Below are 57,671 nucleotides of genomic sequence, written 5' to 3' on the forward strand. Positions count from 1 at the left end.
ACGGCGGCAATGATCTTAGGTGCAGGACGCGCAACGAAAGAATCTGAGATTGATCTAGCTGTTGGTTTAATGCTGAACAAAAAAGTGGGAGACCAGGTTGCTAAAGGCGAGTCACTTGTAACGATCTACAGCAATACTGAAAATGTAGACGATGTGAAGAAAAAGATACGTGATGCTTATACAATCTCGAAGAATGCTGTAGAAGCTCCTCCACTTGTATATAAAGAAATTAAAAAATAATGGTTATATAAGATGACTCAAGAGTTCATACTCTTGAGTCATTTTTTTTGTCTTCTAGAACATTTAAATGCTTGGAAGATCCGGTATAAAGTGAAAAATTATGGAAAAAATAAAACTATATGAATGGAGGGAACTGTATGAAAGGCGTTATTTCAGGTCTATTAAGTATATGTTTGCTTGCTTCTTTTTCAATCCCAAAAGCGGAGGCAGCAGAAAAAGCAAAAGAAAAAATAAAGCTTGCAGAACAGAGCCACTCGGCGATTTTAATGGAGCAAGATAGTGGGAGTGTGTTATTCGAAAAGAATAGCCATGAGAAGTTGCCGCCAGCGAGCATGACAAAAATCATGACGATGATATTAATCATGGAAGCCATCGATAAAGGGAAGATCAACTGGAACGATAAGATTCGTGTAAGTGAATATGCGGCAAGTATGGGTGGATCTCAAATCTTTCTTGAACCAGGTGAAGAGATGCGTGTGGAAGATATGGTGAAAGGAATAGCAATCGGAAGTGCGAACGATGCTTCAGTAGCTATGGCAGAACATATCGCTGGATCTGTTGATTCATTTGTAAATCGTATGAACGATAAAGCAAAAGAACTGGGTTTAAACGATACATTCTTTAAGAATCCAACAGGGCTCCCTGCTGCAGGACATTATACGTCTGCTCATGATATGGCAATCATGGGTAAAGAGCTTCTGAAGCATGAGGAAGTTACAAAGTTCACAGGACTTTATGAAGATTATTTAAGAGAAGAAACAGAAAAGAAGTTTTGGCTAGTTAACACGAACAGACTTGTTAAATTTTATCCAGGTGTAGATGGGTTGAAAACAGGCTTTACAAATGAAGCAAAATATTGCTTAACAGCTACCGCCAACAAGAACGGGATGAGAGTTATCGCTGTAGTAATGGGAGCACCTTCTCCTAAAGACAGAAACGCTCAAGTTACATCAATGCTTGACTATGCTTTTACACAGTTTTCGACGAAAAAGCTTTATGCAAGACATGAGATTGTAAAAGAAGTTAAAGTGCAAAAAGCGGAAAAAACTAAACTTCCTGTTGTTACTTCAGAACACATTTCACTGTTATTGAAAAAGGGGGAGACAGCGAAAAAAGTAAAAACGGTAGTAAATGTAGATAAAGATTTGAAATTACCTGTTAAAAAGGGACAGCAGATCGGCTCTTTAAAAATTTATAACGGGAACAAGCTGATTACAAAAAGCCCTGTGTTAGCTTCAGAAACAGTGAAAAAAGCATCTTGGTGGAAACTATTCAAACGAACAGCAGGACAAATGTCAAAATCCTCATAAATTTAATGGATTCTTGACAGTTAAAGGCGAATTCCCACTAGTTTTGTCAAGAGTGAAGGAATTCGTCTTTTTTTATAGAAAATTCACGTTATCCAAAAAAGAAGGAGAGGATAGCGTGGGATTAGCTGTCAATTTGGAACTTAAACACACCGTATTATGCATCCGCTTAGACGGAGAACTTGATCATCATACTGCGGACATGCTTCGATCACAAGTGGAAGATTATTTGATGAAGCATACGGTAAATCATATTGTCTTAAATTTAGAAGGTTTGAGTTTCATGGATAGTTCAGGTTTAGGCGTTATACTAGGACGTTATAAGCAGATCAAGAGTCAAAATGGTGAGATGGTGGTATGCGCCATATCTCCAGCGGTAAAACGGCTTTTTGAAATGTCAGGACTATTTAAGATTATCAAGCTTGAAGAAGATGAAGAGCTTGCCCTTCAGGCTTTGGGGGTGGCTTAAAATGAGAAATGAGATGAAGATTCAGTTTTCAGCGTTAAGTCAGAATGAATCTTTCGCACGTGTAACGGTTGCTGCGTTTATCGCCCAGATCGATCCAACAGTTGATGAACTGACAGAGATCAAAACCGTTGTATCTGAAGCGGTGACGAATGCGATCATTCACGGTTACGAAAACAAAGCAACTGGTATGGTATATATTGAAGCCGCTATTGAAGAGGATACGATCCACCTTACGATTCGTGACGAAGGATTAGGAATTCGGGATCTTGATCAAGCAAGACAGCCGCTTTATACGTCCAAGCCAGAACTTGAGCGCTCAGGTATGGGATTTACGATCATGGAGAATTTTATGGATAGTGTAGAAGTCATCTCAGAACCTTCTTTCGGCACTACGATTCATTTGACAAAATACTTGACCAAAAATAAAGCTATGTGTAATTAAGGGAGTATGTCTATGGATGTCGAGGTGAAAGGCAGCAAAAGTGAACCGTTTCTTAAGGATGAAGAGATTAAGTTATTGATCAAACAGAGTCAGGAAGGAGATCAGTCAGCCCGTGATACGATTGTTGAAAAGAACATGCGGCTTGTCTGGTCTGTGGTTCAGCGCTTTTTAAACAGAGGTTATGAAGCAGATGACCTTTTTCAAATCGGCTCTATCGGGCTATTAAAATCTGTTGATAAATTTGATCTTTCTTATGATGTTAGGTTCTCCACCTATGCAGTGCCTATGATCATCGGTGAGATACAGCGGTTCATCAGGGACGATGGTACGGTTAAAGTCAGCAGATCATTAAAAGAAACCGGTAATAAAGTGCGTAAAGCAAAAGATGAATTATCTAAATCACTTGGGAGAACACCTACCATTTCAGAAGTAGCTGAATTTTTAGAGATCGCGGTGGAAGATGTAATCATGGCGCAGGATGCTGTAAGAGCACCACAGTCGATTCATGAAACCGTCTATGAAAACGATGGTGATCCCATAACGCTACTGGACCAAATTTCAGATCACTCGGATAACAAGTGGTTCGACAAGATCGCATTAAAAGATATTATGGATAAACTTGATGAGAGAGAGCGGCTGATTGTTTATTTAAGGTATTTTAAAGATCAAACACAATCCGAAGTAGCCGATCGGTTGGCCATTTCACAAGTACAGGTATCCAGGCTCGAAAAGAAAATTTTATTATTTATGAAAAACCAGATGGAGACTTAAACGTCCTATCTGGTTTTTTGTTTGCTGTTTTTTGCAGTAGGTGACGGTCTTTGAGAGATAGTTGATTTCCGCTCCAGGTTGCACGCTTTCCATGGGGCGAACGGTGAGCCTCCTGTCTAGTTGCAGTGACTAGCCCCTCGAGGTCAAAAGGTAAACGGTCAAGAAGGCAAAGTACGCCTTCCTAGCCCATTTCCCTTTTGCTTGTCGGGGCTGAACGAGTCACTTCCACTTTTCGGACTGCCGCTTTGCGCCCTTAGGAGTCTCCACCTGCCCACTCGTCCAATAGGAGTCGGCAACCTTCCGCTACAATCAACTTTCTATGAAGTAGAAAAAACATATAAAAGCAAAACGTTTAGAAAAAGCCTTTTATTCAGGCGTTACATCAAGAGGCTTCGTTCAAGTTATTGCACATTAGTTAAAACTTGCAAATAAAAATTCCTTACAGCCTTTAGCGATACTTTATAAACATCACTGATTAGGTTGATTGGAGTGTAAGGTGCGAGACTCCTGCGGGACGAGCGGTCAGGTGAGACACTTAGAGGCGCGAAGCGGCAAGTGGCTCACCGGTCGCCCCGCGGAAAGGGAGCACCTGAAACGGAGATCAACCACTTTCAAATACATCAATGAACCCCAAAACGTTTTTTTTGTGGTAGTTTTTGGATGCTGTTACATGTTAAGCATGATAAGAATTCCATCATCGCATACTAAACACAAATGCGCTTAGAAAGAGGTGAAGTGAAAATTGGATAAAACAGTATACCTGCGTATGCGCCAACGTGTACAGGTTATTCAGCATCAGAAAGTAACAATCGGAGAAGTTGCACAGGTTGTAGCATCTGATGAATTAGAAGAAGCCATCAAGGGATATATTATCCACGAAGTAACCCCTGAAGATAAGCATTTGATTGTGATAGACGTCATGCGAGTGATCGCTACGATTCAAAAGAAAAACCCAGGTTTAGATGTCCAAACCATCGGACCGGCGCAATCGATCCTAGAAATTCAGATGCAACAAAAAAAGCTGGCACCCGTGTATTTTGTCTTGGTATGGCTTCTGCTTTTTACAGGATCGGCTCTTGCGATCATGAATTTTCATGAAGATGTAAGTATGCAGCTTGTTCACCAAAAAATCTATTTTCTTATAACGGGGCATTATAAAGAGCAACCTCTATTACTCCAGGTTCCATATTCGTTTGGTCTAGGTCTAGGCATGATCCTTTTCTTCAACCATCTTTTCCGAAAAAGACTTAATGAAGAACCAAGTCCCTTAGAAGTAGAGATGTTTAATTATCAGCAAGACCTCGATCAATATGTAATCGTTCATGAAAACAAAGAAACAGAGAAAAAGATCAATGGGAATTAAAGTATTACTCATTGCCTTTATTGGTTTTGGCGGTGGAATTACAGTAGGATCTGGTCTTGTAGCCCTTATTACTGTTCTTGGAATCGTACCCAGGCTTATGCAGCTCTCTAAAACGTATCGATATATTAGAGGTTATGAGATGAGTATCATATTAGGTGCTGTAATCGGCGGTTGGATGAATCTAAGAAACGCTTCGATTGGATTTTCTGCTTTCTTTCTTGTACCGATCGGTTTGTTTATGGGTATCTTTGTTGGGATGTTAGCTGCTGCGTTAACAGAAGTTTTAAATGTACTCCCAATTCTTGCTAAGCGAGTAGGGTTTGGAGAGAAAATTATCATTATTTTGATGGCCATTGTACTCGGGAAAATCTCAGGATCTTTGTTTCATTGGATGTACTACATTAATCATTAAGGAAGTGAATACTTCATGGCAACAAAAGAAGAACAGCAAGCTTATGCAAAGAAAATTAAATCGATCCAGCCAAAACCTCCGTATGTCTTAAATTGTTTTAAAGCTTTTTTGGTTGGTGGGATCATCTGCACGATCGGACAAGCGATTCAAATGTTTTATATGACTTACTTTAATTTCACAAAAGAAACAGCGGGAAATCCTACTGTTGCTACGCTTATTCTAATCGCAGCACTATTAACTGGACTCGGAGTATACGATAAGATCGGCCAATTCGCTGGAGCAGGTTCTGTCGTTCCAGTAACAGGATTCGCTAACGCCGTTACGAGTGCGGCTTTAGAACATAAAAGTGAAGGTCTAGTTTTAGGAGTGGCTACAAACCTTTTTAAATTAGCTGGAGCTGTTATTGTATTCGGAGCTGTTTCCGCTTACGTTTTTGGTATGATTCGCTACATCTTTCAGCACTTGACTTAAGGAGTGAAGGCATTGAATTTATTAGGAAGACAAACATGGAAATTTGCAAATAACATCTATTTGAATGCTGCGGGTACAGCAGTAGGTCCGATGGAAAGCGAAGGACCTTTAGGCACCTATTTTGATAAAACATATAACAACCTTCACTGCGGACAAAAGAATTGGGAGCTTGCTGAACGGCAGTTGATGGAAGATGCAATCAATGCTTGCTTACACAAAGTAAAGATGAAGCCAGAAGATATCAACTTTTTGTTGGCAGGTGACTTGTTAAACCAAATTGTTTCGTCAAACTATACGGCTAGAGGAAACGGTATACCTTTCTTAGGTGTATTTGGAGCATGTTCAACATCAATGGAGTCTCTGGCATTAGGAGCAGCTTTAGTAGATGGCGGGTATGCGAATCGAATTGTTGCAGCAGTCAGCTCACACAACGCTACAGCTGAAAGACAGTTTAGATATCCTACGGAATATGGTGGACAAAAGCCAGATACCGCTACCTTTACTGTAACAGGAGCTGGCGCTGCGCTTGTGAGCAAAGAGGTATCAGACATTAGGATTACATCGGCAACCGTTGGAAAAGTAGTGGACTTAGGAATCAAAGACCCTTTTGATATGGGATCAGCAATGGCTCCTGCAGCTGCAGATACGATTGCTGCACACTTCAAAGAGATGGATGTTCAGCCAGATGAATATGATCTAATCGCGACGGGTGATCTATCTGGCGTCGGTGCACCGATCGTTAAGATGTTATTAAAAGAACAGGGATATGATGTTTCTGCGAATCATCGAGATTGTGGATTGATGATCTATCGAAGCGGACAGCAGGTGTTTGCAGGTGGAAGTGGCTGTGCGTGTTCTGCAGTCGTTACGTACGGATATATCTTAGACGAGATTCGAAAAGGAAATCTGAAGAAAGTCTTAATGGTTGCAACAGGTGCTTTATTAAATCCGGTAATGGTTCAGCAAAAAGAGAGTATTCCAACGGTTGCTCACGGCGTGGTACTAGAGCGAGCGGAAGGAGGACGATAAAATGGAGTTTTTTTGGGAGTTTATTGTAGGTGGAGTAATATGTGTGATCGGCCAGCTGATGATGGATGTAATGAAACTGACTCCGGCTCATGTTACGACTTCCTTTGTAGTGATCGGTGCACTTCTTGATGCTTTTGGTATCTATGATAAGTTAATCAACTTTGCAGGTGCAGGTGCTACTGTTCCCATTACAAGTTTTGGTCACTCCCTTCTACACGGTGCAATGGCCTCAGCTGAGGAACATGGCTTTATCGGTATCGCTATGGGAATTTTTGAGTTAACATCTGCAGGGATCTCATCTGCTGTTCTGTTTGGGTTTTTAGTAGCAGTCATCTTTGAACCAAAGGGGTGATCATATGGTGAAAAAAAGGGTCATTTTTATTACGGATGGAGACCTTTATGCACTAAGAGTCGTAGAGCATGCAGCTAAACAAGTTGGCGGACGCTGTATTTCACAATCTTGGGGAAATCCAACGCGAAAAAGCGGAATAGAGCTTGTAGAGATGATCCGAGAAACACCTCATGACCCTGTACTTGTGATGTTTGATGACTGTGGATTTAAGGGAGAAGGTCCAGGAGAACATGCGATGAGATACATTTATCAGCAAAGTGATATAGAAGTTATTGGTGCTGTAGCCGTAGCTTCCAAAACACATTTTACAGAATGGACAAAAGTTCATTGTTCGATGGATCGATATGGAGAACTAACAGAGTTCGGTATTGATAAGAGTGGAATTCCGGACCTTGAAACAGGAAGGATTAATGGAGATACCGTCTATATCCTAGATGAACTAAACCTTCCTTTCGTAGTAGGTGTCGGGGACATCGGAAAAATGGCAGGTTTTGATTCTATAGAAAAAGGAGCTCCAATTACAGTAAAAGCGATCCAACTCATTTTAGAAAGGAGCGAATCAATTGGCAACCGAAAAAAAGAAAACACCGATTAGTAAAAACATCGAAGATACGGAAAGGTTTTTAAAAGAGCGATTAGGTATTGGCGTAAGTTTTGATGTTGGAGTCAGAAAGATCTTCGTTTTAAAAAAGGAACTTCAGCTGTACTATTGCACGGGACTTTGTGACAGTGAGTTCATCATCATGATTTACCGTGAATTAATGGATATGGATCATGGACATCGCGCACCTACTAAAGTAAAAGATCTTGTACATAACCACCTCGCTCATCAGCAAGTGGAGATTACGAAGTCGTTAGATGAAGCCGTAGATCGCATGCTTTCAGGTCTGATCGTAATATTCATTGACGGAGAAGAAGAAGCATTTGTTGTAGATGTACGAAGTTATCCAGGAAGATCACCAGAAGAACCAGACATTGAAAAAGTAGTAAGGGGAGCTCGTGATGGATATACGGAGAATATCATCATCAATACCGCTCTTACTAGAAGGCGTATACGAGATGAAAGATTAAGACATGAAATCCTTCAAGTAGGTGAACGTTCCAAAACGGATGTATGTTTGTCTTATATTCAAGATGTTGCAGATCCGGGACTTGTCGACTTAATTAGAAAAGAGCTTAAGTCCATTGAGATCGACGGTATCCCAATGGCAGATAAGACTATCGAAGAGTTTATAGTAAAACAAGGCTGGAATCCGTTTCCTTTAGTCCGTTACACAGAACGACCTGATGTTGCTGCACAGCACTTGATGGAAGGTCATGTTTTAATCATTACAGATACATCACCAAGTGTTATCATCACACCTACTACACTCTTTCACCACGTACAACATGCAGAAGAGTTTAGGCAGACACCGTTTATTGGTGCGTTTTTAAGATGGACTCGTTTTACAGGAATGCTTGCATCTGTATTTCTGGTACCTATGTGGCTTTTGTTTTCAATGGAAGAACAGCTGCTACCTCCTTTCTTAGATTTTATTGGTCCAAATAAACACACCAACATCCCTTTGTTCCTTCAGATTATCTTTGCGGAGATCGGGATTGATATTTTGAGATTAGCGGCTATCCATACGCCGAGTGCTCTATCGACCGCCATGGGTCTGATCGCTGCCGTATTAATCGGGCAGATTGCAATTGACGTAGGGTTATTCGTTCCTGAAGTTATTCTATATGTTGCAATTGCGGCGATCGGATCCTTCTCCACACCGAGTTATGAGCTGAGTATCGCAAATAAAGTATTGCGGCTGTTCTTAATAGCCATGGTGATGCTCTTTAAAGTACCAGGTTTTATTATTGGATTTACCATCATGGTCATCTATATGGCAACGATAAAGAATTTGAACACACCGTATTTATGGCCACTCTTACCGTTTAATCCAAAAGCGTTTCTGCAGATTATCGTTCGGATAGCTGTCCCGCTCTCTAAAGTTCGACCGAGCATCGTGCATCCGCAGAACACCAAAAAACAGCCAACTAATTAATCTGTCCCTTGCTGATTGTTGAATATTGTGTTAAATTCATAACTAATCAAATATGCCTCATATGAGGTAGAGGCGCAAAACGAATGAGTAGCATATGGAGTTCATGGGTGACGATGAAATATGTGGAAAGGTCAATTTGCCGAAGTGTAAGAAGGGCTCCATCTCTTTTTATGCTGGGCCGTTGTTGAATAAGCAACGGACTGTCACTACAGATGTAGTGGAGAGCTATTCCGACATGAGGGTACGGTTTATGACAGCCTGCCTTAGTTGCGGCTGTCTTTTGTATTTGTCGGGATTGAATTCTCTATCAACAACGAGAGGGGATTTTTTGTGAATTTACACGGAACATCAAGAATTGGAGATAATCATCACCTATGGATCGGTGGTTTAGATACGGTAGATCTAGCAAAAAAATACGGAACACCGCTATATGTATATGATCTTTCTTTAATTAAAAATAGAGCAAGAGGCTTCAAAAGAGCATTCGAGGAAAATGGGGTAGGATATCAAGTCGCGTATGCCTCAAAAGCATTCTCTTCCATCGCCATGTTTCAACTTATTGAGCAGGAAGGATTAAGTCTGGATGTGGTTTCAGGTGGAGAACTTTATACAGCACTCCAAGCTGAATTTCCACCAGAAAGAATCCATTTCCATGGTAATAACAAGAGCTTAGCAGAATTAGAATTTGCACTAACCGTAGGGGTTGGCTGTATTGTAGTGGATAACTTTCATGAGATTTCATTATTAAAAATGCTGAGCAGCAAGCTTAACAAAAGAGTAAACATCTTACTCCGTTTAACTCCAGGAATTGAAGCCCACACCCATGATTACATCATTACAGGGCAGGAAGATTCTAAGTTTGGATTTGACTTAGGAAATGGTCAAGGAGACAAAGCACTTCAAGAAGTACTTGCATTTGAAGGCTTCCGGGTTCTAGGGATTCATTGTCATATTGGATCTCAAATCTTTGAAACAGAAGGATTCACACTGGCGATTGAAAAGTTGTTCGGGCATTTTAAAAAGTGGGAAGAGAACTTTAGCTTTTTTCCAAGTGTCGTAAATCTTGGTGGCGGGTTCGGAATCCAATATACTTCAGAGGATGCACCGCTTTCACCTGAACAATACGTTACGGCTATGATTGAAGAAGTGAAGAAACAGATGATTCACTTTGAAGGGAAAGAACTGCCTGAGCTTTGGATTGAACCAGGCCGTTCACTCGTAGGTGATGCTGGTACGACGATCTATTCCATCGGCTCTCAAAAACAGATTGAAGGAGTTAGACACTATGTATCCATTGATGGTGGGATGACAGATAACATTCGTCCTGCACTCTATCAAGCCAAATATGAAGCATTTGTAGCGAATAAGATGAACGCAGAACCAACTCAGACCGTTTCAATTGCAGGAAAATGCTGTGAGAGCGGTGACATGTTGATCTGGGATATAGAACTTCCTGAAGTATGTGATAACGACTTCTTAGCAGTCTCCTGCACGGGAGCTTATGGTTATAGTATGGCGAGCAATTATAATCGAATCCAGCGGCCGGCTGTTGTTTTTGTAGAGAATGGTGAAGAACAGCTTGTAGTGAAGCGAGAAACATATGAAGACCTCATCAAGAACGATGTTCCGCTAAAATCGAATGTTTTTGTGTAAATTAGTTTACGGAGCAGACATTTAACCGTACAATGGTAGTTGAATGAAGTAGAAGGAGGCCTGTTTTTTATGAAAAAAGGTTCAATTGAATTTGAAAACGGCGAAAAAATTGTATTTGATCTGTACCAAGAAGAAGCACCTGGAACAGTAGAAAACTTTGAAAAACTTGCAAACGAAGGTTTTTACAACGGTGTAACGTTCCACCGTGTTATCCCTGGATTTGTAGCACAAGGTGGAGATCCAACAGGAACTGGAGCTGGCGGCCCTGGTTATTCTATTCCTTGTGAAACAGAAGGGAACCCACATAAGCACGTAGCAGGGTCTCTTTCAATGGCGCATGCTGGCCGCGATACAGGTGGAAGCCAATTCTTTATCGTACACGAGCCACAGCCGCACTTGAACGGCGTTCATACTGTTTTTGGACAAGTTACAGAAGGTTTAGAAACAGTACTTCGTATTAAACAAGGCGATGTAATGAAAGAAGTTAAAGTTTGGGAAGAATAATCTCTAGACTAAGAAAAGCTCCGGATTTTTCCGGAGCTTTTTTATCTTTAGTATTAAAAATCTCTGTTCTTCATGAGTTTTTGTCTATTTCGTTCATCAATAACAGTGGACCTGTCTCTTAAAGAGTGCTTATTTACGATATTTTCATTCACTACGGTCGATAAGAACCACTCTTCTTCTCTCACACCAGCTTCTAATAAACATATGTGCAATAGGTCAGTTGAAAGTGGAAGTGCTATCGACTCAAAAGGCTGCTGTTGCTCAATTTTCTGTATACTTTTATTCAGTAGTACAAAAAATGGTTCAGACTCTATCCCGAGTTCTTTTAGTGCTGATTCCTCTTTTTGTAGCTTCACTTTACAACTCAAGATCATTCGTTTAGCTCCGTTATTGTTGCCGCGCCGATGGTGATAAAGAGCTACTGCAAGCTGGATCAGTCCCGGCCAGAGATCTCCTTTCATTCCCTCGTCCTTCCAATGCTCCTCAAGCACTTCGTGACATTCAAAGTAATCTTGATCTCTATGAAAATGCACCAAGTATTCAATCCATGGTTTTGGGTAAGTCACTAGTCGTTCACGCCCCTCAAATTAGCTCGACTTTAAGTTTACCATATGCATAGCATGAATAAAAACAAGCCGCGAAACTCACAAAATATGATATAATTTTATAATACAAAATCGCTGAAAAACTGGGGAAATGTTATGCAATATAGTGTAAAGCTTGATGGATTTGAAGGTCCGCTAGACTTATTGCTTCATTTGATACAAACATACGAAGTGGATATTTATGATATCCCTGTAGCTATCATAACTGAGCAATACCTTCAATATATACATACGATGAAAGAACTTAAACTAGATGTAGCAAGTGAATTTTTAGTAATGGCGGCAACTCTTCTGGCTATTAAGAGCAAGATGCTACTACCAAAGCATGAAGAAGAGCTCTTCGAGAATCAAATGGAACTAGAGATGGAAGAAGATCCAAGAGATGATTTAGTAAGAAGACTCGTTGAATATAGAAAGTATAAGCATGCTGCGGATGAACTAAAAGAAAGAGAATCAGCAAGAAGCTTGATTTATACTCGGCAGCCTGCCGACTTATCGCAGTTTGAGAAAGAAGAATCAGCAAAACAAGTGACCAACGTAACGCTCTATGATATGTTGCAGGCGATGCAAAAAGTCTTTCAAGAAAAGGTCACACGAGCACCGAGACAAACGACTATCGAACGGCAGGAGATCCCGATCGAAAGAAGGATGGAACAAATAAAAAGCTCCCTTCTTTCAGTAGGCGGACGAAAAAGGTTTACAGACCTTTTTGATAAGAGTACAAAAGAACATGTTGTTGTTACATTTCTTGCCATATTAGAACTTATGAAAGTTAAATCAATTAATTGCGAACAACAAGATCATTTTAGTGAAATATATATAACGATGTTAGAGGAGTAATACGATTTGGAACGAAATGAATATAAAGCGGTTGTTGAGGGTTTGCTTTTTGTCAGCGGAGATGAAGGAATCGACAGAAAACAGATTGCTCAAGTGCTGGAAATCGACAGCAAAGAACTTGATCCCATCATCAACGAATTGAAACAAAGTTATGCTTCATCAGAAAGAGGGATGTCTATTGTTGAGTATGCCGGATCCCTTCAATTTGTAACGAAACCTGAACACGCAGCATTTTATGAGCGCCTTGTTGAAACACCTGGTCATGCTACACTTTCTCAAGCTGCTCTTGAAACACTTGCGATCATTGCCTATAAACAGCCGATTACAAGGTCAGAGATTGAAGAAGTAAGAGGTGTAAAAACTGAAAAGCCGTTACAGACTCTATCTGCCAAAGGATTAGTAAAAGAAGTAGGAAGAGCAGAAGGAACGGGCCGTGCTATCCTGTATGGTACAACAAAAGCATTCTTAGAACATTTCGGTTTACAAAGTGTTAAAGAGCTGCCGCCTCTTCCTGAGAACATTAAGGAAGAAAATGTAGAACAAGAAGCAGATCTGTTCTTTTCAAAGTTTCAGGAATCACTATCTACCGACGAATAACAAGGGGGAGTCATGCATTGTTGATTCAGCAAATTGGTGGTATGGAGTTAGAGAAAGAAAAGCCGAACACTTCAGAGGATTTTTTTAACCGTTCAGAAGTGACCTATGAATGTAACGGAAAAACTCAAACTTTTTATCTTCTTTATGTACGATATTTTGAAGAAAAACTTCAAGAGGAATTAACACAACATGACTTTTGGAATAATTATTTGAGCGTTTATAAGGTAACAGAGATTGCGGCTCTTACAGCACTGCTTAAGAATCCTGCATATCTTAGACGAAAACGGAGCTATATCAACAAATATGAGGAATTTAGAAATCTATTCTTTCCACCAAATGAAGAGTTGCTAAGTTCACATCTAAATACTTTAAAACAAATTACAAAGTAAAACAGCCAAAAATCATAGGCTGTTTTTTTTTGTCGTTTACTATAACTTTTTTTTAGTTTTTGCTTATTCATATTATCTTTTTGACTGTAGATTAAAGTGGAACGTGTGAAACGCGAAAACCAAGCAACCTGTAGCAAAATCAACTACCCTCGAAGAAACAATAATTCATATTTGAGCAGCATATTTTTAAGTCTTCGTTTTAAAAGGAAGTTTAAGGGTAAATTACTAAAAAAGGATAAGCAGCTGAAGGAGAGAGATCAATTGCCAAGAATAGCAGCAGTAGAAACAATAAATCCCCCTCATAAACTTTCTCAAGATCAAACAATGGATTTTGCGAGAAACCTTTTTCAAGATGTGTTCTCAGATATCGAGCGATTGCTTAAAGTGTTTCTTAATGGTGAGATCGAGTCACGGTATTTCGCGATGCCGATAGAGTGGTTTAAAGAAAAAAGAAGTTTTCAAGAAAAAAATGATTTATACATAGATTTTGCGACAAATTTAGGGGCCGAATGTATCGAGAAAGTCATGTCTGATAAACGCCTAAACATATTATATGAAGATATTGATGCCATTTTCTTCATCTCGAGTTCGGGTCTCTCAACTCCAAGCATTGAAGCTAGAATCATGAACATCCTGCCATTTTTATCCCACACAAAGAGGATTCCAATCTGGGGATTAGGATGTGCGGGTGGTGCATCCGGTTTTTCAAGAGCTTACGATTATTGTAAAGCATACCCGAAGTCAAACGTCCTCGTTTTAAGTGTAGAGCTTTGTTCACTAACATTTCAGCACGAAGATCTGTCTAAAAGCAATTTAGTAGGTACATCCTTGTTTGCGGATGGAGTTGCTTGTGCTTTGATCTGCGGAGATGAGTCTGACACGGCCAAGACATCAGAAGTTTCTCCTTATATAAAAGATACGATGTCTACATTGAAGCCTCATTCTGAAGATGTGATGGGTTGGGAAATAAAGGACACGGGATTGTATGTTGTCTTCTCTAGAGATATACCTAATGTCATCCGGACTTGGCTGAAACCAAACGTTGATGAGTTCTTAGATAGAAATGAGCTTGTTGGTGAAAAAATTAAACACTTCATAGCTCATCCTGGCGGGAAAAAAGTGTTAGAAGCATATGTGGATGCGCTCGGGATTCCGTTATCAAAAACCGATATCTCAAGAGACGTGTTGAGGGAAAATGGAAATATGTCATCCGCTACTGTTTTCTATGTCTTGAAAAATTTTATGCAAACAGCAAAAGAAGAAGGAGATCTAGGTGTGATGGCCGCTTTAGGGCCAGGTTTTTCTTCTGAACTTCTTTTAGTGGAATGGAGGAAATAGATGAACTGGTTTCTTCTATTTTGGAGTTTTCTTATCATACAGAGATTAGCAGAAGTAAGGATCGCTAAATCTAACGAAAAGAAGCTTTTGAGTAAAGGCGCAGTAGAAGCAGGAAGTGATCACTATAAGTGGATGGTTTCTATGCACGTAGCGTTCTTTGTTTTCTTCTTTTTAGAAGTATATGTGTTTAACGCACAGCCGCCAAGCTGGTGGATTGTTCCATTTGTTCTGTTTTTAATGGCTCAAGTGATACGGGTATGGGCTATCTCGTCTTTAGGCGAGTTTTGGAATACGAAGATCATTCTTCTTCCTGGTGCGAAAGTAGTAGCTAAAGGTCCATACCGATTTATGAGACATCCCAATTATACAGTGGTCTCACTAGAGCTCATCGTTATGCCACTAATTTTTGGTGCTTATTTTACGGCTATCCTTTTCACGATATTAAATATCTTCATGTTAAGAGTGCGAATCCCCGCAGAAGAAAAAGCACTCATGGAGCTGACAGACTACGAAAAAAGCCATGGCCAAAAACAACGTTTTTTCCCTTCTCAATAAATAGCGGAAGTAAATCCCATTCATAACCTGTCCTTGTTTGCATAAACTTTTACAAAACACCTAAAGGGCGGGATTATGAATGAAACGAACACTAAAACGAAAACCACTGCTCCTCGTTATGATCTGTATGCTTATCCTAGCTGCATTCCCGCAAGAAGCAAAAGCTGAACCCGGTGTATCAGCAAATGCTGCTGTGTTGATGGAGCAATCTTCCGGAAGGGTATTGTATGGGCGGAATGAACATCGACCCATGAGAATAGCAAGTATAACGAAGATCATGACTGCCATACTCGCTATAGAATCAGGAAAGATGAATGATACGGTTACCATTACGGAAGCTGCATCGCGAACAGAAGGATCATCACTATATTTGAAACCAGGTGAGAAGATACCGTTAAAAGATTTAGTGTATGGCTTGATGCTTCGGTCAGGTAATGATTCTGCCGTAGCGATCGCTGAGCATGTCGGAGGAAGTTTAGATGGTTTTTCCTATTTAATGAACCAAAAAGCAGAAGAAATCGGGATGAAACATACACGGTTCAGAAATCCACATGGACTCGACACGCATGAAGATCATTATTCCACCGCTTATGATATGGCTCTATTAACAAAGTATGCGATGAATAATGATACGTTTAAAGACGTGTCTTCAACGAAGGTGTACCGATCAGAACAAACCGGTGAAAAATGGGATAGAGTATGGCGAAACAAGAATAAGATGTTGAAGCTTTATGAATATTCTACTGGCGGCAAAACCGGATATACAAAACGTGCAAAACGAACATTAGTATCAACTGCTGAAAAAGATGGAATGGAACTGATTGCTGTTACACTAAACGATCCTAACGATTGGGACGATCATCGAAATATGTTTGAGTGGGGATTCCATTCTTTTAAGATGACAGAACTGATAAAAGAAGGGGAAATTTCCGGCATCAAAGAAAAAGGGTATAAAGGAAAAGTAGAAGCTGCTCGAACGTTCACTTATCCTTTGCAAAAAGAAGAGATCGGGCAGATCTCTTCTTCCATCCAGTTGTATGAACTTCCTAAATCGGGCAAGTGGGAAATAGAAAAAGTCCCTAAACCTGTTGGTAGGTATTTCATAGATTTAAAGGAAACGAGAATCGCGGATCTTCCTCTTTATTACGATGGCAAAGCATTGATCAAACCTGATCAGGGAGGTCTCTGGTCGTCATTTAAAAGCATATTCAACAAGTTATTTTTTGTAGCTAAGGAAGACAATCGCCTATGGTGAACTATATCTGGGTAGGAATGATGGTGATCGGCTTCATTGTAGCAGGTATCAACGGCACGATGGACAAAGTGAACGAAGCGATCTTTACGAGTGCGAAAGAAGCGGTCACTTTGAGTTTTGGAATGATCAGTATTTTAGTTTTCTGGTTAGGAATCATGAAGATCGCAGAAAAAGGCGGCTTATTAGAGGTATTGGCAATCCTGTTTCGACCGCTTGTTAAACGTCTCTTTCCTGATATACCAAAGGATCACCCTGCTCAAGGGTACATCCTATCAAATATGGCGGCTAACTTGCTTGGGCTAGGAAACGCTGCAACACCAATGGGAATTAAAGCGATGGAACAGCTAAAGATACTAAATGGCGGTAAAAATGAAGCAAGTCGATCGATGATTACGCTTCTTGCGATCAACACATCAAGTATTACTCTCATTCCAACGACGATCATCGCGATCAGGATGAGTTATAATTCTGCGTCGCCGACTGATATCGTTGCACCAACCTTGATTGCGACCGCCATTTCAACAGTAGGTGCTATTTTAATAGATCGATATTATTATTACCGCTCCCTGCCTAAAGGAGGGAAATAGATGTCGATCGTCCAATCCTTTTCCATTTGGTTTATTCCTTTTTTGATCGGATTTATCCTTTTGTATGGCACTTATAAAAAAGTTCCGACTTATGAGACTTTTGTAGAAGGCGGTAAAGAAGGTTTTTCAATCGCGATCAACATCATCCCCTTTTTAGTCGGTATGCTTGTTGCCATTTCAGTGTTCAGAGCATCTGGAGCTTTAGATTATGTCATGATGGGGATGCGTCCGCTATTTTCATTGTTTCATATTCCGGCAGAGGTTGTTCCGTTAGGACTTATGAGGACGATTTCAGGAACAGGCGCTCTTGGGATGACATCAGATTTAATTGCAACACATGGTCCTGATTCATTTATTGGAAGGCTCGCTTCTACAATACAAGGAAGTACCGATACAACGTTTTATGTGCTTACTGTTTATTTTGGGGCAGTTGGTATAAAAAAGATGAAATACGCCTTGAAAGTAGGATTATTAGCCGATTTGATAGGTTTTTTAGCTTCTATCGCTGTAATCTCTCTATTGTTTTATTCATAATTCGACAAAAAAGAGCTGTTATGGCTCTTTTTTACGTTTACTGAGGTTGAGAATTACGAATAATGAAGGTATGATGAGACATGAGGTGAAATCATGGAACGATTGCAAAAAGTAATTGCCCAAAGCGGCGTAACTTCCAGAAGAAAAGCAGAGGAGTTAATTCGTGAAGGCAAAGTGAAAGTGAACGGAAATGTAGTGACCGAACTCGGCACAAAAGTAGGTACAAAAGATAAGATTGAAGTGAATGAGATTCAAATTCAACGGGAACAACCCGTTTATTTCTTAATGTATAAGCCATCTGGTGTGATTACGGCGGTTTCTGATGATAAGGGAAGAAAAGTAGTAGCGGATTATTTTAAAGACATTATCGAACAGCGTGTGTTCCCTGTTGGAAGATTGGATTATGATACGACAGGTGCCATCATCATGACGAATGATGGTGAGTTTGCAAACGTACTTATGCATCCGCGCTATCAGCTTGATAAAGTGTACATTGCCAAAGTAAAAGGAATTCCTTCAAGAGAGAGAATCAAGCAACTAGAACGAGGAATTCGTTTAGAGGATGGAATGACTGCTCCTGCGAAAGTGAAAGTAACATCGATCGATAAGAAAAAAGGAACAGCGATTATCGAGCTTACGATTCATGAGGGAAAGAACCGTCAAGTTAAGCGGATGTTAGAAGCGATCGGAACCCCTGTTATGAAATTAAAGCGTGAAAGATACGGCTATTTAGATCTTAAAGGGTTGAATCCAGGTGAGTTTAGAGAACTGACTCCACATGAAATCAAACAGCTTAGAAATCTGGCTGTCACACAAACGTCAAAAAAAAGCCGTAGATAGGCTTTTTTTTCAAGTTATAGTAAAATGGAAGCGGCTTAAAGGAGCGGATGGATGTTGAAAAAAAACAGGTTGTGGTTTCGCTCTGCTCTGCTTGCCATTTTAGTTCTTGCAGTCGGTTATACGATCTACAACAGTATGAATGAAGAGTCAGGTACATACATAAGTAAAGGCGATACGGCTCCAAATTTTGTACTAACCGATCTGAATGGCAAACAAGTAGAGTTAGAAGATTATCGTGGTAAAGGTGTTTTCTTGAACTTCTGGGGTACGTGGTGTAAACCGTGTGAACGAGAGATGCCCTATATGCAAAGGCAATATGAGAAGTACAAAGATGAGGGTGTAGAAATCCTTGCTGTAAACGTTAGCGAAACGAATGTATCTGTTAAAAATTTTGTTGATCGCTATGCTTTGAGCTTTCATGTTCCTATGGACAAACAAAGAGAAGTAACAAAAGCTTACGGTATTGGACCGATTCCTACTACCATTTTAATTGATAAGAACGGAAAAGTAGTGGAACGAACAAGTGAATCATTATCAGAGAAAAAAATTATTTCCTTTATGGAAAAAATTAAGCCGTAACGGGGTGAAATAATGCAAACGATAACATGTGAATGCGGCCACTCTAACCCATACGGAACTAGCCTTTGTCAAGCCTGCGGAAAACCTTTGGAGCAAGATGTTGAAGTACTATCTAGCATGAGGTATGAAGGAAGCGCAAGACGATCTCAAACCTATAAACAAACGCTTATCGATAAGATTTGGAACTTCTTTTCGTCTGTTAAAGTCGGAGTATGGCTTATTGTTATTATTTTAGTAGCAGCGGCGATCGGAACCATTTTCCCACAGGAAACGTTCATACCACCTAATGTTGATCCTGCCACTCATTATGAAAGCGAATACGGTACGTTTGGACTTATCTATTATTTGTTAGGGTTCCATAATCTTTATGGATCATGGTGGTTCATTCTTTTACTAGGAATGCTTGGCCTATCCATCATTATTGCTAGTCTTGATCGTGGTATACCGCTTTATAAAGCATTAAAGACACAAAGAGTCACTCGACATAATCAATTCATGAAAAATCAGCGTTTGTTCTCAAAAAGCAATGATGTAGAACTTGATGAGATCAAGTACACGTTAGAATCTCTGCGTTATAAAGTGCGAGAAGAGAATGGCAACCTTTTTGCAGAAAAGGGACGATTTTCAAGATGGGGAGCTTATGTAAACCATGTGGGACTAATTATCTTTTTAACAGGAGCGATGCTTAGATTCTTTCCAGGTATGTATGTTGACGATATCTTATGGGTTCGAGAAGGGGAGAAAGCTTCTATTCCCGGCACTTCAACTGATGAAGGACAATATTATCTGGAGAACAATGACTTCATTCTTGAGATGTATGATAAAGAAGAAAAGAAGTTTAATAGTGCGCTAAGCTCTGTTGACGGAGAAGTCGCAAAAAACTATCAAAGTAACGTAACTCTCTATAAAACAAAAGAGAACCATACGATCGGAGCAGAGCCAGAGCTTGTAAAAGTAAAGAATGGTGAAATTCGAGTGAATGAACCGTTTAAGTTCGACTCGTTTGCTCTTTATCAAACGGATTTTAAGCTTAATGAGTTCTACAAGATGAGTTTCGAACTTGAAGAAAAAGCAACGGGCAACAAGTTTGGTAAGTTAACAGTAGATCTTCATGATCCTAAGAAAGAGTATGATCTAGGGGACGGCTATAAAGTTAAAATCGAGGAATATTTTCCGAATTTCGTCTTAAACGATCAGAACCAGCCATCAACCGTTAACAACTTGCCTGATAATCCAGCGTTTGTATTCTCCATGTATTCTCCAAAAACACCTGACGGAGAAAAAGCGTTTGTCGGAATTCAGAAAAACATAGATTCGGGTGAGAACCAGTTTAAAATGTCATTCGCTGGTATAGAAACGAAAGACCTAACGGCGCTTACAGTGCGAAAAGACCATACGCTTTGGATCATCGCGCTTGGTGGAATCATCTTTATGATAGGTGTTACTCAAGGATTGTATTGGAACTATAGAAGAATTTGGATTAAACAAAATGCAGGAGAAGTATGGGCTGCTGCTCATACGAATAAGAACTGGTTTGGCTTGAAAAAAGATGTGGAATTTCTGTCTGATAAGACCAATCTCACACCTTTAGAAGAAAAAGAAACAGCTTCAAAGTAAAAGCTGTTCAAGCGGGAGGGTTAATGATGGCTGAGATCAGCAGTACACTTTTATATAGTGCATTTATGATTTATTTGTTCTCTACTCTATTCTTTGCAATGTCTATTTCAGATAAAAAAGGAAAAGATGCTGTACATACAAAAAAATGGGGAAAAATAGGGTTCATAACTTCTTGTATAGGTTTTGCAGCTCAACTAGGCTATTTTATTACAAGGTGGATGGCAAGTGGACATGCTCCTGTAAGTAACTTATTTGAATTCACTACTTTTTTCGGTATGATGATGGTACTTGCGTTCATTATTTTATACATCATCTACAGAACGAATGGTCTAGGCGTTTTTGCCATGCCTATAGCTGTACTTGTTATAGCGTATGCGAGCATGTTTCCGAGAGATATCTCTCCGCTGATTCCTGCTTTGCAAAGTGACTGGCTAAAGATTCATGTTACGACAGCAGCCTTAGGAGAGGGAATCCTTGCGATTTCATTCGTATCAGGTCTCATCTATTTAATCCGTACGGTCGATCAAACGGTCTCATCTAAAAAGACTTTATGGTTAGAGATTATTCTTTACAGCTTGATTGCTGTTGTAGGATTCATTTTTGTATCAATCGGATTTAAAGGTGCTGGATATGAAACTACATTTGAGATAATAAATGATAACAATCAGGCAGTTAAAGTGGTTTACGATATGCCTGCGATTGCGGGTCCAAGTAATGGTGAGCAACTGGATAATTCATTTGGTCCATTATTCTCAACTCCATCATGGATGAACGGTGTTGATGCTTCTATCAAGCTGAATACGTTTATCTGGTCACTCTTAGCAGGTGGTATCCTTTATGGAATGCTTCGTCTGATTTTAAGAAAAAGAATAGCAGCAGCTCTTCAGACAAAAGTTAAGATGAAACCAGATCTTCTTGATGAGATCAGCTACCGAGCAGTTGCGATTGGTTTTCCTATCTTTACACTCGGAGCACTTATTTTTGCTATGATTTGGGCTCAACAAGCTTGGTCGAGATTCTGGGGATGGGATCCTAAAGAAGTATGGGCTCTTATCACGTTCTTGTTCTATGCTGCATTTCTTCATTTGCGATTATCAAGAGGCTGGCACGGAGAAAAGTCTGCATGGCTCTGTGTGTTAGGTTTCTGGATTATTACATTTAACTTGATCGCGGTAAACCTTGTTCTTGTAGGATTGCATTCATACGCTTAAAGATTTTAAAGTCTCTCTTTCATTAGAGGGACTTTTTTAAAGGCTGTTTTCGTAAACTTTGTTGATTTTGGTAGTATTGATTTCCGTTACAGGATGCTCGCTTTCCACGGGGCAGGCGGTGAGCCACATTCGTTCGTTTCACTCTTAAGTGTCTCACCTGCCCGCCTGTCCCGTAGGAGTCTCGCACCTTCCACTCCAATCAATTTTCAAAGGTGACAAAGAGTTCAAAGCCATAACTTTTAGAAAAGGGCGTTTTCAAAAGAGACGAACATGATTAACTTCATATAAAGCCCTTTAAGATTTGAAAAATTGCTTGTAATTGGAAGATGCGAGCTAGGAGACTCACTCCGTGAAAAGGAGCATCTGTAATGGAAATCAACTACTGTTAAAGAAAGAGAAAAATCTTATTTCAAACCAGCCCTAAATGAAAGAAAATAGATAGACAGCATGTCCGGTTTGTTTAGTGTACTGGGTTTCATGTATGATAGAGACAGGAAAAAAATCTTGTTTAACTGATTTTATGTGGAGGATTGAATATGGATACAGAAGCTAAAATTCTAGTTGTTGATGATGAAGAAAGAATTCGAAAACTATTAACGATGTATCTAGAGCGAGAGAACTATGAAGTTCATGAAGCCGAAAACGGTGAGGATGCGCTACAGATGGCAGTATCCATTAATTTTGATCTCATTTTGCTCGACCTCATGCTTCCTGGTATGGACGGCATTGAGGTTTGTGAAAAGTTAAGAGAAAAGAAAGCGACTCCTGTGATCATGTTAACAGCTAAAGGGGAAGAGCTTAATCGTATAGAAGGATTCGAAGCAGGCACGGACGATTATATCGCGAAGCCATTCAGTCCAAGAGAAGTCATTCTACGCGTAAAGGCACTGTTAAGAAGATCTTCTCCGACGAAGTTTCTTCAAACCGAAACAGTTGCAAAGAACGTTGTTGTTTTTAAACACCTCACGATCGATCACGATGCTCACCGTGTAACAGCTGGCGGAAAAGAAGTAAACTTAACACCGAAAGAATATGAGTTGTTGTACTACTTAGCGAAGACACCAGACAAAGTGTATGCGCGCGAACAACTCTTAAAAGATGTTTGGAACTATGAATTCTTTGGTGACCTTAGAACAGTAGATACACATGTGAAAAGACTTAGAGAAAAGCTGAACAAAGTCTCACCGGATGCAGCAGCCATGATCGCTACGGTTTGGGGAGTAGGATACAAATTCGAGGTTGGGAATGAATGATCTGGAGAAGTGTAGTTGGTAAACTTTGGATAACAATACTTTTATTAGTTTCGGTCGTTTTAACGCTCCTTACCATTCTTCTTACACAGTTCTTTGAAACGTTTTATGATGATCAGGCCAGAGAGCAATTAACGAAGATGGCTGATCGCCTCGTTTTAATCATGGAAAGTGATGAGAATAAGGAAGAAGCCATCCGTATCACAAGTGAAATGGCTGAAGCGTATTCAATGTCGATCATGATTATTGATGAAGATCAGGAATCGTTCATGTCTAAAAATTTCTACGAGAATGCACCGTACATTCCTGTTTCAGTCTTCAACGAGAACGATAAGTTATCAACAGTAACGGAGAGCGGAAAGAAGATTTATGTCAACGGAGATTTTCCTGTTTCAAATAAAGATGATGAGACCATGCAAACGATGATCATCTACGGTGAACCTTATGGATCAGGTGAAACTAAAGGAGCCGTTTACGTCTATCAATCTATTGAAAATGTAAAAAAGACAACGAACCATACAAAGTATTTGATCTTTTTAGCAGCTGGAATCGCAATCATTTTAACCACGATCTTTGCTTTCTTCTTATCTACACGAATCACAGCACCATTAAGAAAAATGAGAGAAGCGGCAACATCTGTAGCTAAAGGTGAGTTTGATATGAAAGTGCCGATTTTAACGCATGATGAGATCGGTGAACTTGGTATGACGTTTAATCGGATGGGCAGACAGTTAAAAAACAACATTACAGCATTGAATCAAGAAAAAGAGCAACTTACGAGTGTTTTAAGTTCTATGGCTGATGGTGTGATCACCTTTGATAGAAAAATGAACATCCTTGTTACAAATCCTCCTGCGGATCGATTCCTACAGGCATTCTATTACGAATCTGGCATGAAAACAGAAGTGAATGGAAACGTGCCTGAAACTGTCAGACAGCTTTTTGGGCAAGTTGTGGCACTTGAGAGCGAACAGATGACAGAGATTGATATTCAAGGCCGCTCTTGGGTAGTCGTTATGACGCCACTATACGACCAATCAATGATTCGGGGAGCAGTAGCTGTTCTTCGAGATATGACGGAAGAACGACGAATGGACAAACTCAGGGAAGACTTTGTAGCGAATGTTTCACATGAATTAAAGACGCCTATTGCTATGCTGCAAGGATATAGTGAAGCGATCGTAGATGATATTGCAGAATCTGAAGAAGAGAAGAAAGAATTGGCAGGAATCATCTTAGATGAATCAAAACGGATGGGAAGACTTGTTAACGAGCTCCTCGATCTTGCGAGATTAGAAGCAGGTCACATGAAGCTTCACTATAGCTCTCTTTCGATCGTTCCTTTTGCAGAAAGAATCGTGCGGAAATTCCAAGGTCCTGCTAAAGACAGAGACATTCAATTAAACCTAGAATTTAAGGACAATTTCCAAAGTTTTAAGGGTGAAATGGACATTGATCCCGATCGAATTGAGCAAGTTTTAACCAATTTGATCGACAATGCAATTCGTCATACTTCACAAGGCGGGTTTGTAAACCTTACTGTAGAAGTGAACGAACAGAACGTGAAGTTTTTTGTTAAAGACAATGGATCTGGTATAAAAGAAGAAGATCTACCTTTTGTTTTCGAGCGTTTTTATAAAGGTGATAAAGCAAGAACTAGAGGAAAATCAGGTGGTACGGGTCTTGGACTTGCCATTGCAAGAAACATTGTGGAAGCACATGGTGGTCAGATTAGCGTTCACAGCAAGAATAATGAAGGCACGACATTTTCTTTCGTAATTCCGCGAACGTTGAAATAAAATAGCAATACGTCCCGATTAATCTTGTTTCATAAGGAACAAAAGTAGTTTTTTAAAAATTGAATTCACAAATTTCTCCAAAATGTTTATAATAGGAGATGTGATTTCATAAAATTTCATAAGTGTTAAACAGGTGCAGTCCTTTATCGGACGAGCTTAATAGGGAAAACGGTTAGATTCCGTTGCGGTCCCGCCACTGTAATTGTGAGAATCCTAAAAGATCGCCACTGTGAAAACGGGAAGGCGTTAGGAGACGATGATCAAAAGCCAGGAGACCTGCCTGTTTGTTACATGACATGACCTACGAGGATAGGGGGGTGTTTAACAGTACCGGGGCCGGTTGCTGTTTTCTGCCTGTATACTATTAATCTCCTTCGTAGCCGAAGGGGATTTTTTTAGTTGCGTAATGTAAATTGTAGTAACAAACAAAGAAGTTTTTTAACAGAAAGAGGTTAATCATGAGAAAATTACTTTTAGTTTTAGCAACAATGATGATGATGTTAGTGGGCTGTGGAACGACTGAAACGAAGGAAAAGGCTGATCAGCCGAAACAAGAAGAAACGAAGAAAGAACAAGTAACGGTTCAGATCACAAAAGAAAACGGTAAAGAAAAAGTTACGGAAAAGAAAGTCGATATCGCAAAAGATGCGACGATCATGGACGTGATGCAAGATAACTTTAAGATTGAAACACAATACGATGGTGCGTTTATCAGCAGTATTGAAGGCGTGGCTGGAAGCGAACAAGAGAAAACATCTTGGTTCTTTTCTGTAAACGGTGAAGAAGCGATGAAGGGTGCTAAGGATATTACGTTAAAACCTGGTGATGTCGTAGAATTTGATCTTCACAAATATGAATAAGCTGACAGTTAAACGAATTACGATCATCGCCTTACTTGCTGCAATATTGACAGTAGGCAGAATCGCCTTTTCAATGATACCCAATGTTCAGCCAAATACGACGATACTCATACTCGCTTCATTCGTACTCGGACCAGCGCAAGGGCTGTTACTTGCCATACTAAGCACGATAACAACAAATCTTTTTTTAGGACATGGCCTTTGGACGTTCGGTCAGATGTTTGCCTGGGGACTGATAGCTGTTATGAGCGCATACTTAGGTAAATACAGACATAAAATTCCTTGGTTGTTGCTGCCTATATATGCTGGATTCTGTGGCTTTCTGTTTGGTTTTATCATGTCCGTCCTTTTTGGTGGAATCATCATGCAGAAATTCTGGCCGTATTACCTAGCGAGTCTCCCTTTTGATCTGAATCATGCTATTGGTAACGTGGTGTTCTTTATCGTTCTTTATAAACCACTTCTTTATGTGATGGAAAATTATATTAATAAAGATGTAAGTCAAAAAGCTGCCTTTGAATAGGGAGCTTTTTTCTTTAAGAACGGTTCAATATTCTAAAAAGCTGAATAGGATGATAAAGTTGATTTTACTTTTACCTAGGAGGACAAAATGCGAGATTATCTGAACCGTTTTTTTGCTGTGATTTTTTTGATGATGTGCTTAAGCGTCTTATTTATCGGAGGTAAATTAGGAGCATAAACACTTGAACGAACAAGGATTTCATGGTACATATGGTAAAACGTTTTAAAAAGGAGATTAATATGCTTACAGATTACCATTCTCATCTCGAAAAAGGGACATTGACGATTGATTATCTAAAACAATTTGTAGACACCGCAAAAGAGAAGGGGATACAAGAGTTTGGGATCTCGGAACACGCGTATCACTTTTATGAAACAAAAAACATCGTATCAAAACCATGGATGGAAGAAAGACGCTATTACAAGATGGACGATTATGTAGATCTTTTTAACCGTGCAGACCAGTTAGGAATGGGCGTTCGCATGTCGATCGAAATGGATTATACGCCAGGAAAACACGCTGAGATGGAGGCTTTTATAAAGTCTTATCCATTCGATTATGTTATAGGATCTGTGCATTGGGTCGATGACTTTGGGATAGACCTTGCAGAATACCGAAAAGAATGGGACCGTCGTGATCTTTATGAAACGTATCGTTCCTACTATGATCAAATTGTAACACTTGCAGAATCAAACCTATTCGATATTGTTGGACATATTGATCTAGTCAAGATCTTTAAATATGTTCCGACTGACCAAGAATTCCTTTTAGAACAGTATGAGCGCATTACGGATGCGTTAAAAAATTCAAAAACATGTGTAGAAATCTCATCTGCGGGTCTAAGAAAACCTGTCGGACGAATCTATCCAGAGCCAGAACTTTTATCACTTTGCTATAAAAAAGGGATACCAATCGTACTCTCTTCAGATGCTCATGAACCTCACCAAGTTGGAGAGAATTACGAGGCGACGATTAAGCTTGCCAAAGAGATCGGTTATAAGAAGCTGATGACTTTCCAGGATGGAGAAAGAAAAGAAGTAGAACTAGGATAAACACATATAGAAAAGCTCTGCAGTCATGCAGAGCTTTTTACTATTTCTATACTATAGATCTAAAGGTTTGCAAACAAGAAGATCGTCGATACTCCTGAGCTCCTTCTGAGTAGATTCTGGAAGTTGCGTGTCAAATGTAAGTACCATCATGGCTTCACCGCCTGCTGATTTACGGCCAACGTGCATTGTTGCGATATTAATGTTGCGTTCTCCTAAAAAAGCGCCTACTTTTCCGATAATTCCTGGTGTGTCACGATGTTCGATGTAAAGAAGAGATCCTTGAGGAACGAAATCAACTGTATACCCGTTCAACTTGATGATTCGACCGCCAAAGCCTTTTACAAGTGTAGCAGAAAGAGTAAACGTTGTGTTCAAACCTGTAACTTTTACATGGATGATATTCGGATAACCGTGATCATCTGTCCCATGCTTTTCTCCGATTACGATTCCTTGTTCTTTCGCGGCCACCATACTGTTTACATCGTTTACCGGCCGGTCTAATCTCGTTTTTAAGAAGCCACACAAAAAGCTGCGTGTTAGTGATGTTGTATCGGTTTCGGATAATGATCCGCCATAGCCGATCGAAATCTCAGAAACAGGTTCTTTAAAGAACTGAGTCGTAAACGAACCAAGAAGATTTGAAAAATCATAATAAGCGATCAGCTTCTCATACGTATCTTTTGATAATGAAGGAAAGTTAACTGCATGTTTTAAAGGCTGCTGTAAAAAATGAGATCGAATCTCATCGCTCGCCATGTAAGCTACATTCTTCTGTGCTTGCACGGTGGATGCTGCGATGTGTGGTGTAACAATCACTTTAGGATGATCGACTAAAGAGCGGCTTACAGGTGGTTCTTGTTCGAAAACGTCAAGAGCGCATCCTGAAAGATGTTCGTTATCTAAGTAGTGTAGAAGAGCTTCTTCATCTATGATGCCTCCACGAGCACAGTTTAAAATAAACGCGCCTTTTTTAGCGTATTTTAAGTTTTCGAAATTTAATAGTTTATGGGTATCTTTTGTGAGCGGGGTATGAACGGTGATAACGTCGCTCTGCTGAATCAAAGTATCTAGATCGACAGAAGTAACGGATAATTCTTTTTGTTTTTCTTTCGGAAAATAAGGGTCAAATACAAGAACGTTCATGGAGAAGCTTTTCGCGCGCTTTGCGAGTTCAGAGCCGATTCTTCCCATGCCGACAATACCGAGCGTTTTTTGGTAAAGTTCCTGTCCTGTATACTTTTTGCGGTTCCATTCACCTTGTTTAACAGATTGATTTGCTTGTGGAATGTTGCGGACCAATGCCATCATCATGGCCCAAGTATGTTCTGCTGTTGAAATGGTGTTTCCTTCAGGTGCATTAACTACGAGCACACCTCTTTTTGTCGCTGCGTTCAAATCGATATTATCAACACCAACTCCTGCACGTGCAATGATTTGAAGTGCTGGCAGCTGATTCAAAACATCTTCAGTAATCTTTGTTGCACTTCTCACCATGATTCCTTGAATGTTTTCTGGTTGAGTAATTTCATCAAGTTTTCCGAAGATCAGATCAACACCTTCAAGTTTTACTAACGGTTCAACACCTTCACTCGTTATTCCATCACAGACTAATACAGTTGCTGTCACAGTTCCACCCCTTGTTTATCTTTATGAATAGCATCAATATTTTGATAATTTATCACATTCTGACGACAGGTACAACTATGATTTTTAAGATAGCGGTTTCAAAACAAAATAAAACTAATTGACAATGAGAATCATCCTTAATAAAATAAATAAAAACCCTCTAATGAAAGAGGGTTCAATTAAGATGAAACTATTCAAATTTTAATGCATCACCGTCGAATGACTCATCAGATACTTTGATTGAGTCTGTAGGACAGCCTTCGAATGCATCTTGCATATCTTCTAACAATACATCTGGAATTTCAACGATTCCTTGGTTATCGTCTAGAGTTACAAACGCAATTCCTTCGTCGTCATAATCGTAAATGTCTGGTGCTGCAGCTCCGCATGCTCCACATGCGATACAAGTTTCTTTGTCAACAATCGTATACTTTGGCATAATGAATACCTCCTAAGGAATTGAAAAAATACCCGCTTACATATTTAACCATTTTAAATTAAGGGTCTACTAATCATATTGTAATAAGTATCCCTCTATATTTCAATAGAAAATTAGGACCTCGTCATATCTTTTATTCCCAATCTTCCTCTTAATATAACACTTTTACTCTTAAATTTCCTTAAATCTGATAAGATAGATTATATGTTAAAGTGTGGTGATTTATTATAGATATTTATCATATCGTTTTATTAGATATCTTTCGTAAAGTAAACGGTAGTAGAAAAAGCTCTGGCGTCTATTATATGGTTACAGGCAAGAAAACGGCGCAATCCTTGTCCGACAGTCAATGGTTTGGAATAGAACGATATTATGCCGTATTTAAGGGTTTGGCTCATGATACTTTTACTAACTCAATTGAAAGTCTGGTACAAGAAAAATATATGAATACATCTGAAGATCATGTTTACATCCTTACTGAAAAGGGTGAACAGATTCTTATGGATGAGAGTGATAGATTATCATTTTTTAAGCATTTAAACGGACTGAAATATGCATCAATAGAGTCCCTCTGTTGGCAAGCTATCACATTGTTTGTACAAGCTCTTTCAAATGCTCTTTATGGTCATTATAACTATTCTCCGGTAGTAAGGGATTTCTCTGTGATCCATAAAGTAAAATCTGTTTTTCCTAAAAGTGAATATGAAAGAAAAGTATTAGCAGAAAAACTTAATCGAGAGTTATCTTCTGTACTGTTAGACCATGATACTCAATCAGCTGATCTATTTGTAAAAAAGCTGTCGGGCTACAATAGAATTGGCAGTACTTTCGAGCAATTATCACGGATTGAGGCGATGAGTCAAGAGGAGACAGTTCTCCGATTCAGAGGGGTTTTGCATTCTCTCATACATAAGGTAGCTGAAGAAAAGATGGATTTTCCTATCTTGTATTCTTTAATAGGCTCATTTACTGAAGCTCCAGCAATAACAAAATCTGCAACTCTAACCTATAAAATGTTAGCGAACAATAAATCTGTAGAGGAAATTATGAATCTTAGGAAACTTAAAATGAGTACTCTAGAAGATCATCTCGTAGAAATTGCTAGAGAAGTTAAGGATTTTCCGATTACACCTTACATCAGTGAAAATGAATTTATAAAGGTAAAAGACTATTATAGGGAAACGAAAGAAACAAAGCTTCGGCCATTTAAAGATGCCTTTCCTCATCTTTCGTATTTTCAAATTAGGCTAGTACTCGCAAAAGAGGGTGGAAAACATGCAACTGGAAGCAGAGCTTAAAGAGTTATACGGATTTTCAACGTTTAGATCTGGACAAAAAGAGATCCTAACTGACTTGCTTTCAGGTAAAGATGTGTTAGGTATGCTTCCGACTGGAACAGGAAAAACCCTAATCTATCAGATGGCAGCACATCTCTTAAGGGGAAGAGCTCTCATCATTTCTCCTTTGGTTTCATTGATGGAAGACCAAGTAGATCAGTTTAAACAAGCTGGTTTTAAGAAAACGATAGCTCTTAACAGCTTTTTAGATCAGGGTGAGAAACAAATGATCTTAAAGAGAATACAAGATTATCAGTTTGTTTTTGTGAGTCCTGAAATTATTCAAAACTCATACATCCGATCTATCCTGTTGTCAGTTAGTTGGTCGTTGTTCGTCGTAGATGAAGCCCATTGCATCTCACAATGGGGTCATGAGTTTCGTCCCTTTTATTTAGAGTTAGCTGAACTGAAAAAAACGATGGGAGATCCTCTTTGTCTCGCATTGACAGCAACGGCAACAAAGAAAGTACAGTATGATATCCTTCATCATCTAGACATGAAAGAAGCAGAGGTACATATTCATAGTGTGAACCGTCCAAACATTTCTATCTTTGTTGAATGCTTTGATGATCATGATCAAAAAGTGGAACGAGCGATAAAGCTTGTTCAGCAGCTCAAGGGTCCAGGAATTATTTATACCAATACTCGCAATGCTGCAGAACTTCTAGTAAAAAGATTACAAGATCATGAAATAGAAGGGGTCGCTTTTTATCATGGTGGCATGAATGCTGAGGAAAGACTTCTTGTTCAAAAGCAGTTTATAGAGTCCCAACTGAACATCATTGTATGTACGAATGCTTTTGGAATGGGAATAAATAAGTCGGATATCAGATTTGTAATTCATTTTCACACACCGTCTACGATCGAAGGTTATATTCAGGAAATAGGCAGAGCTGGAAGAGACTTAAAACCATCTGTAGCCGTTCTTTTGTATCATCCAGCTGATCTTGAGATACCGTACCATTTTATTGATCAAGAGCTTCCAGATTCTGTGCAAATTGATTATTTGTTTTCCGACCACGAACAGTTAAAAGAAAATACATACAGAGATAAACTGCAACTTGTTGGATTTTCCGAAACTAGTCAAAGGTTCATGGAACACCATTTAAAAAAAGCAGGAGCACTACATAAAAAGAATCTTGATACCTTTGAAAAAAATGTGCTGATTTCAAAAATAAAATTCACGATAGAGAATAGAAAAGCTGATAAAATAGAAGCAATAAAGGCGATTGAAAAGTGGGCAAGAAGTAATGAATGTAAACGAGGCGGACTATTAAGATATTTCGAAGAACCCGGAACTGAACCAAATACGATGTGCTGCGGTTATTGTGGAACGGACCTTTCGCATTTTTTTGGTAAGCAAGCGTCAAATAACACTTCTTATGGATTATGGGAAGATGAACTAAAACGACTTTTAAGACAGGAAGTGTACAACTAAAGCATGAGGAAATTAGAAAAAAACAATTGGATTGATCAGATCACACCGAAAGAGCTTTTGTTGAACGTCTATTTTTCACAGAGCTTGTTTATGATTGCCGCGTTTAGCCTTGCATATTTTTTTAAGGTTTCATTTCCTTGGGTGCAAAATGACCTTGATCTCTCAATAAACGAATGGCTGCTTGCCATTAGTACAGGATTGTTTTTACCCTTTCTATCGATTCAGTTAAAGAAAAAGTTGCCTGAAGAAGCATTAGATGATGGTGGTATCAACGATAAAATATTTGGCTCTCTCTCTTACATTCATATCTTTTTCCTCACAGGGATTATTGCTTTTGCTGAAGAGTGGTTATTTCGAGGAGTCCTACAATCTTTATTAGGGCTGTTTCTAACAAGCACTATCTTCGCCGTACTACATGTTCGTTATATAAAAAAACCTGTTCTTTTTAGTATCGTATGTGGTTTAAGCTTTTGGTTAGGTATGATCTATGAGATGACCGAAAACATCTGGGTGCCTTTTTTAGCTCATTTCTTAATCGATTTTATTTCAGGGTGCTGGATAGCTAATCAAAAAAAGAGCAACAACAATTTAACAGACAGCGAGAATGGGAGTGTGCATCGGGATGAAGAATGACCAAGCAGAGAGTTTAAGAAACAAAACAAGAGACAATACAATCGCTTCTGTTCAACATGATCATTCTTTGCCTTCTAGAAGTGAAGTGCACGGGAAAAAGAGGGAAAATGAAAAAAAACAAAGAAACGCTAACAAAAAAAAGAGAAAAACAACTTTTTTAGTCACTCGATTACTATTAGCGGCATTTATTCTTTTAATCGGAATCACACTTACTTATAAAATATGGTCAAAGGACCTTTATATTCCCGTGCAAAGTGAAGATAGAGAAGGTGTTGAACAAGTAGAGATCGAAGAATAAAGACCGTCTGGTTCCGAATATCCAGACGGTCTTTTTTTGATACGAATAACCTTTCAATGACTTTTCTCAAATACGAATGTAGATGTAATTGTTCCAGCCAAAAATTTAAAGGGCTAAACAAGAGTAAAAGCTATTTTTAAAAAGCATGAATCTGCTTGTATAGGCATAGTTATGTGTACAGGAGGTTATGCGAATGAATGCTCTGAATCACTGGAAGATAAAGCCCTTTGTTAATGAATTGACGAGTATTGTGCTAGCGCAGCTTGTTGATAAAAAAACTGAGAAAGACAAGTGGAAAAAAGCCATCAACCAATGGGGATTATCGATGATTTTTGTTGTACTAGCAACCTTCGTTTACCTTTACTACTATAAGCTACCAACAGCCTCAAGGTTTTCAAATCCATTAACGCTGTTATTCTCTGATGAGATGGTATGGATCTGTACAGGTTTTATTATTTTTGCGAGCTTCTATATGATCTGGATGAAAAAGAAGTACAAAAAAGCTGATGATGATTTTGAAGCGATCAGAAAAGATTTTATAGATCGTAATGAAGAATGGTGGAGTGATGAGGAACAATGGAACCAGAGGCATGTTGTTTTCGAATTTATGAAACATGAATATAATATAAACATTCTTCACAAGTAAAGAGATTTACTGGCAGGGACAACCAAAAAATAAACAAGATTCTCGATCGTGATGCTGACCTTGAATAACGACTGTTAATTCACAAAAATGATCAATTCTTCCGAATGCAAGCGTTTCGTGTTTTTCCGTACAATAAACTTCGATTGGAAGACCGAGTCGCATGCTATAGGACAGATCTGGGTCTGTCACGAGAGATTTATTTTTCAATTTAGTTAATGTCATGATGTTTTTCCTCTCCTCTTATTTTGGTTAATCATGTAAATTAATCATACGTGAAATTTACAATTTTTTCAACAAATCTTTTTAAATATTCAAAAAATTAACATCGGATCCTTTCGCATAGGACGGTTATAGAAAGTATGATATGATCATTTAAATTCATATCAGGAGGACACAATGATCTTTTTTTATTTATTCATCTTAGCTGGAATATGGCTATTACTATATATGTATATTGAAGCACATCGAAATCGTGTCATTCATGATTCAATCAAAATTGATAAACTGCCAAAGTCATTTGAAAATTTTAAGATCTTTTTTATATCTGATGTTCATAAACGGGTAATCTCAGAAAAAATCATTAAAGAATCCAAAAATGCAGATCTGGTTGTAATCGGTGGAGACCTTGTTGAAAAAGGAGTTTCTATGCAGAAGGTAGAAGATAATATCAAGCTCCTTTCAACAATCGGACCTGTTTTCTTCGTATGGGGAAACAATGATTACGACGTGGATACGAAACAGTTAGCTTCAACGATTGAAAATGAAGGTGCCAAGATCTTAGATAATGCTAACTTTAGGATTAAAAGAAATGATGATGTTATCGATTTGGTTGGCATAAATGATACGTCGTTAGGTTTTGCCTCTCTCGATGATGCACTTAAAGGATGTCGATCTTCATGCAGGATCTTAATCAGCCATAATCCTGATATATCAAAACACATTAGCCGTGAAGATAACATCCAGCTAGTCTTAACTGGACATACTCATGGAGGACAGATTCGCATTGGGCCATTCGGAATAGCGAAAAGAGGCGGCTGGTATAATGAATTGACACACACTCTATTGGTGAGTAACGGTTATGGAGCCACACATTTACCATTACGATTAGGTGCACCGAGTCAAACACATTTGATAACCCTTATACGGTAAAGAGTTTACATGACAACGTTTTATTCGATATACTCTTCTTAACCTATTTATTGGAGGAAGAACGGATGCCTAGTGAAGGGAAATATAACATTAAAGCGGTTTCGAAGATGCTCGGCATTCAAGCAGGAACATTAAGAGCTTGGGAAAGACGCTATTCAATCGTAAAGCCAAACCGAAATGAAGCTGGCCATCGACTTTACACAGACGAGCAAGTTTACATACTGAAATGGCTAGTGAATAAAGTAAATCAAGGTTTTACGATCAGTCAAGCGGTTGACGTTGCCCAAAATGGGGAACTTTATAAAGAAGCAGCTCCTTTTTCTATTGAAAATACGGATCGTGCAGCTGAAATGGGTAATTTAATATTAGAAGCCCTTTTATCCTTTCAAGAAAAGAAAGCCAACGATCTTTTGAGCCAAGCCTTCAGCATGTATAATTTGGAAAAAGTCATTATTGATATTTTGGGCACATTATTAGTACACGTAGGACACCTTTGGGAAGAACAGAAAATTACTGTTGCGCACGAACATTTTACTTCATCCTTTTTACGTAGTAAGATTGGACAACTTATTCAATGGCTCCCATCCGATCCATATTTACCTAAAGTTATTGCTGCGTGTGGATTAGATGAAGAGCATGAACTAGGGCTTCTGATGTTTACACTGTTTTTAAGAAGAAAAGGGTTCGAAGTTATATACTTAGGACATGGAATACCAAAACGAGACTTTGAGGTTGTGATGAAAGAAGTAGAACCTAAGATGGTATTTTTCTCATGTACAATTGCAGAAAACTCTAAGAAAACCTTGGAGTGGGCAGACAGCTTGAAAAAAGAATTTCCGAATACCGCAATTGGTATTGGAGGTGCAGCGATCAATCATATCTCTTCTGAAATGCAGGAGAAATACGAATCATTTCTAATCGGGAATACAAAGTTAGAATGGGACGACTGGATCGCTCAGAAGCTGAAAAATTAACATAGTTTTTAATATTTATTGGATGTTTATCACCAACTTTTTGCAAACTCATATAGTGATATTAAGACATAATAGCGCCGATCGTAAGGGGGACCAGAGATGCGGGTAGAACGGTTAACCTATAACAAAATAAAAATCTTCCTAACTTTTGATGATCTCAATGAACGTGGTATTTCTAAGGAAGAAATATGGCAGGATATCCCAAAGGTTCATCAGCTTTTCCGAGATATGATGACTGAGGCTGATGATGAGGTGGGATTTAAAGCTGATGGTCCTATTGCGGTTGAAGTTTTTTCACTTCCAGCTCAAGGCATGGTCGTAATTGTTACAAAAGGAATAAACGAGTATGAACTTGAAGAAGAATATGATGAAGATTATATAGAGATGCAAGTTACATTAGATGAAAACGATGAGATTTTCTACGAGTTTTCGTCTTTCGAAGACGTTATTTTACTTGCAAGACGTCTTCATTCTTTAGAGATCAAAGGCGGCACTCTGTATTCATTTAATAATCACTTCTACTTAAAGTTTGAAGAAGATGAGGTCTATCCAGTAGACCTTGATCTGTTCATCGCTCTTCTTGCGGAGTTCGGAAGTTCCTCAACGATTACGAGCTATAGAGTTATTGAGTATGGAAAAGAATTAATGAAGTCTGATGCAATAAGCGAACTGTACCGTTATTTTAAGTAACTGCAAAAGAGAGGGGCGCAAATTCTTGCGTCCTTATTTATTTATTTATGTAAAAAGCTTTTTTAAAAAATACTGTTGACTACTCGGTTTTTGTTCCTCTCCAAAGCAAGTTGATTGGAGCGCAAGGTTGTCGACTCCTATGGGACGAGCGGTCAGGTGAGACACTTAATGGCGCAAAGCGGCAAAGGGCTCACCGGTCGCCCCATGGAAAGCGAACAACCTGGAGCGGAAATTATCCACTATCAACAGCTATAATTTAAACGAAAACAGTCTTGAATACTCAAACAGCATATAGATTGAACATAAACGAAAATGTCATGTATATATCATTGTGAATTTAGAGACAAAACGTGTTATGATTATTAATATTTTTCACATCCACTGAACCGATATGACGGCAGGGAATATAATATATACATAAACTTTTGGGCTAGGAGTGACCATTAAGATGAAAATAGCAGTATTATATGGCGGTGTTTCTGCTGAGAGAGAAGTATCCTTATCAACAGGAAAGCAGATCATCTCTGCGCTTGAAAGCAAAGGTCATGAAGTAACAGGGATCGATTTTCACCCTTCGCGACTTAAGGATTTGTTAGACCTTGAAGCTGATGTTGTTTTTCTAGGGCTTCATGGAAAATATGGAGAAGATGGAAGGTTGCAGGGCCTTTTAGATATGATGGGCATCCCTTACGTAGGATCAGGGGCCTTAGCATCAGGAATTGCTATGGATAAGGCGAAATCCAAACAGTTCTTTAAAGATGCTGATATCAATATTGCAAAAGAGAAAGTTCTTTATAGAAAATCGTACGATGAGAAACAATTGGAACTGTCTTTTGATTTCCCTGCTGTAGTAAAGCCGAATAGAGAAGGATCAACGATTGGGTTAACGATTGCTCAAAATCATGATGAACTTTTAAAAGGAATTGCTGAAGCATTTCTACATGATGATACGATTCTCGTTGAACAATTTGTAAGCGGGAAAGAGGTTACCGTAGCTGTTATGGGGGAACATAACAACTACAAAGCACTTCCAGTTGTTGAGATTGAGCCTAAGAATGCATATTATGATTACGAGTCCAAGTATGCAGAAGGTGGTAGTATCCACTATGTTCCTGCAAGACTTGACGAGAGTATTACGGCAAAGTTGCAAAAACAAGCCGTTCTTGCTCATGAAGTGCTAGGCTGCGAAGTGTATTCGCGTGTTGACTTTATAGTTCCACATGACGGTTCAGAACCGGTTATCTTGGAGGTAAATACATTACCAGGCATGACGCCGACAAGTCTGTTTCCAGATGCGGCTAAAGAGATCGGAATGGATTATCCTTCAATGATTGAAAAGTTAATTGAGCTATCTTTAAAAAAGTAATATCAGAATGTGTGAGCATAGAAAATAATGTGGTCTCCACCTCTATATCGGGGTGGGGAGTACATAATAAGAGCAGTGGACATGCCGTGTAGGTATATTGGCAGAAAATTAGCTATTTTCTCAACAGTCCGTGACTTAAGAAAGCGTTTACTTTTTAGGTGAAAATCACTAATTTTCTCTTCTCTTTGCTTATGCAAAGGTGTATACTGACGATGAAGCTTGACTAAACTCTAGAGGTGACGAATATGGGAGGTAAACAAATGACAGCCCAAAATAACACAGACCAAAAATCCGACAATCATCACGAAAATGACAATGTACTCCAATCCACGCAATCCGTAATTGCGGATGCGCTCGATAAATTAGGATACTCTTCCGAAGTTTATGAGTTATTAAAAGAACCGATTCGTATGTTGACAGTTCGAATACCGGTCAAGATGGATGACGGAAGTACTAAGATTTTTACAGGATATCGTGCCCAGCATAATGATGCTGTTGGTCCAACCAAGGGCGGCGTTCGTTTTCATCCGAATGTATCAGAAACAGAAGTAAAAGCGCTATCAATCTGGATGAGCTTAAAAGCAGGTATTGTGGATCTGCCATACGGTGGAGGAAAAGGCGGAATCATTTGTGATCCGCGTACAATGTCATTCAGAGAACTTGAAAGATTAAGCCGTGGATACGTAAGGGCGATCAGTCAGTTAGTAGGACCGACTAAAGATATTCCGGCTCCAGACGTATTTACAAATTCGCAGATTATGGCTTGGATGATGGACGAGTACAGCAGAATTAGAGAGTTTGATTCTCCTGGATTTATTACAGGGAAACCACTTGTTCTTGGTGGATCTCATGGCCGCGAAACAGCAACCGCTAAAGGTGTTACGATCTGTATTCGTGAAGCGGCAGTAAAAAAAGGTATCCAGCTTGAAGGTGCTCGAGTAGTCGTTCAAGGATTCGGAAACGCTGGAAGCTTCCTTGCTAAATTCATGCACGATGCTGGTGCAAAAGTAATCGCTATATCAGATGCATACGGTGGTTTGTATGATCCAGAAGGATTAGACATCGATTATCTGCTTGAACGCCGTGATAGCTTTGGTACAGTAACAAAGCTATTCAAAGATACGATAACAAATCAAGAGCTTTTGGAGCTTGATTGTGATATTTTAGTACCTGCAGCAATTGAAAACCAAATTACTGAAAAGAATGCACACCAGATCAAAGCTACAATCGTTGTTGAAGCAGCGAACGGACCAACTACACTTGAAGCGACTAGAATCTTATCTGAAAGAGGAATTCTTTTAGTTCCAGACGTATTAGCAAGTGCTGGTGGGGTAACCGTATCTTACTTTGAGTGGGTACAAAACAACCAAGGTTATTACTGGACAGAAGAAGAAGTAGAAGAAAAGCTTGAACGAGTTATGGTGAAATCGTTTGAGACAGTTTATACGACAGCCATGAACAGAAAAGTAAACATGAGACTAGCCGCTTATATGGTTGGTGTTCGTAAGATGGCTGAAGCATCACGTTTCAGAGGCTGGATTTAAATTTTTGCAAACTCATACCAAATCTCCTATCATATGATGATAGGAGATTTTTTTGGCATGCTAAGAAAGAATAACAGTGTTTTTTGGAGTGATGAAAAAAGTGAATATAGACGTTTGCATTATTGGTGGAGGGCCATGCGGATTAGCTGCAGCACTTGCACTACAGAAAAAAGATATTTCGTATTGTGTAATTGAAAAGGGAAACGTAGTTAACACCATCTATCAATATCCAACACATCAAACATTTTTTAGTTCTAGTGAAAAACTCGAAATCGGAAACTTTCCTTTCGTTCATGAACAAAGAAAACCGAAGAGGATTCATGCTCTAACGTATTATCGCGAAGTGGTAAAAAGAAATCATCTCCAAGTTCGAACGTTTGAAAAAGCAAAATCGGTCACCAAACAATCTGATGGAACGTTCAAGATTGAAACCACTAATCGTAAAGATGAAACGATTTGGTATGATGCTAAAAATGTCATCATCGCAACAGGTTATTATGATAACCCAAATCAATTAAACATCGAGGGAGAAGACTTGCCTCATGTTCATCATTATTTTAAAGAAGGCCATCCTTATTATGACCTAGATGTTGCCGTGATCGGCGGAAAAAATTCTGCGATCGATGCCGCTCTAGAGCTACAAAAAGCAGGTGCGCGTCCTCACGTCTTCTACAGAGGAAGTACTTACTCGCCAAGCATAAAACCATGGGTACTCCCAGAATTTGAAGCATGTGTGAAGACAGGCAGTATCAAGATGACATTTAATGCTTGTGTGAACAAAATAACAGAAGACGGAATGTATGTGACAGAAGGAGAACATGCATCACAAACATATTATCCGTTTCACGGTGTGTTTGCCATGATCGGCTATCACCCTGACCACTCATTCTTATCAAAGATTGGTGTAGAAATCGATGCAGAATCCGGCCGCCCTTCCTTTTCCGAAGACACGATGGAAACAAATGTTGAAGGACTATTTATCGCAGGTGTTATAGCTGCAGGGAACAACGCGAATGAGATATTTATTGAAAATGGAAGGTTTCACGGTGAAATGATCGCTGAAACGATAAAGAAAAGAGAAAAAACCGATAGCCTTTGAGTTATCGGTTTTTTGTATATTTTTTTATCTCTAGTTACAAGGGGTAGGGGTATTAAGTTGGAAGATTTTGTCTTATCCTGCCGACATGCCGGTACATGCTAAAAACTCGCCGGAATAAGTACGATATTTCTTGAATTATCATTTGATTTTCTCAAATCAGACGACTTTATACCCCCGTGGTATAAAGTGAGAAGTTTGTTTAAATCATTAAACTTTAGTTCTTTAACAAAAATATTCGTTATTGCAAAAATAGTCGTTGCAACTTATCTGCTTCACTCGTGTTTTCAAGGGCAATCATAAGTTTTAATCTAGCTTTTTGTCCGTTTAGTCCGTTAGAGAAGATCGCACCGATTTCTTTTAAGTGCTTTCCTCCACCTTCATAGGAATAGATGTCTTGAGCAATTCCGTTGAAACATCTTGATACGAGTACCACAGGTATTCCGCTAGAAATGAGTGCTTTTATTGCAGGCACGGTTGCTGGAGGTAAGTTGCCTTGACCTAAAGCTTCGATTACAACACCATCTGCTGATTTGGTGGCAGCTTGGATCAAATGGCCGTCCATTCCTGCGTATGCTTTAAGTAAAACGACGTTCTTAGAAAAATTCTTCACATGAAAGAAGTCTGAACGAATCGGTGTGTGATGGAAAAGAACTCCTCGTTTTGTTACGATACCGATCGGTCCATATTGAGGACTTTGAAAAGTCGCAATGTTGCTAGTGTGCGTCTTGGTTACATTTTTTGCAGCGTGTATCTCGTCGTTAAACACAACAAGCGTTCCTTTGCCCAATGATTGATCTTCACAGGCAACTCGAACAGAGGAGATCAGGTTATATGGTCCATCTGAACCGTGTTCGTTACTTGAACGCATAGCACCGGTAACAATAACCGGGATTGTTGTTTGCAGAACAAGATCTAATACATATGCCGTTTCTTCGAGCGTGTCTGTACCGTGAGTGATGACAATTCCATCAAATTGATCAGAATTTGTGTGTGTTGTAATGAATTGAGCTAACTCCAGCATATGGGTAGGAGTAATATGAGGAGATGGCAGGTTCACATAGTTTTTTACTGTGATTTCTGCTAAGTCAGACAGTTCTCTGAGAGTCGCCTCTAGTGGGTGTGTATCTTTCGTATTTACGCCGCCTGTGGATTTATTTTCTTCCATAGCGATCGTGCCACCTGTATGAATTAATAATATCTTTTTCAAGATTACCGCCCTCCTTATTCTTCATGTTCGCTATTCCACTTCTTAAAATATCATGTTACGATATAAAAAAACAGTAGAAAAGAGGCAGGACATGCTAGCTGTAATTTCTGCAGCGGTGGCTCCGGCTATTGCTCTATTATCCTTTTTTTATCTAAAAGATAAATATGAGACCGAACCGTTATCATTGGTGGTCAAAGTATATATATTTGGCGTTCTTCTCGTCTTTCCAATCATGGTTATTCAGTTTGGAATCACCGAAGAGATGAACGTTCCTTCCTTTGCTGAGGCATTTTTTGTCAGCGGTACACTAGAAGAGTTTTTTAAATGGTTCTTAGTGTTCTATGGAGCCTATCTTCATGAAGAGTTCAATGAACCCTATGATGGAATCGTATACGCAACAGCACTGTCATTAGGGTTCGCGTCATTAGAAAACATTTTTTATCTCTATACGTTCGGGATTGAAGAAGCATTAGTCCGAGCGCTTTTGCCTGTGAGTGGTCATGCCCTGTTTGGAGTGATCATGGGCTTTTATTTAGGAAAAGGTAAATTCTCTTCAGGAAGAAAGAAGAAAATCTATCTTACCCTCTCACTCTTGTTACCGATCGTGTTGCACGGTACGTTTAACTTTCTATTATTATCCAGTACAAAATATATTTTCTTTTATATGTTTCCTTTTATGATCTTCCTATGGTGGTTCGCTCTACGTAAAGTAAGAATTGCTAACACTGCTATAACTCCATATAGAAATCCAGATGCGAAGACCGGTATATAACCGGTCTTCTTTTTTTTAGTGAACCATGAGTCTTTGAAAAGCTGAATAAAATAAAACAGATTACAAATGATATCTGTATAACACGAAAAATGGAGATTAAATCACAGGAGGCTTACTTTCTCATGAAAAGAAATTCAGCTTACATAAAGGGAGCATTTATTGCGATTGCCCTTTGCTTTGGGCTATTAGCTGGATTTGGTCAGAACAATGCACACGCATTTTCAAACCAAGTCATACAAGTAGGGGCAACGGGTGAAGATGTAGTAGAACTTCAGTCAAGGCTTCAATATCTAGGTTTCTATACGGGGAACATCGATGGCGTATTTGGATGGAGAACGTATTGGGCATTACGAAACTTTCAATATGAATTTGGTCTGCCAATCGATGGATTAGCAGGTGGTACGACAAAAAATAAGTTAGCAAACGCTTCTAAATACGATAAAGCTTGGGTAAATAAGCAGATTGATAACGGTAAGAAGTTCTCTTATTACGGCGGTGAGAAGAAAAGTACTAAGAGTGGAGCAGCTAAAGGGGGCACTGCAAAAAGCGGCACGCCAAAAGCAGGAACTGCAAAAGGTACAAAAGGAGCGGGACAGTCTAAAGCAAAGCCTGCTCAAGTTAAACCGGCAAAGAACATCCCAAATGGTTATTCCCAGAACGATGTGAACTTAATGGCTAATGCTGTATATGGTGAAGCACGCGGTGAACCTTACATCGGTCAAGTCGCAGTAGCAGCAGTTATTATCAACCGAGTGAACAGTGCTTCATTTCCAAACACTGTTTCTGGTGTAATCTTCGAGCCAGGAGCATTTACAGCAGTTGCGGATGGCCAAATTTATCTGACGCCGAATCAGCAAGCAAAAAAAGCGGTTATGGATGCACTTAACGGTTGGGATCCAACAGGTGAAGCAGAATATTATTTTAACCCTGACACAGCAACATCAGGCTGGATATGGTCTCGTCCTCAAATCAAAAAAATCGGAAAGCACATTTTCTGTAACTAATAAAGGGGTGAACTGATATGATACGCACAATCCTAATTGTACTGTTGTTCGTTGCTGTAGCAGGAACAGGCTATTGGGGCTACAGTGAACATCAAGAAAAGAATGCTGTACTTCTTCAAGCAGAAAACAATTATCAACGCGCTTTTCATGATTTAAACTTCCATATGGATTCCCTTCATGACAAGATCGGCGAAACCATCGCAATGAATACACGAAATCAGCTATCTCCAGCTTTAGCTCAAGTTTGGAGACTGACATCAGAGGCTCATAATGATGTAGGTCAACTGCCGTTAGCGTTATTACCATTTAACAAGACAGAAGAGTTTTTAACAAAGATGGGCGAATTCAGTTATCGTGCAGCTGTACGTGATCTAGATAAGAATCCGCTCAGTGATAAAGAGTATAGTACGTTGAAAGAATTGTACGCTAATTCAACTGAGATTCAAAACGAGCTGCGAAAGACAGAATCGTTAGCTCAAAAGAACAATTTGCGTTGGATGGATGTCGAGATGGCTCTTGCTACAAACAAACAGCCAGAAGACAACACGATCATTGACGGGTTTAAGACTGTTGACAAATCGGTCGAAGGGTATTCGGATGTAGACTTTGGAACTGAAGTTTCTAACATGGAAAAAATGAAAGACCGAGATCTAAGTCAGTTAAAAGGGAAAAAGATTACAAAAGAAGAAGCGAAAAAAATTGCAGTCGACTTTTTCCAATTAAAGAAAAACGTTAAGATTACAGTCGAAAGCACTGGTAAAGATGCAAAGTATGACGCTTACTCGTTAACACTATACAACCCAGATACTAAAGGTACAACTTACATGGATCTTACGAAAAAGGGTGGATATCCACTGTATGTGCTTTACGATCGTAACGTAGGTAAACCAAAAATCTCACTGAACGAAGCGATGCTTCAAGCAGAAGACTTTCTGAAAAAACATATGGAAAGTCAGATGGAGATGGTAACGAGTGACCAATACGATAACATCGGAGTGTTCACTTATGCCCGACTCGCAAACGGAGTAAGAATCTATCCTGAAACAGTATCTGTAAAAGTAGCATTAGATAATGGAGACATTATGGGGTATGAAGGCACAGATTTCCTTCTTGCGCACGTCGACAAGAGAACACCAATTTTCAAGATTTCTGAAAAAGAAGCAAGAACAAATCTTAACCCTAAGTTCCAAGTGAAAGAAACAAGCAAAGCGTTAATTCGAAACGATATTAATGAAGAAGTGTATTGTTACGAATTCCTAGGAATCTTAGGAAATGATACGTTCCGCGTCTTCATTAACGCAGAGAACGGGAACGAAGAAGAAGTAAGAAAGCTTAAAGAAGCAGAGCCGTCTTACAACGATATCTAAAAGGGAATAATGGTTATCGTAAAAAAAGTTTGGGTTAATTGCTTCATTGACAAGTTGATTGGAACGGAAGGTGCGAGACTCCTGGGGGATCAGCGGGACAGGTGAGACTCCTAAGGGTGCGGAGCGCCGAGGAGGCTAACCGCACGCCCCCCGGAAAGCGAGCAGCCTGGAGTGGAAATCAACTACTTACAACTATTACAGATTGATCAAATTTTTTTAAAAGCAAAATTTCGCAACATGAAATTTTGCTTTTTCTTTTATTTTGAAACTGTCATAATAAGGTAGAAAGATTAGAAAGCAATGTATGGGGGAAGTTCGATGATTACAGTGGGTGAGCCATTATATTTAGAGCCGTTGTTTTCCGACAAAAAAGATAAATATCGCTGTAAAGTGTTTGATGTGAAAGAAGATCATCTCTATATTGATTATCCGAGTAACGAAAAAACAAATCGTACAGAATATTTCTTTGACGGAACACAGTTTAAAGCATCTTTTGTGGACAAAGAAAGAAACGTCTATACGTTTCGAACAGAGCTTTTAGGTAGAAAGATCGAAAATATTCCAGTTTTGATGATCACTGCTCCAAAAGAAGAAGAGATACATAAGATTCAGCGAAGAGAATATGTAAGAGTAGAAACGATGATAGACACGTCGGTTGTTAACCAATATGATGCGTATCCACCATTTAACTCTGTTATTCTCGATCTGAGTGCAGGAGGGATGCTTCTTTCTCTTCCCGTTGTTCATTCCGTCAAAAACGAAGACCAGTTGAACTGTCTTGTAGTTCTTCCCATGCAATCTGGAGAAAAACTATATCTCGACCTTGATTGCCTGGTATTAAGAGTGTTTGATGGCCAAGCGGGTGGAAGGCAGAAAGCTTCACTTCAATTCGGGAATCTTACACAAAAAGACCGACAGCATATTATCCGTTTCTGCTTTGAACAGCAGCTTCTTATGAAGAAAAAAGAAAGCGTAAGTCTTTAGAAGTGCATAGATGTTTTCTTTTTGGGAAAAATACTCCCGAAAAGAAGGTGTCGAATTCATGAAACGATTTGAACGGATATTGATCCAGCTTGCCGTTGTTCATTTTATTTTACTGGTTGCCGCGCAGTTTTTACTTGAGATTCCTTCCTTTAAGTTATATACAAATAAGAGTATCTATTACGAAGGAGTTATCAAGAACGACCAACAACCAACTTTGGAAACCATAGACCGTTAAACATCAAGTATGGTAATATACATATAGATTAAATCTGATGTATTCAGATTTATACACAGAAAAAAAGCAGGGGAAACTCACCTGCTTTTTATTGCTATGTATGCATTGTCATAGGTATCGGGTAGGAGGAAACATGAAAAAATTATTATCAATCGCCATTGATGGCCCGGCTGGAGCAGGTAAAAGTACAGTAGCCAAGCAAGTAGCTGAACGTCTTTCTTACATTTATATTGACACAGGTGCCATGTATAGGGCATTAACGTATAAAGCTCTTTTAAAAGGAGCAGACCTTAATGATGGACGAGAACTAGAGATTGTATTGAACGATACAGATATAAAATTAGTAATCACAGAGCAAGGACAAGCTGTTCTTCTTGATGGAAAAGATGTATCAGAAGAGATCAGAACTAGTGAAGTGACCAATAATGTATCATTTGTTGCAAGACAGCAAGAAGTGCGTACTGAAATGGTAAAAAGACAGCAGCTTTTAGCTGAATCTGGCGGCGTTGTGATGGATGGCCGTGATATCGGTACACACGTTATGCCGAACGCAGAACTAAAAATTTTCTTGATCGCTTCTGTAGAAGAAAGAGCTCGCAGACGCTATGAAGAAAACATAACAAAAGGGTTCGAAGCAGATTTCGAACTTTTAAAAAGCGAGATCGCACTGAGAGATAAACGTGACAGTGAGAGAGAAGTAGCTCCACTAAAAAAAGCAGAAGATGCTATCGAACTGGACACAACAAGTATGACGATCGAAGAGGTAGTTTCAAGCATTCTTCATTATGCAAAAGAAAGGGCTTTGTAAAATGATGCTTTATTCTTTCGGAAAATGGCTATGTGGGACTTATTTTAAAGGAACATACAAGCCAGAGATCGTTGGAGCAGAAAACATGCCGAAATCAGGTGGCGTGCTCTTATGTACCAACCATATCCACAACTACGATCCACCTCTCGTAGGGGTAGCTTCACCACGAGACGTGCATTTTATGGCTAAAGCAGAGCTCTTTTCTGTACCAGTTTTAAAACATATCCTTCCAAAGATCAACGCATTTCCTGTTAAACGTGGGATGAGCGACAAAACTGCATTAAAAACAGGTATGAACCTTTTAAAAGAGGGAAAAGTTGTAGGGTTGTTTCCAGAAGGAACCCGCTCAAAAACGGGAGAGATCGGAGAAGGCCTAGCTGGAGCCGGTTTCTTTGCCCTTAAATCAGATGCGCACATCGTCCCATGTGCGATTGTTGGAGAATACCAAAAAGGAAAAAAATTAAAAGTCGTATTCGGCAAACCGATTGACTTTACACATTTTCGGGAGCAAAAAGCTTCCGCAAAAGAAGCGACAGAGCTTATAATGAAACATATAGCTCAGTTAAAAAAAGAGCATGAATAATTGAATTTCTATTTTTATCTTTAAAGAATTTACTTTTGAGTTTTTTTCAAAGTCATCATTGATAAATTGATTGGAGCGTAAGGTGCGAGACTCCTGCGGGATTAGTGGGACAGGTGAGACTCTTAACAGCGCAGAGCGCTAAGAGGCTCACCGCACACCCCGCGGAAAGCGAGCATCCTGTAGCGCAAATCAATCACTGTCAAAGGTCTGCATCTTTGTAAAAATAACTCCATGATCGATGTTAATGTTCTTTCATACCGAAAGTTCAATAAATTACTTTTCTAATTTTTGAGGAGGGCACGAACATGACAGACGAAATGAGCACAAGTTTAACAAATGCTACAATGGCTGAAAAAGGTGAAATCATTAAAGGTACTGTACTAAAAGTGGAAGACAAGCACGCGTTAGTGGATATCAGCGCTAAGCAAGACGCGTTTTTGCCGATTAATGAAGTATCCAGTCTTTTCATTGAAAAGGTAAGTGACGTGTTGAATGAAGGAGATCAGATTACAGTTAAAGTACTTTCTCACACGGAGGACAAGCTACTCGTTTCAAAGAAGGCAGTGGACACTGAGAAATCATGGAGCGAACTAGAAGAAAAATTTGACTCTAAGGAAACGTTTGAAGTCGTCGTTCATGATGTAGTAAAAGGTGGACTAGTTGTAGATCTTGGTGTTCGAGCGTTCATCCCAGCTTCTATGGTTGAGTCTCACTTTGTGGAAGATTTTTCGGATTATAAAGGAAAAACGCTTTCTGTGAAAATCGTAGAGCTTGATGCAGAAAAAGGCCGAGTGATCTTATCTCATCGTGCCGTTACGGAAGAAAATGCGGTTGCGAAGAAACAAGAAATCTTAGACCGTTTAGCGCCTGGAGAGATCATTGAAGGTAAAGTACAGCGTTTAACTGACTTCGGTGCATTCGTTGATATCGGCGGTGTAGACGGGTTAGTCCATGTTTCACAGCTTTCACACAACCGTGTTGATAATCCTTCCGAAGTTCTTAGCGAAGGTGAGACGGTGAAAGTAAAGGATCTTTCTGTTGACCGTGATAACGACAGAATTTCATTGTCTATTAAAGAAACACAGCCTGGACCTTGGGAAGAAGCAAGTTCTTCCATTCAAGCTGGAAGTGTTATTGAAGGCACAGTGAAGCGCATCGTTACGTTTGGTGCATTTGTAGAAGTAGCACCAGGTATCGAAGGGTTGGTTCACATTTCAGAATTAGCGAACCGTCATATTGGAAATCCGAGTGAGGTTGTTAAAGAAGGCCAGCAAGTTTCTGTAAAAGTTCTTGAAGTTAACAGTCAAGATAAGCGAATGAGCCTTAGCATGAAAGCTGTCCAAGATGAAAAAGAAAAAGCTAATCTTAAAGAGAACCTTCCAAAAGAAGAAAAAGGATTCTCATTAGCGGATATGATCGGTGATCAGCTAAAAGGTTACAAATAATTATTGAATATTTACAGCTCTTGATGATTTCATCGAGAGCTGTTTTTTCTTGTGGTTAGAAGAGGACATAATGTGGCAATAATGCTATCGAGGTGAATGAGATGAACGATGGCATACTTTTTTATTGGTTCACGTGGATGGTCTGGGTTGCTTCGACCTTTCTTATTCGTAAAGGAAAGCTAAGAAATCAATGTGTTTTTATTACTTTGTTCGGGATCATATTGTCGAATAGTTACATTCATTTTTCTGTAGGAAGCATGAATGCTGCATTTGCATTCTTCTTGTTGATCGGGTTGATTCATGTTATCAGATTTAGTCATCAGCTCTTTTTTTTCGTTACTAGCAGTTTTATAGTGGCTACAGCTTATGTTTCGATCGAGCTTTTTGCTCTATACGACCCAGCAAAACTGTTCGTGAGCAAGAAAATAATGATCCTCGTATTCCTTACACTTTTAACGATTACGTTAGCAAGAAGTAAGAAAGATCTTTTCTGTCTGATCGCTATCGGTCTTTTTATAGGCGATGCTCTTTATCAGTTCATCATTCTAAGGCTCGTCGGCAAAGTTGAGATTGGATCTCTTTATGTGATGGATTTGTTCGCCTCAACTTCAATGATGCTCTTATTTATGGTAGTATTGGTAGATATGTTCAAAAAAATAAGACGAACAGCTTTTAAAAGGGTTACTTCAGCGAAACAGATTTAAAAGAGAATCAGTTGTCTAAACCATAAGTAATTTGCTAAAATAAGTGGACTTGTCTAATTACAAGAAAATGAACGAGCATATAAAAAAGAAAATTTGATGATTGACTTGATCAGGAAAAAAGGGAAGTGTCTACATGACGAAACCAGTTTTAGCCATAGTAGGAAGACCGAACGTAGGGAAATCTACTATTTTTAACAGAATTGCCGGAGATCGTATCTCAATCGTAGAAGATATGCCAGGTGTAACGCGTGACCGTATTTATAGCTCTGCAGAGTGGTTGAACACAGAATTCAACTTAATTGACACGGGCGGTATCGAGATTAGTGATGCACCATTTATGAGTCAGATGAAAGAACAAGCAGAACTCGCTATTGAAGAAGCGGATGTTATTTTATTTCTAGTTGATGGAATGAACGGAATTACAGCTGCTGATGAAGAAGTAGCTAAAATGCTGTTTCGTTCCAAAAAGCCTGTCGTACTAGGTGTGAATAAGATCGATAACCCAGAACGTAAAGAATTGTTGTATGAATTCTATAGCTTAGGAATGGGCGAACCGATCGGAGTGTCAGGTACACACGGTATTGGTCTTGGAGATCTTTTAGATCAAGTAGTAAGTCATTTCCCTGAAACAGTTGTTGAGGAAAAAGAAGATGATACGATCTACTTCTCTTTGATCGGACGACCGAACGTAGGGAAATCCTCTCTTGTGAATGCGATCTTAGGTAAAGAACGAGTTATTGTTAGTAATATTGCAGGAACAACGCGAGATGCGATCGACTCGAGTTTTGAGCGTGAGGACCAGAAGTATGTAATCATCGATACGGCTGGTATGAGAAAGCGCGGAAAAGTATATGAGACGACTGAGAAATATAGTGTAATGCGTGCGATGAAAGCGATCGAACGTTCAGATGTTGTCCTTATGGTCATCGATGCTGAAGAAGGAATCATCGAGCAAGATAAAAAAGTAGCTGGGTTTGCACACGAAGCCGGTAAAGCGGTAGTGATCGTCGTTAATAAATGGGATGCTGTTGAAAAAGACGATAAGACGATGCAAAAGTTCGAACAAAAGATTCGCGATCATTTCTTATACCTTTCTTATGCGCCGATCGTTTTCGTATCTGCAAAAACGAAGCAGCGTCTTCATCAGCTGTATCCTGTTATCAATCAAGTTGCTGAGAATCACTCACTTCGCGTTCAAACGAACATCTTAAATGAAGTGATCATGGATGCTGTTGCGATGAACCCTGCGCCAATGGATAACGGAAAGAGACTGAAGATCAACTATGCAACACAAGTGGCGTCAAAACCACCAACTTTCGTAATCTTTGTTAATGATCCTGAACTTTTCCACTTCTCTTATAAACGTTTTCTAGAAAACCGTATTCGTGAGACATTTGGTTTTGTTGGAACGCCGATCAAAATCTTTGCTAGAAAGAAAAATGATTAATTTTTCATGATGACGATCGTACTCTTCGTTATTTCTTACTTGATCGGTAGTATTAGTTTTAGTTATTTGCTGACAAAAGTATTGAGAAATGAAGACATTAGAAATCATGGTAGTGGTAACGCAGGTGCTACGAACACGTTAAGAGTGTTGGGCAAAAAACCGGCGATCGCGGTATTGCTCTTAGACTGTATGAAGGGCATCTTGGTAGTATCAATTGCTTTGTGGTTGACTGATTCTTCCATGATCGCTGTTGTATGCGGATTAATAGCCGTAATCGGTCACAACTATCCCGTCTTTTATGGATTTAAAGGCGGAAAAGGGGTGGCTACAGCGATCGGTGTTTTTGCTGCAATCGCATTCTTACCATCACTCATAGCTGGTGTTATCGCTATCATAACCATTTGGATATCCAGATTTGTTTCATTAGGTTCTATTGTTTTTTTAATTCTTACTCCTTTTTTCATGTTGTACCAATATAGTCTATCACTTGAAGCAGTATGGGCTAGCTTTGTACTTTCATTTGTTTCAATCTGGAAGCATCGTGGAAATATAGCAAGGATCTGGAGCGGGAATGAACGTAAAATTTAATAGTGGAGTGTGACATGTATGGATAAAGTTGCTGTTTTAGGTGCTGGAAGCTGGGGAACTGCCCTTGCCATCGTTTTAGCTGACAATGGTCATAACGTTTCCCTGTGGGGACGTAGAGAGGATCAGGTCAGTGAGATCAACGATAATCATAAGAACGAAAAATACTTGCCTGGAGTTGAACTCCCTAAAAACATACAAGCAACAACTCAGTTGAACGAATGTGTGAAAGAAGCGGATACGATCGTACTCGTCACGCCAACAAAAGCAATGAGAGAAGTACTGAGTCAATTAAAGAACGAATTGAGCTCACCAGTAACAATCGTTCATGCTTCAAAAGGCATCGAACCTGGTACATATAAACGTATTTCTGAAATTATTGAAGAAGAGCTTCCAGAGGCTGTTTTGGATTCTGTTGTCGTGCTTTCAGGACCAAGTCATGCAGAAGAGGTTTCTTTAAGGCAGCCGACGACCGTTACAGTTTCTTCTATAAACATGAAAGCTGCTGAAAAAGTACAAGATCTGTTCATTAATCAAAACTTCCGAGTCTACACGAACCCTGATGTGGTCGGAGTTGAGCTTGGTGGTGCATTAAAGAACATCATCGCACTAGGTGCTGGACTTTCTGATGGATTAGGGTATGGAGATAACGCAAAGGCTGCTTTAATCACGAGAGGTCTAGCTGAGATTGCTCGACTTGGTACGCATATGGGTGCAAATCCTCTTACATTCTCTGGTCTTACAGGAATTGGAGATTTGATCGTAACATGCACGAGTGTTCATAGCCGAAACTGGCGTGCTGGAAACATGCTTGGAAAAGGAATGAAGCTTGAAGATGTTCTTGAAAATATGGGCATGGTCGTTGAAGGCGTTAGAACCACTCAAGCAGCTTACGAATTGAGTAAGCGTGAAGAAGTGGAGATGCCGATCACACAAGTGCTATATGATGTATTGTTTAACGGAAAAGGTGCAAAGCAAGCTGTTGACGATCTGATGCAGCGTTCTCGCACGCATGAAGTGGAAGATGTATCTTCTTTAAAGAGCTAACACACAATAGGCGAATGTCTAAATAATTTTAGGCAATCGCCTTTTTTTCTTTCACGCTTCCCATCTCCTTGCATACGATAAGGTGAAAAGGAAGTGGGAGGAGGACTTCAGGTGGAACGTGAACAACACTTTTTTGATAAGATCGAGAAGAAAACAAGTGTGAAAAAGGATGATATTTTTAAACTTGCTCAATCCGTAAGCGGGTCAAATCTTCGTGACGAGCGCACGATTCGTATGCTGATTTCCCAAGTATCTTCAATGGCTGGTGTAGCAGTTTCGAAACAAAAAGAAGATCAGATCGTTCAAGCTGTTCTTAACAATAACATCCCTCTTGATTTGGCAACATTATCTAAAATGTTTGAAGGTAAGTAGACTCACTTTTTATAATTGTAAAGTGGATAGAGCAACTAAATCATGGAAGTGTTCCTTCAGTAAGGAAGTATTTAGTCGAACACCCGGTCATGCCCGGGTGTTTTTTTATTATTTTGCTTTGTAGGATGGAATGTAGTTGATTTCGATTTTCCGCTGGATAGGCGGTGAGTCACATTCGTACCCGCCACACTTCCATGACCAACAATAACTACAGAAATAGCTTTCTAAGTGAGGCATAATCTTGTGAATCATATTTTATAACTCTTAAAACAAGTCTAAACCCTTAGAAAATTCCAACTCTGAAAAAGTAAAGGAAATACCAAGAATTATGCTATAATGTACGCTGTGGACAAGGAGGATACATATGAGTGAAGGTTTGTTAAAAATGTGGGTGGCACTATCAGCCATCGGTTTAATGTTTGTAGCTGTTTTCTCTATCATGTTTAGTCGAGCGAAATTAAAGGGAATCTTTCAAACGGTCGTTTCATTATTCGCTTGGATCTGTATGATTGTTGCAGGTATTCTAATTATCATCGTTGTGTTCAGCGGGCCTGTTCAAGGGTAGAGGAGGAAATCTAAATGTCTAAAAAATGGTGGATTCCTTTATGTTTAATGTTATTTACACTTTCAGGATGCTTATATCCGGAAGAAAGAAAAACACAGAATCGAGTTCCTTATCAAGATCAGATTACAGCGGTTCAGCAAGCCGTTGAGAGCTTTCAAAAAGATACGGGTGTTCTGCCGATCAAGACAAAAGATGCAGATACAGATATCTATCAAAAATACTTGATCGACTTTAATAAACTAGTTCCAAAATATATGCAAGAACCACCGGGCAATGCTTTTGAAAAGGGTGGAACCTTTCAGTATGTGTTGATTGATGTAGAGACAAAGCCGACGGTTAAGCTTGCAGACCTTGTTTTAACAGATAAGGTTCAAGATATCCAAGTTGCTTTAAATATCTACATGGCTGAACATGACTATCCGCCATTCAAAAAGATAGAAGCACAAGGCAGGCATACTCTTGATTATAAGAAGTTAGGTTTTAAGGAAGATCCGTATGTCACAAGTCCTTTTACGGGTAAGAAACTGCCATTGATGGTCAATGGCGATGCAAAGATTTTTATAGATTATAGAAAAGATTTAAATTCAGCGATAACAAGCTACCAGAACGAATTAGATAAACACGAAGACATACGCCACTTATTAGCGGTGCATTCGTTTTTTGTGCCTGTCTATTCAGTTCCCTATACAGTTGAAAATAATAAACCTATTTTTTTAATAAAATAGGCATGAACTCTCCCTTTTTCTAATACATTCATAGAAAAGGCGGAGAGATTTTTTTTGGAAATCCTTTTAACGAAACAAGCTTTATAGTTTCATCGGTAGGCACTCAAGTGCGCCCTCCCGTTTTTATGGAACTATACAACCGAGAAAAGCGAGGATCCAATAAAAATTTCCGTTCCTTTGTCATAATCAATAGGACAAAATCATACGATGTATTGTCCAAGACTAGCATCCGGAACTTTATTTGGATCGGGAGGGAAACGAATGGAGAAAATCGATATTTTCAAAGATATCGCCGAACGGACAGGCGGAGATATCTACTTGGGTGTAGTAGGAGCAGTAAGAACAGGAAAGTCCACATTTATTAAGAAATTTATGGAGCTTGTGGTGCTGCCGAACATTGATAATGAAGCAGAACGCCAACGTGCTCAAGATGAACTACCGCAGAGTGCAGCTGGACGCACCATTATGACCACTGAGCCCAAATTTGTTCCAAACAATGCGGTGAAGATCAATGTAGGTGAGGGGCTTGATGTTAACATACGTCTCGTTGATTCAGTAGGTTATGCGGTACCGAGTGCAAAAGGGTACGAAGATGAAAACGGCCCAAGGATGATTCATACGCCATGGTACGATGAGCCGATTCCGTTTCATGAAGCAGCAGAGATCGGTACTCGAAAAGTAATTCAAGAGCACTCCACACTTGGAGTAGTGGTTACGACGGATGGAACGATCGGTGAGATTCCAAGGTATGATTATGTGGAATCAGAAGAACGGGTCGTCGAAGAGCTGAAAGAAGTTGGAAAGCCGTTTATCATGCTGATCAACTCCACACAGCCACACCATCCAGATACGCAAAGACTTCGCAACGAGCTTTGTGAAAAATACGATATTCCTGTACTCGCGATCAGTGTTGAAGCGATGACGGAGCATGATATTAACAACGTGTTAAGAGAAGCGTTATACGAGTTTCCGGTGCTTGAGGTCAATGTTAACCTTCCTAGCTGGGTAATGGTCCTTCGCGAGAACCATTGGCTGCGTGAAAGCTATGAAGAAGCAGTAAGAGAAACAGTTCAAGACATCAAACGTCTGCGTGATGTTGATAAAGTTGTAGGGTTCTTCGCGGATTATGATTTTATTGATGACGCGAGACTTGCAGGAATTGAAATGGGGCAAGGGATTGCTGAGATCGATTTGTTCGCACCTGATTATCTGTACGATCAAATTCTAAAAGAAGTCGTTGGAGTTGAGATTCGTGGTAAAGACCACCTGCTTCAGCTGATGCAAGAATTTGCATATGCTAAAACTGAGTATGATCAAGTGGCAGATGCACTTCGAATGGTTAAGCAAACAGGTTATGGTATCGCTGCACCAGCCATTACAGATATGAGCCTCGATGAGCCAGAGATCATCCGTCAAGGATCGAGATTTGGTGTAAGACTTAAAGCGATCGCACCGTCTATTCACATGATTAAAGTAGATGTAGAATCAGAGTTTGCTCCGATTATCGGTACGGAAAAACAAAGTGAAGAGATGCTGAGATACTTGATGCAAGACTTTGAAGAAGATCCGTTATCAATCTGGAATTCTGATATCTTTGGAAGATCGCTAAACTCTATCGTAAGAGAAGGAATTCAAGGTAAGATCTCACTGATGCCAGAGAATGCAAGATATAAATTAAAAGAGACATTAGAACGTATTATAAATGAAGGTTCAGGCGGTTTGATTGCCATTATTTTATAACTTATGGACTCCTATAATCAGGAGTCTTTTTTTTGTTCATAAGATCTTTGCACATGAATAATGAAGAGTAGTTAACGATAAATGGATCAGTTGTATTGTTGTGTACATAGAACAATTGACCTGTGTAATGAGAGTGACTTTATTACCTCGAGAGTGACGATTTTTTGTAAAAAAAGGTCAAAAAATAAGGAATTTTAAGGGTTGAATAGCGAAAAACACCTAAAAAAGATTGAATTTCTCTATGTAATCGTATAATATAAGGCTTGTTACAGATATAATTAGTAAAATCTTGTATATTACATAAATGATGGTGAATATATCCTTGAGAGGAGGTGAATGGAATGAACAAGACTGATCTAATCAATGCAGTATCTGAGCAAGCTGAGCTTTCTAAGAAAGATGCATCTAAAGCAGTTGACGCTGTTTTCGAAGCAATCACTGGTACTCTACAAGGCGGTGATAAGGTTCAACTTATCGGATTTGGTAACTTTGAAGTTCGTGAGCGTGCAGCTCGTAAAGGCCGCAACCCACAAACTGGTCAAGAGATCGAGATCTCTGCTAGCAAAGTTCCTGCTTTCAAACCAGGGAAAGCCCTTAAGGACGCTGTTAAATAATTGATACATAGGGCAACTTAAAAAGACCGTGATTCTTTCACGGTCTTTTTTTATATGGATTATTCGGAGAGCGAAACCATATATCGGCAATAATTCATTTATATCGGCAACTCAGGTTATGATACGTCAGATCCGCTCCTCACATGGCGTAAGGCTTTTCTCTTTTTGCTATTCTTTCTTCATTATGCTAAAATTTTTCTATTGTGTTAATGGAATTGGAGGACAACCGGCGTGGCAGAAGTTCAAAAAGAAAAAATTGAGATAGCTGTAAAAATGATATTAGAAGCGATAGGTGAAGACCCTGAGAGAGAGGGTTTAATAGATACACCAAAACGTGTTGCGAAAATGTATGAAGAAGTATTTCAAGGATTGAATCAAGATCCTAAAGAGCACTTTGCTACTATTTTTGGAGAAGATCATGAAGAGTTAGTGCTCGTCAAAGATATCCCTTTCTATTCAATGTGTGAGCATCACCTTGTACCTTTCTTCGGGAAAGCGCATATCGGATACATACCAAAAGGAGGAAAAGTAACAGGCTTAAGCAAGCTTGCTAGAGCTGTAGAAGCTGTTACAAAACGACCTCAACTGCAAGAAAGAATCACTTCAACGATTGCCAACAGCTTACTCGAGACCCTAGAACCTCATGGTGTGATCGTTGTTATCGAAGCAGAGCATATGTGTATGACGATGCGTGGTGTGAAAAAACCGGGCTCTATGACGGTTACTTCAGCAGTGCGTGGTGTTT

65 protein-coding genes and 2 riboswitches (2 of these 67 only partly in view) are annotated in these 57,671 nt (G+C 39.3%); of the genes, 60 read left to right on the plus strand and 5 right to left on the minus strand.

Annotation, left to right across the window (positions count from 1 at the left end; genetic code table 11):
- From P4V41_RS09035 to P4V41_RS09100, 14 genes are all read left to right on the plus strand, one after another.
- Positions 1-240, plus strand: the final stretch of a protein-coding gene (locus P4V41_RS09035; protein ID WP_328084512.1) for a pyrimidine-nucleoside phosphorylase. 1,065 nt of this gene lie to the left of the window's left edge; the window shows 240 of its 1,305 coding nt (coding positions 1,066-1,305); the start codon falls outside the window, past its left edge; the stop codon is at positions 238-240.
- A gap of 137 nt (positions 241-377) precedes the next feature.
- Entirely contained in the window at positions 378-1,550 is a 1,173-nt protein-coding gene (locus P4V41_RS09040) for a D-alanyl-D-alanine carboxypeptidase family protein (RefSeq protein WP_328084513.1), read from the plus strand.
- 115 nt (positions 1,551-1,665) lie between these two features.
- The gene (spoIIAA, locus tag P4V41_RS09045; protein WP_328084514.1) at positions 1,666-2,016 is read left to right on the plus strand and encodes an anti-sigma F factor antagonist; all 351 of its coding nucleotides are present in this window, start codon (positions 1,666-1,668) and stop codon (positions 2,014-2,016) included.
- A gap of 1 nt (position 2,017) precedes the next feature.
- Positions 2,018-2,458 carry an anti-sigma F factor gene (spoIIAB, locus tag P4V41_RS09050; protein WP_328084515.1) on the plus strand — a complete coding sequence of 147 codons (441 nt, stop codon included), beginning with the start codon at positions 2,018-2,020 and terminating at the stop codon, positions 2,456-2,458.
- 12 nt (positions 2,459-2,470) lie between these two features.
- Entirely contained in the window at positions 2,471-3,229 is a 759-nt protein-coding gene (gene sigF, locus P4V41_RS09055; protein ID WP_328084516.1) for an RNA polymerase sporulation sigma factor SigF, read from the plus strand.
- A gap of 742 nt (positions 3,230-3,971) precedes the next feature.
- A complete protein-coding gene (locus tag P4V41_RS09060) occupies positions 3,972-4,592 on the plus strand; it encodes a stage V sporulation protein AA (RefSeq protein WP_328084517.1) in 621 nt (206 codons plus the stop codon).
- Positions 4,582-5,004 (plus strand): stage V sporulation protein AB, encoded by a 423-nt coding sequence (locus P4V41_RS09065; protein ID WP_328084518.1) that lies wholly within the window; start codon positions 4,582-4,584, stop codon positions 5,002-5,004. Before P4V41_RS09060 ends, P4V41_RS09065 begins: the two co-directional genes overlap by 11 nt.
- A 15-nt stretch (positions 5,005-5,019) precedes the next feature.
- A complete protein-coding gene (gene spoVAC, locus P4V41_RS09070) occupies positions 5,020-5,475 on the plus strand; it encodes a stage V sporulation protein AC (protein ID WP_328084519.1) in 456 nt (151 codons plus the stop codon).
- Positions 5,476-5,487: 12 nt separating this feature from the next.
- The gene (gene spoVAD / locus P4V41_RS09075; RefSeq protein ID WP_328084520.1) at positions 5,488-6,504 is read left to right on the plus strand and encodes a stage V sporulation protein AD; all 1,017 of its coding nucleotides are present in this window, start codon (positions 5,488-5,490) and stop codon (positions 6,502-6,504) included.
- A gap of 1 nt (position 6,505) precedes the next feature.
- Positions 6,506-6,856 (plus strand): stage V sporulation protein AE, encoded by a 351-nt coding sequence (gene spoVAE / locus P4V41_RS09080; protein ID WP_328084521.1) that lies wholly within the window; start codon positions 6,506-6,508, stop codon positions 6,854-6,856.
- Between the two features lie 4 nt (positions 6,857-6,860).
- Positions 6,861-7,451, plus strand: coding sequence for a stage V sporulation protein AE (locus P4V41_RS09085; RefSeq protein ID WP_328084522.1), 591 nt, complete (start codon positions 6,861-6,863; stop codon positions 7,449-7,451).
- A complete protein-coding gene (locus P4V41_RS09090) occupies positions 7,420-8,895 on the plus strand; it encodes a spore germination protein (protein ID WP_328084523.1) in 1,476 nt (491 codons plus the stop codon). Before P4V41_RS09085 ends, P4V41_RS09090 begins: the two co-directional genes overlap by 32 nt.
- Before the next feature lie 59 nt (positions 8,896-8,954).
- Positions 8,955-9,131: riboswitch (Lysine riboswitch) on the plus strand.
- Between the two features lie 94 nt (positions 9,132-9,225).
- Entirely contained in the window at positions 9,226-10,548 is a 1,323-nt protein-coding gene (lysA, locus tag P4V41_RS09095) for a diaminopimelate decarboxylase (protein ID WP_328084524.1), read from the plus strand.
- A 69-nt stretch (positions 10,549-10,617) separates the two neighbouring features.
- A complete protein-coding gene (locus P4V41_RS09100) occupies positions 10,618-11,052 on the plus strand; it encodes a peptidylprolyl isomerase (RefSeq protein ID WP_066395813.1) in 435 nt (144 codons plus the stop codon).
- A 53-nt stretch (positions 11,053-11,105) separates the two neighbouring features.
- Here the strand turns inward: P4V41_RS09100 and P4V41_RS09105 are convergent, their stop codons facing one another.
- Positions 11,106-11,618, minus strand: a complete 513-nt coding sequence (locus P4V41_RS09105) for a DUF309 domain-containing protein (RefSeq protein ID WP_328084525.1) — start codon at positions 11,616-11,618, stop codon at positions 11,106-11,108.
- A gap of 135 nt (positions 11,619-11,753) precedes the next feature.
- Here P4V41_RS09105 and P4V41_RS09110 point away from each other — a divergent pair, with 135 nt between their 5' ends.
- The 17 genes from P4V41_RS09110 to P4V41_RS09190 all read left to right on the plus strand — a co-directional run bounded on the left by P4V41_RS09110 (position 11,754) and on the right by P4V41_RS09190 (position 27,483).
- Positions 11,754-12,497, plus strand: a complete 744-nt coding sequence (locus P4V41_RS09110) for a segregation/condensation protein A (RefSeq protein WP_328084526.1) — start codon at positions 11,754-11,756, stop codon at positions 12,495-12,497.
- A 6-nt stretch (positions 12,498-12,503) separates the two neighbouring features.
- Positions 12,504-13,094 (plus strand): SMC-Scp complex subunit ScpB, encoded by a 591-nt coding sequence (gene scpB / locus P4V41_RS09115; RefSeq protein WP_328084527.1) that lies wholly within the window; start codon positions 12,504-12,506, stop codon positions 13,092-13,094.
- A 17-nt stretch (positions 13,095-13,111) separates the two neighbouring features.
- Entirely contained in the window at positions 13,112-13,483 is a 372-nt protein-coding gene (locus P4V41_RS09120; RefSeq protein WP_419181296.1) for a hypothetical protein, read from the plus strand.
- Between the two features lie 261 nt (positions 13,484-13,744).
- A complete protein-coding gene (locus P4V41_RS09125) occupies positions 13,745-14,821 on the plus strand; it encodes a type III polyketide synthase (protein WP_328084528.1) in 1,077 nt (358 codons plus the stop codon).
- The gene (locus tag P4V41_RS09130) at positions 14,822-15,376 is read left to right on the plus strand and encodes an isoprenylcysteine carboxyl methyltransferase family protein (protein WP_328084529.1); all 555 of its coding nucleotides are present in this window, start codon (positions 14,822-14,824) and stop codon (positions 15,374-15,376) included. It abuts the gene before it with no gap.
- Between the two features lie 79 nt (positions 15,377-15,455).
- Complete coding sequence (locus tag P4V41_RS09135) at positions 15,456-16,631, plus strand: D-alanyl-D-alanine carboxypeptidase family protein (RefSeq protein ID WP_328084530.1); 1,176 nt, start codon at positions 15,456-15,458, stop codon at positions 16,629-16,631.
- Positions 16,625-17,218 carry a nucleoside recognition domain-containing protein gene (locus P4V41_RS09140; protein WP_328084531.1) on the plus strand — a complete coding sequence of 198 codons (594 nt, stop codon included), beginning with the start codon at positions 16,625-16,627 and terminating at the stop codon, positions 17,216-17,218. Before P4V41_RS09135 ends, P4V41_RS09140 begins: the two co-directional genes overlap by 7 nt.
- On the plus strand, positions 17,219-17,752 hold the full coding sequence (locus tag P4V41_RS09145) for a spore maturation protein (protein WP_328084532.1): 534 nt from the start codon (positions 17,219-17,221) through the stop codon (positions 17,750-17,752).
- Positions 17,753-17,845: 93 nt separating this feature from the next.
- Positions 17,846-18,592: a pseudouridine synthase gene (locus P4V41_RS09150; protein WP_144699303.1), complete on the plus strand. Its 747-nt coding sequence runs from the start codon at positions 17,846-17,848 to the stop codon at positions 18,590-18,592.
- 54 nt (positions 18,593-18,646) lie between these two features.
- The gene (gene resA / locus P4V41_RS09155; protein ID WP_328084752.1) at positions 18,647-19,171 is read left to right on the plus strand and encodes a thiol-disulfide oxidoreductase ResA; all 525 of its coding nucleotides are present in this window, start codon (positions 18,647-18,649) and stop codon (positions 19,169-19,171) included.
- 12 nt (positions 19,172-19,183) lie between these two features.
- Positions 19,184-20,788 carry a cytochrome c biogenesis protein ResB gene (gene resB, locus P4V41_RS09160; RefSeq protein ID WP_328084533.1) on the plus strand — a complete coding sequence of 535 codons (1,605 nt, stop codon included), beginning with the start codon at positions 19,184-19,186 and terminating at the stop codon, positions 20,786-20,788.
- Between the two features lie 26 nt (positions 20,789-20,814).
- A complete protein-coding gene (gene ccsB / locus P4V41_RS09165) occupies positions 20,815-21,999 on the plus strand; it encodes a c-type cytochrome biogenesis protein CcsB (RefSeq protein ID WP_328084534.1) in 1,185 nt (394 codons plus the stop codon).
- 536 nt (positions 22,000-22,535) lie between these two features.
- Positions 22,536-23,252 carry a response regulator transcription factor gene (locus P4V41_RS09170; RefSeq protein ID WP_328084535.1) on the plus strand — a complete coding sequence of 239 codons (717 nt, stop codon included), beginning with the start codon at positions 22,536-22,538 and terminating at the stop codon, positions 23,250-23,252.
- Positions 23,249-25,048 (plus strand): ATP-binding protein, encoded by a 1,800-nt coding sequence (locus P4V41_RS09175; protein WP_328084536.1) that lies wholly within the window; start codon positions 23,249-23,251, stop codon positions 25,046-25,048. The genes P4V41_RS09170 and P4V41_RS09175 overlap by 4 nt, the downstream gene beginning before the upstream one ends.
- A gap of 114 nt (positions 25,049-25,162) precedes the next feature.
- Positions 25,163-25,346, plus strand: a riboswitch (cobalamin riboswitch).
- A gap of 160 nt (positions 25,347-25,506) precedes the next feature.
- The gene (locus P4V41_RS09180; RefSeq protein WP_328084537.1) at positions 25,507-25,908 is read left to right on the plus strand and encodes a DUF4430 domain-containing protein; all 402 of its coding nucleotides are present in this window, start codon (positions 25,507-25,509) and stop codon (positions 25,906-25,908) included.
- On the plus strand, positions 25,886-26,431 hold the full coding sequence (locus P4V41_RS09185) for an ECF transporter S component (RefSeq protein ID WP_328084538.1): 546 nt from the start codon (positions 25,886-25,888) through the stop codon (positions 26,429-26,431). The genes P4V41_RS09180 and P4V41_RS09185 overlap by 23 nt, the downstream gene beginning before the upstream one ends.
- Positions 26,432-26,670: 239 nt before the next feature.
- Positions 26,671-27,483: a histidinol-phosphatase gene (locus tag P4V41_RS09190; RefSeq protein ID WP_328084539.1), complete on the plus strand. Its 813-nt coding sequence runs from the start codon at positions 26,671-26,673 to the stop codon at positions 27,481-27,483.
- Positions 27,484-27,534: 51 nt separating this feature from the next.
- Here the strand turns inward: P4V41_RS09190 and serA are convergent, their stop codons facing one another.
- Together serA and P4V41_RS09200 are read right to left on the minus strand one after the other, a co-directional pair.
- The gene (gene serA / locus P4V41_RS09195; RefSeq protein WP_328084540.1) at positions 27,535-29,109 is read right to left on the minus strand and encodes a phosphoglycerate dehydrogenase; all 1,575 of its coding nucleotides are present in this window, start codon (positions 29,107-29,109) and stop codon (positions 27,535-27,537) included.
- Between the two features lie 190 nt (positions 29,110-29,299).
- Positions 29,300-29,548 carry a ferredoxin gene (locus tag P4V41_RS09200; RefSeq protein ID WP_066395765.1) on the minus strand — a complete coding sequence of 83 codons (249 nt, stop codon included), beginning with the start codon at positions 29,546-29,548 and terminating at the stop codon, positions 29,300-29,302.
- 305 nt (positions 29,549-29,853) lie between these two features.
- Here P4V41_RS09200 and P4V41_RS09205 point away from each other — a divergent pair, with 305 nt between their 5' ends.
- The 5 genes from P4V41_RS09205 to P4V41_RS09225 all read left to right on the plus strand — a co-directional run bounded on the left by P4V41_RS09205 (position 29,854) and on the right by P4V41_RS09225 (position 33,900).
- Positions 29,854-30,846: a helix-turn-helix domain-containing protein gene (locus tag P4V41_RS09205; RefSeq protein ID WP_328084541.1), complete on the plus strand. Its 993-nt coding sequence runs from the start codon at positions 29,854-29,856 to the stop codon at positions 30,844-30,846.
- Positions 30,824-32,323, plus strand: a complete 1,500-nt coding sequence (locus P4V41_RS09210; protein ID WP_328084542.1) for an ATP-dependent DNA helicase RecQ — start codon at positions 30,824-30,826, stop codon at positions 32,321-32,323. Before P4V41_RS09205 ends, P4V41_RS09210 begins: the two co-directional genes overlap by 23 nt.
- A gap of 3 nt (positions 32,324-32,326) precedes the next feature.
- On the plus strand, positions 32,327-32,956 hold the full coding sequence (locus P4V41_RS09215) for a CPBP family intramembrane glutamic endopeptidase (RefSeq protein ID WP_328084543.1): 630 nt from the start codon (positions 32,327-32,329) through the stop codon (positions 32,954-32,956).
- Positions 32,946-33,254 (plus strand): hypothetical protein, encoded by a 309-nt coding sequence (locus tag P4V41_RS09220; RefSeq protein WP_328084544.1) that lies wholly within the window; start codon positions 32,946-32,948, stop codon positions 33,252-33,254. The genes P4V41_RS09215 and P4V41_RS09220 overlap by 11 nt, the downstream gene beginning before the upstream one ends.
- Before the next feature lie 193 nt (positions 33,255-33,447).
- Positions 33,448-33,900, plus strand: a complete 453-nt coding sequence (locus P4V41_RS09225) for a DUF2663 family protein (RefSeq protein WP_328084545.1) — start codon at positions 33,448-33,450, stop codon at positions 33,898-33,900.
- Between the two features lie 6 nt (positions 33,901-33,906).
- Here the strand turns inward: P4V41_RS09225 and P4V41_RS09230 are convergent, their stop codons facing one another.
- Positions 33,907-34,122: a hypothetical protein gene (locus tag P4V41_RS09230; RefSeq protein WP_328084546.1), complete on the minus strand. Its 216-nt coding sequence runs from the start codon at positions 34,120-34,122 to the stop codon at positions 33,907-33,909.
- 174 nt (positions 34,123-34,296) lie between these two features.
- Here P4V41_RS09230 and P4V41_RS09235 point away from each other — a divergent pair, with 174 nt between their 5' ends.
- From P4V41_RS09235 to P4V41_RS09260, 6 genes are all read left to right on the plus strand, one after another.
- Positions 34,297-35,049 (plus strand): metallophosphoesterase, encoded by a 753-nt coding sequence (locus P4V41_RS09235; protein ID WP_328084547.1) that lies wholly within the window; start codon positions 34,297-34,299, stop codon positions 35,047-35,049.
- 65 nt (positions 35,050-35,114) lie between these two features.
- Positions 35,115-36,023, plus strand: coding sequence for a MerR family transcriptional regulator (locus tag P4V41_RS09240; protein ID WP_328084548.1), 909 nt, complete (start codon positions 35,115-35,117; stop codon positions 36,021-36,023).
- Between the two features lie 99 nt (positions 36,024-36,122).
- Positions 36,123-36,713: a genetic competence negative regulator gene (locus tag P4V41_RS09245; RefSeq protein WP_328084549.1), complete on the plus strand. Its 591-nt coding sequence runs from the start codon at positions 36,123-36,125 to the stop codon at positions 36,711-36,713.
- A 448-nt stretch (positions 36,714-37,161) separates the two neighbouring features.
- Positions 37,162-38,079, plus strand: a complete 918-nt coding sequence (locus P4V41_RS09250; RefSeq protein WP_328084550.1) for a D-alanine--D-alanine ligase — start codon at positions 37,162-37,164, stop codon at positions 38,077-38,079.
- A 260-nt stretch (positions 38,080-38,339) separates the two neighbouring features.
- Positions 38,340-39,623: a Glu/Leu/Phe/Val dehydrogenase gene (locus P4V41_RS09255; RefSeq protein WP_328084551.1), complete on the plus strand. Its 1,284-nt coding sequence runs from the start codon at positions 38,340-38,342 to the stop codon at positions 39,621-39,623.
- A gap of 100 nt (positions 39,624-39,723) precedes the next feature.
- Positions 39,724-40,722: a YpdA family putative bacillithiol disulfide reductase gene (locus P4V41_RS09260; protein ID WP_419181297.1), complete on the plus strand. Its 999-nt coding sequence runs from the start codon at positions 39,724-39,726 to the stop codon at positions 40,720-40,722.
- Positions 40,723-40,960: 238 nt separating this feature from the next.
- Here the strand turns inward: P4V41_RS09260 and P4V41_RS09265 are convergent, their stop codons facing one another.
- Complete coding sequence (locus P4V41_RS09265; RefSeq protein WP_328084553.1) at positions 40,961-41,929, minus strand: asparaginase; 969 nt, start codon at positions 41,927-41,929, stop codon at positions 40,961-40,963.
- Between the two features lie 91 nt (positions 41,930-42,020).
- Here P4V41_RS09265 and prsW point away from each other — a divergent pair, with 91 nt between their 5' ends.
- The 18 genes from prsW to folE all read left to right on the plus strand — a co-directional run.
- On the plus strand, positions 42,021-42,701 hold the full coding sequence (prsW, locus tag P4V41_RS09270; protein ID WP_328084554.1) for a glutamic-type intramembrane protease PrsW: 681 nt from the start codon (positions 42,021-42,023) through the stop codon (positions 42,699-42,701).
- 122 nt (positions 42,702-42,823) lie between these two features.
- The gene (gene sleB / locus P4V41_RS09275; protein WP_328084555.1) at positions 42,824-43,705 is read left to right on the plus strand and encodes a spore cortex-lytic enzyme; all 882 of its coding nucleotides are present in this window, start codon (positions 42,824-42,826) and stop codon (positions 43,703-43,705) included.
- Positions 43,706-43,722: 17 nt separating this feature from the next.
- Complete coding sequence (gene ypeB, locus P4V41_RS09280; protein ID WP_328084556.1) at positions 43,723-45,072, plus strand: germination protein YpeB; 1,350 nt, start codon at positions 43,723-43,725, stop codon at positions 45,070-45,072.
- Positions 45,073-45,390: 318 nt separating this feature from the next.
- On the plus strand, positions 45,391-46,056 hold the full coding sequence (locus tag P4V41_RS09285) for a flagellar brake protein (RefSeq protein ID WP_328084557.1): 666 nt from the start codon (positions 45,391-45,393) through the stop codon (positions 46,054-46,056).
- Positions 46,057-46,114: 58 nt separating this feature from the next.
- A complete protein-coding gene (locus tag P4V41_RS09290; protein ID WP_171005421.1) occupies positions 46,115-46,291 on the plus strand; it encodes a DUF5359 family protein in 177 nt (58 codons plus the stop codon).
- Positions 46,292-46,424: 133 nt separating this feature from the next.
- Positions 46,425-47,099, plus strand: coding sequence for a (d)CMP kinase (gene cmk / locus P4V41_RS09295; protein WP_328084558.1), 675 nt, complete (start codon positions 46,425-46,427; stop codon positions 47,097-47,099).
- A gap of 1 nt (position 47,100) precedes the next feature.
- A complete protein-coding gene (locus tag P4V41_RS09300) occupies positions 47,101-47,682 on the plus strand; it encodes a lysophospholipid acyltransferase family protein (RefSeq protein WP_328084559.1) in 582 nt (193 codons plus the stop codon).
- Between the two features lie 305 nt (positions 47,683-47,987).
- On the plus strand, positions 47,988-49,127 hold the full coding sequence (rpsA, locus tag P4V41_RS09305) for a 30S ribosomal protein S1 (protein WP_328084560.1): 1,140 nt from the start codon (positions 47,988-47,990) through the stop codon (positions 49,125-49,127).
- Between the two features lie 101 nt (positions 49,128-49,228).
- A complete protein-coding gene (locus tag P4V41_RS09310) occupies positions 49,229-49,831 on the plus strand; it encodes a YphA family membrane protein (protein ID WP_328084561.1) in 603 nt (200 codons plus the stop codon).
- Between the two features lie 133 nt (positions 49,832-49,964).
- Complete coding sequence (gene der, locus P4V41_RS09315; RefSeq protein WP_328084562.1) at positions 49,965-51,278, plus strand: ribosome biogenesis GTPase Der; 1,314 nt, start codon at positions 49,965-49,967, stop codon at positions 51,276-51,278.
- Between the two features lie 6 nt (positions 51,279-51,284).
- Complete coding sequence (gene plsY, locus P4V41_RS09320) at positions 51,285-51,866, plus strand: glycerol-3-phosphate 1-O-acyltransferase PlsY (protein ID WP_328084563.1); 582 nt, start codon at positions 51,285-51,287, stop codon at positions 51,864-51,866.
- A gap of 18 nt (positions 51,867-51,884) precedes the next feature.
- Complete coding sequence (locus P4V41_RS09325) at positions 51,885-52,910, plus strand: NAD(P)H-dependent glycerol-3-phosphate dehydrogenase (protein WP_328084564.1); 1,026 nt, start codon at positions 51,885-51,887, stop codon at positions 52,908-52,910.
- Between the two features lie 111 nt (positions 52,911-53,021).
- Complete coding sequence (locus P4V41_RS09330) at positions 53,022-53,282, plus strand: stage VI sporulation protein F (RefSeq protein ID WP_066395705.1); 261 nt, start codon at positions 53,022-53,024, stop codon at positions 53,280-53,282.
- Positions 53,283-53,646: 364 nt separating this feature from the next.
- Positions 53,647-53,847, plus strand: a complete 201-nt coding sequence (locus P4V41_RS09335; RefSeq protein ID WP_197130689.1) for a DUF2768 domain-containing protein — start codon at positions 53,647-53,649, stop codon at positions 53,845-53,847.
- A gap of 14 nt (positions 53,848-53,861) precedes the next feature.
- A complete protein-coding gene (locus P4V41_RS09340; RefSeq protein ID WP_328084565.1) occupies positions 53,862-54,572 on the plus strand; it encodes a hypothetical protein in 711 nt (236 codons plus the stop codon).
- Between the two features lie 261 nt (positions 54,573-54,833).
- On the plus strand, positions 54,834-56,312 hold the full coding sequence (spoIVA, locus tag P4V41_RS09345) for a stage IV sporulation protein A (protein WP_328084566.1): 1,479 nt from the start codon (positions 54,834-54,836) through the stop codon (positions 56,310-56,312).
- 341 nt (positions 56,313-56,653) lie between these two features.
- Positions 56,654-56,926, plus strand: a complete 273-nt coding sequence (locus P4V41_RS09350; protein WP_197130683.1) for an HU family DNA-binding protein — start codon at positions 56,654-56,656, stop codon at positions 56,924-56,926.
- A gap of 231 nt (positions 56,927-57,157) precedes the next feature.
- A protein-coding gene (gene folE / locus P4V41_RS09355) for a GTP cyclohydrolase I FolE (protein WP_188402038.1) crosses the window boundary here: on the plus strand, positions 57,158-57,671 show its 5' portion. Its footprint extends 53 nt past the window's final position; the window shows 514 of its 567 coding nt (coding positions 1-514); its start codon is at positions 57,158-57,160; its stop codon lies off the right edge, out of view.

Source organism: Fictibacillus nanhaiensis, from assembly GCF_036213205.1.
GTDB classification, from domain to species: Bacteria; Bacillota; Bacilli; order Bacillales; family Fictibacillaceae; genus Fictibacillus; species Fictibacillus nanhaiensis_E.

Excerpts from the sequence above, each read along its gene's own strand:
- P4V41_RS09230 (WP_328084546.1), bottom strand. The coding sequence starts at position 34,122 with ATGACATTAACTAAATTGAAAAATAAATCTCTCGTGACAGACCCAGAT.
- P4V41_RS09240 (WP_328084548.1), top strand. The coding sequence starts at position 35,115 with ATGCCTAGTGAAGGGAAATATAACATTAAAGCGGTTTCGAAGATGCTC.
- P4V41_RS09215 (WP_328084543.1), top strand. The coding sequence starts at position 32,327 with ATGAGGAAATTAGAAAAAAACAATTGGATTGATCAGATCACACCGAAA.
- spoVAC (WP_328084519.1), top strand. The coding sequence starts at position 5,020 with ATGGCAACAAAAGAAGAACAGCAAGCTTATGCAAAGAAAATTAAATCG.
- resB (WP_328084533.1), top strand. The coding sequence starts at position 19,184 with ATGCAAACGATAACATGTGAATGCGGCCACTCTAACCCATACGGAACT.
- P4V41_RS09245 (WP_328084549.1), top strand. The coding sequence starts at position 36,123 with ATGCGGGTAGAACGGTTAACCTATAACAAAATAAAAATCTTCCTAACT.
- P4V41_RS09340 (WP_328084565.1), top strand. The coding sequence starts at position 53,862 with ATGTCTAAAAAATGGTGGATTCCTTTATGTTTAATGTTATTTACACTT.
- der (WP_328084562.1), top strand. The coding sequence starts at position 49,965 with ATGACGAAACCAGTTTTAGCCATAGTAGGAAGACCGAACGTAGGGAAA.
- P4V41_RS09180 (WP_328084537.1), top strand. The coding sequence starts at position 25,507 with ATGAGAAAATTACTTTTAGTTTTAGCAACAATGATGATGATGTTAGTG.
- spoIIAB (WP_328084515.1), top strand. The coding sequence starts at position 2,018 with ATGAGAAATGAGATGAAGATTCAGTTTTCAGCGTTAAGTCAGAATGAA.
- P4V41_RS09190 (WP_328084539.1), top strand. The coding sequence starts at position 26,671 with ATGCTTACAGATTACCATTCTCATCTCGAAAAAGGGACATTGACGATT.
- rpsA (WP_328084560.1), top strand. The coding sequence starts at position 47,988 with ATGACAGACGAAATGAGCACAAGTTTAACAAATGCTACAATGGCTGAA.
- P4V41_RS09150 (WP_144699303.1), top strand. The coding sequence starts at position 17,846 with ATGGAACGATTGCAAAAAGTAATTGCCCAAAGCGGCGTAACTTCCAGA.
- P4V41_RS09300 (WP_328084559.1), top strand. The coding sequence starts at position 47,101 with ATGATGCTTTATTCTTTCGGAAAATGGCTATGTGGGACTTATTTTAAA.
- cmk (WP_328084558.1), top strand. The coding sequence starts at position 46,425 with ATGAAAAAATTATTATCAATCGCCATTGATGGCCCGGCTGGAGCAGGT.
- prsW (WP_328084554.1), top strand. The coding sequence starts at position 42,021 with ATGCTAGCTGTAATTTCTGCAGCGGTGGCTCCGGCTATTGCTCTATTA.
- P4V41_RS09335 (WP_197130689.1), top strand. The coding sequence starts at position 53,647 with ATGAGTGAAGGTTTGTTAAAAATGTGGGTGGCACTATCAGCCATCGGT.
- P4V41_RS09170 (WP_328084535.1), top strand. The coding sequence starts at position 22,536 with ATGGATACAGAAGCTAAAATTCTAGTTGTTGATGATGAAGAAAGAATT.
- P4V41_RS09220 (WP_328084544.1), top strand. The coding sequence starts at position 32,946 with ATGAAGAATGACCAAGCAGAGAGTTTAAGAAACAAAACAAGAGACAAT.
- P4V41_RS09065 (WP_328084518.1), top strand. The coding sequence starts at position 4,582 with ATGGGAATTAAAGTATTACTCATTGCCTTTATTGGTTTTGGCGGTGGA.
- spoIVA (WP_328084566.1), top strand. The coding sequence starts at position 54,834 with ATGGAGAAAATCGATATTTTCAAAGATATCGCCGAACGGACAGGCGGA.
- sleB (WP_328084555.1), top strand. The coding sequence starts at position 42,824 with ATGAAAAGAAATTCAGCTTACATAAAGGGAGCATTTATTGCGATTGCC.
- P4V41_RS09210 (WP_328084542.1), top strand. The coding sequence starts at position 30,824 with ATGCAACTGGAAGCAGAGCTTAAAGAGTTATACGGATTTTCAACGTTT.
- P4V41_RS09225 (WP_328084545.1), top strand. The coding sequence starts at position 33,448 with ATGAATGCTCTGAATCACTGGAAGATAAAGCCCTTTGTTAATGAATTG.
- P4V41_RS09110 (WP_328084526.1), top strand. The coding sequence starts at position 11,754 with ATGCAATATAGTGTAAAGCTTGATGGATTTGAAGGTCCGCTAGACTTA.
- P4V41_RS09310 (WP_328084561.1), top strand. The coding sequence starts at position 49,229 with ATGAACGATGGCATACTTTTTTATTGGTTCACGTGGATGGTCTGGGTT.
- spoVAE (WP_328084521.1), top strand. The coding sequence starts at position 6,506 with ATGGAGTTTTTTTGGGAGTTTATTGTAGGTGGAGTAATATGTGTGATC.
- P4V41_RS09140 (WP_328084531.1), top strand. The coding sequence starts at position 16,625 with ATGGTGAACTATATCTGGGTAGGAATGATGGTGATCGGCTTCATTGTA.
- ccsB (WP_328084534.1), top strand. The coding sequence starts at position 20,815 with ATGGCTGAGATCAGCAGTACACTTTTATATAGTGCATTTATGATTTAT.
- P4V41_RS09235 (WP_328084547.1), top strand. The coding sequence starts at position 34,297 with ATGATCTTTTTTTATTTATTCATCTTAGCTGGAATATGGCTATTACTA.
- P4V41_RS09040 (WP_328084513.1), top strand. The coding sequence starts at position 378 with ATGAAAGGCGTTATTTCAGGTCTATTAAGTATATGTTTGCTTGCTTCT.
- P4V41_RS09250 (WP_328084550.1), top strand. The coding sequence starts at position 37,162 with ATGAAAATAGCAGTATTATATGGCGGTGTTTCTGCTGAGAGAGAAGTA.
- plsY (WP_328084563.1), top strand. The coding sequence starts at position 51,285 with ATGATGACGATCGTACTCTTCGTTATTTCTTACTTGATCGGTAGTATT.
- P4V41_RS09145 (WP_328084532.1), top strand. The coding sequence starts at position 17,219 with ATGTCGATCGTCCAATCCTTTTCCATTTGGTTTATTCCTTTTTTGATC.
- P4V41_RS09325 (WP_328084564.1), top strand. The coding sequence starts at position 51,885 with ATGGATAAAGTTGCTGTTTTAGGTGCTGGAAGCTGGGGAACTGCCCTT.
- P4V41_RS09100 (WP_066395813.1), top strand. The coding sequence starts at position 10,618 with ATGAAAAAAGGTTCAATTGAATTTGAAAACGGCGAAAAAATTGTATTT.
- P4V41_RS09135 (WP_328084530.1), top strand. The coding sequence starts at position 15,456 with ATGAAACGAACACTAAAACGAAAACCACTGCTCCTCGTTATGATCTGT.
- P4V41_RS09200 (WP_066395765.1), bottom strand. The coding sequence starts at position 29,548 with ATGCCAAAGTATACGATTGTTGACAAAGAAACTTGTATCGCATGTGGA.
- P4V41_RS09290 (WP_171005421.1), top strand. The coding sequence starts at position 46,115 with ATGAAACGATTTGAACGGATATTGATCCAGCTTGCCGTTGTTCATTTT.
- P4V41_RS09085 (WP_328084522.1), top strand. The coding sequence starts at position 6,861 with ATGGTGAAAAAAAGGGTCATTTTTATTACGGATGGAGACCTTTATGCA.
- P4V41_RS09130 (WP_328084529.1), top strand. The coding sequence starts at position 14,822 with ATGAACTGGTTTCTTCTATTTTGGAGTTTTCTTATCATACAGAGATTA.
- P4V41_RS09255 (WP_328084551.1), top strand. The coding sequence starts at position 38,340 with ATGACAGCCCAAAATAACACAGACCAAAAATCCGACAATCATCACGAA.
- P4V41_RS09205 (WP_328084541.1), top strand. The coding sequence starts at position 29,854 with ATGGTTACAGGCAAGAAAACGGCGCAATCCTTGTCCGACAGTCAATGG.
- P4V41_RS09350 (WP_197130683.1), top strand. The coding sequence starts at position 56,654 with ATGAACAAGACTGATCTAATCAATGCAGTATCTGAGCAAGCTGAGCTT.
- P4V41_RS09285 (WP_328084557.1), top strand. The coding sequence starts at position 45,391 with ATGATTACAGTGGGTGAGCCATTATATTTAGAGCCGTTGTTTTCCGAC.
- ypeB (WP_328084556.1), top strand. The coding sequence starts at position 43,723 with ATGATACGCACAATCCTAATTGTACTGTTGTTCGTTGCTGTAGCAGGA.
- P4V41_RS09175 (WP_328084536.1), top strand. The coding sequence starts at position 23,249 with ATGATCTGGAGAAGTGTAGTTGGTAAACTTTGGATAACAATACTTTTA.
- sigF (WP_328084516.1), top strand. The coding sequence starts at position 2,471 with ATGGATGTCGAGGTGAAAGGCAGCAAAAGTGAACCGTTTCTTAAGGAT.